This is a genomic window from Myroides guanonis (assembly GCF_900114085.1).
In the GTDB taxonomy this organism is placed as follows: Bacteria; Bacteroidota; Bacteroidia; order Flavobacteriales; family Flavobacteriaceae; genus Flavobacterium; species Flavobacterium guanonis.
Genome location: NZ_FORU01000001.1, coordinates 301,549 through 359,219, shown reverse-complemented (window position 1 = coordinate 359,219; position 57,671 = coordinate 301,549). Strand labels below are relative to the sequence as shown.

Here is a 57,671-nt window from a genome sequence, read left to right as displayed (position 1 = left end):
AACATTCCCCCATCGACATTAATTACTTGACCAGTAATATAACTCGATAATTCAGAAGCCAAGAAAACACAAGCATTAGCTACATCTTCTGGAGTACCTCCTCTTTTCAAAGGAATTGCGTCTCTCCAAACTTTCACTACTTCTTCTCCTAGTTTAGCTGTCATTTCAGTCTCAATAAATCCTGGTGCTATTACATTACAACGAATATTCCTAGACCCCAATTCCAAAGCTACTGACTTAGAGAAACCAATAACCCCTGCCTTAGATGCAGCATAATTAGTTTGTCCAGCATTTCCTTTAACACCAACAACAGAACTCATATTTATAATAGATCCTTTTCTATTTTTCAACATCGTTCTTTGAACAGCTTTTGTCATATTGAAAACAGACTTCAAGTTAATTTCAATTACACTATCAAAATCACTTTCAGAAAGACGCATCAGTAAGTTATCTTTCGTAATACCTGCATTGTTAATTAAAACATCAATATTTCCAAAATCAACTAATACCTGATCTACCAATTGTTGAGCTTGATCAAAATCCGCTGCATTCGATTGATATCCTTTAGCACGTACGCCTAAAGCGCTCAATTCTTTTTCTAACTCTTCCGCAGCTTGAGCAGATGAGCTATAAGTAAAAGCAACATCAGCTCCTTGTTCTGCAAATATTCTAGCTACACCTCTACCTATACCTCTACTAGCACCAGTAATAATAGCAATTTTTCCTTCTAATAATTTCATTTTTAAATCCAATTTTAACTTTTGAACCAGGGGCAAATATAAACATTTTCTACTTGCTCTAACTTTGTTACGCTATCTTTCTACTTTTTGAAACAAATAACATGTATAATGAGGTAATAATTAACAATGCAAAAATATAATGAACATTCTGTAATAATTCTAAATAATTCAATTTCGAATTTGTAAAACTTAGTAGAATCAAAACCTGTGCTCCATATGGTAATAAACCTTGAACTACACATGCAAAAATATCAAGAATAGACGCTAAGGTAGGTTTTGGTAATTCATATTCCTCTCCAATATCCTTTGCAAGATTTCCTGCTACTAAAATTGCAACTGTGTTATTTGCAACGGCGAAATTGATACTACTAACCAAAAAGCCTACTCCCCATTGAGCACTATTTGGGCTTTTCATAAAACTCTTCATTTTTGAAAGCAACCATGATATTCCTCCTTCTGACTCCATCATTTTTGCTAATCCTCCCGTTAACATTGACAATAGAAATATCTCTGTCATTGAAGTGAATCCATTATAAATTTCATTTGAGAATGTAATCAACGTAAAATCACCTTTTACAAAACCTATAAGACCAGAAATTAGAATACCAATAAACAAAACAGAAAACACTTGCATACCGGTCATAGCAAGAAATATAATAAGTATGTAAGGGACAAGCAACCAATAATTATGATCTGTAGTACCAACCACAATCATTTCATTTACATTCGAATTACTTCCTTTAAAAAGTAATATTAGTATTGTAATAATAGCTGCCGGTAAAGCAAATTTCAGATTTGCCTTAAATTTGTCTCTCATTTCACAACCAATCGTTTGTGTAGCAGCAATTGTTGTATCTGAAATCAATGAAAGATTATCTCCAAACATCGCACCACCTAGTAAAGCACCGCATAACAAACCTAATGAGATGCCACTTTGTTCAGATAATCCAACAACTATAGGACCAAGTGCAACAATACATCCAACCGAAGTACCTATAGAAACTGACAAAAAACAAGCAATCAAAAAAACACCTAAGGCTAAATATGATATAGGAATATAATGTAATCCAATACTCACCATCATATCAACACCTCCTATCGCTTTGGTAACAACGGCAAATGCACCTGCTAATAGGTAAACAATACACATAGTGATGATTTTAGAATCACCACACCCTTGAATAAACCAATTAATCTTAGTGCTAAAATCCGCTTTATATAATAGAAAGGCAACTGATATTCCTCCCAAAATAGCTACTGGTGCAGGTAATTGATAAAAATCCCCCAAATAAACTCCAGTACCTAAAAAGATAATTATGAAAATAAAAAAAGGAAGTAAAGTATAAAATTTGCTTGTTAACATGTTTACTAATTAAATTATTCAAATTAGAAAAACCGATGAAGCTCACAACATTTTTTCCAATTATTTGGCTTATCATATTTAGCACCTTACTTGTTGTTGTAGGTTGCTATTCCATTAATTACATAACTTAGTATAATTCAAACCTTGTAAATGATAATCTTTGAAAATTCTTGATAAAAAACGAAGATAATCATTTTTATCACATTCTATTTCAATTTAACACCTCATTGGCATAGGAGTTGTGTTAGTTAGATTAACCTTGCAACGAAAATATTATAGTATTATTTTTGCAAAAACATTATTTTGATATGAAAAAAATTATAGCAGTAGCGATTTTGACTGTTGGTTCTTTGTATGGAGCACATGCACAAGATATTTCAAAAAACGCCTTAGGATTACGTATTGGTGGTGATAGTGAATTTGGAGTTGGGATAAACTACCAAAGAGCACTTCAAAAGAATAATCGTTTAGAGCTCGAATTGGGTTGGAGAAATAGTAATGAATTTAATGCAGTTAAAGTAACTGGAATCTACCAATGGGTATGGAATATTGATGGTGGGTTTAATTGGTATGCAGGACCTGGTATAGGTATTGGTTCTTATAGTCATAAATACAAAGCACACGGAGTTCATTACAAAGATAGTGGTGCTTATGGCCTAATTACAGGAAATATAGGAATTGAATATAATTTCTCTGAATTACCTCTTCAACTTTCAGTAGATTTCCGTCCTGAAATTTACTTAAACGATGATTACCGAGATGGTATTTATGGAGATTTTGGTTTAGGAATCAGATATAAATTTTAATTAAAAGAGGCTGTTATATTTAGGACAGCCTCTTTTTTTTACCAATTCTGTTTCAAACCTAAATTGAAATCACATATTTAATGATTGTCTTATTTTATCTAGGTTTAGACTGTTAGCCATGGCAGAAAATATTTTAAAATAAGTGCATCTCTGTTCATAAAGCTCTTCATGAGTACCTGATGCAACAACCTTTCCTTCCTCCATAACAACGATGCTAGATGCATCTATAATTTGAGAAATACTATGAGAAACAATAATCACTGTTCGATTCTCTTTTATAGCATCTAAACTCTTTTTGATTTGTTCTGTGGCAATTGCGTCTAAACTTGCCGTTGGTTCATCCAAAAATATAATCGCGGGATCTTTTAAAAAGAGTCTAGCAATTGCAATACGTTGTTGTTGCCCACCAGATAATAATCGAGCATCTGACTGATATTTTTGAGGTAGCTCAATAATTTGATCATGGATATAGGCCTTTTTTGCAGCTTCTTCAACCAAACAAAATTCTGCATCTGGATTACCATATCGAATATTTTCTTCTATTGTTCCTTTGAAAATATGATTTTTTTGTAACACAAGTCCAATTTTCTTTCTTAGTTCCGTAGTATTATAATCAGCCAAATCAACACCATCTAAATAAATAGTTCCTTTTGAAGGTTGATAAAACTTATCCAATAAATTGATAATAGTACTCTTTCCAGCTCCACTTAAGCCAACTAATGCGGTAATTTCATTTGGTTTAATAACCATTGACACATCCTTTAGTGCCTCTGTCCCATTTGGATAATCAAAATAAACATCAGTCATTTCAATATGTCCTCCTATCTTTTCTGGTATATAGGTGCCAGAAGTCTCAACTTCTTGATTCGCATCAAGAATCTCAAAGAAACTTTCTGAATAAATCATTGCATCATTAATTTCATCATATATTCGATGCAATTGTCTAATTGGAGCTGTTACATTGTTAAACAACAAAATATGAAACATTATAGCCCCAATTGTCATTTCGCCATTCAGAACAAAATATGAGGTTAAAATAATAACCATCACTAATCCGAATTGTTCTAAAAAACTTTTTATGCCTTCAAAAAGAAAACTTGTTTTACGCGTTTGCAACTGATTTTCCGTCATATCATATTGAATCTTCTTATGCTTTTCAGCTTCCAAAGGTTCTCTTACAAAAGATTTTATAACTGTAATAGAATCTATAAGTGAAATAATTCCATTATTTTTTGTCTCTCTATAGGTCCGCATTTTCCTTCTAAAACCACTCAAACGATTTGCTTGTAATTGACTAACATAAAAATAAATAGGAACTATTGCTAAGCTTAAGAGTCCTACATATACATTGGCTAAAAATATAAAAATCAAAGCCACTATAGCATTTGCAAACAAAGGCATTATATCAATAAAGAAATTTTGAACCAATCTAGTAAGACTACTAATCCCTAAATCAATACGCGTTTGCAATTTACCACTTTCATTCTCTTCAGAAGTATAAAACGCCATTTTGTAAGTCAGTATCTTCTCTACGATAGCTTGAGAAAAATCACGAGAAATATAAATCCTTAATTTTTCACCATAATATTTTTGACCAAATTGGATAAAAGTATATAAAATTTCCTTGATCAGTAAAACTATACTTATAGTTGCTAACAAATGAAATCCAGAACTCAATGGTTGCTTCTCTACCATAAGATTACTAATACCGTCAACAGTATAACGCAATATTAATGCATTGATTTGCACTGCAAAAGAACCAACTATAGTTAATAATAATGTAGCAATTACAAGTCTTCGATATGGTTTTACGAATGGACGTATTTTACTCAGAAGTCCTCTTAATGTCATAGTCTAAATTTAAGTATTACATTTATTTAACACTAATTACAATTAAATACACATCCTAATATCCCTCCTTTTAAAACCTCTTATCTAATATATAAGCTTCCTGTCACCATCGTACAAGCCAATTAATATAGAATTTCCCTCTTTATCAATTCGAAGTCCACCATATTTAGCCTTTTCAAATTTCTCTCTATCACCTTCTTGAAAAAAATAAGATTCAGCCCCAATATTAAGCCTCCAATCAGGTTTAAAATATTTTACTAATAGTTCACCTTCTTTCAAAGGTTCATTTTTAGAAAAAAAACGAACTCCCTTCCCCACCCCATTCTCATCTAGTTGAATAACCAAATATCCGCGCTTAGATATACTGTTTTCTGAATTTGGATCTAAAACTGAACTAACTCTGACAGTGTCATTATTAGCCGTAATATCATCTATATACGAACTTTGAACTATTTTATAACTCAACTTCATATAGTCGCCCTGCATAAGAGAACGTGGATCAACTGGAGCTAATTCTAAAAGCACCAACTCACCTTCTTTTAAAATGGTCTCTTTATTAAACACAGTCATTCCAAAATAAACAAGAACTACTATTAAATTAGTAACAACAATATATTTTTTATAGTTCATTCGTTTTTGTTTTTCTATTTAACAATGTATAAAACCCAATTAATATTATCCCAGTTCCCATTAGTAACAATGACTTTATCATCAATGTAAATTGCAAATCATAATAAAACATAAACAAAAAATAACAAAACGAAAGAATAGCAAGTATTAACCCTGTTTTATACTGTGATCGGAAACACAGTAGAAGCAATAAAACACTAAATCCAAACCCTAAACTCATATACGTAGGTAGTATCAGTAATAGTCCTAAAGCTACAATTATAATAATATCTAGTATACTTAAATTCTTTTGTTCTTTTACAATTCTAAATACACACCATACTAAACATATATATAAATTAACTACAACTAATTCATCCAAATGAAAGGACACGCCAAAATAATTGGAAGGAGAAGTATAATTTAAAACTCCAAGAATTACAAGAATATGAGCTAATCTAATTGATTTATATGCATTTCTAATTTTAGCTCCCTTTAATAAAACAACAGATTCATTTAAAAATAAAAATGTAATAGATATCATAATTAAAATAAGGTAGAGACTTGCACCCCAAATTAAATTTGTCTCGACCGCAACTGCAAATAAACTTACAAGAACTCCAATCGATCCAAGAAATGACAACAACTCATTCTTAAACAATACCACACAAACAAAACCTATAGAAATTCCTAAAATAGAGCTATTAATCGTAGATATATAATCTAGATCATCTAATACAGCATAACAAAAGTAGGATGCCATAAGAACTAGACAGATTAAGATAGTATCGTATACAATTGTTTTTCTCTTTGTGTGTAACCAAAAAGCTATTCCCCAAAACAACAAAGCACATACTAAATTAAATACGTAGTTAATTGATAATTCTAATGCATAAACAGCTCCTAACAATGTAAAACTACCTATTATACCACCTAAAAGTGCAACAAACTTTATAGCAAAAGATGAATGACTCATAAGCTCCACCTCTTTCGCTTCCAAAATGGCATTTCTATCAAATGAAACTCCTATCGAGCTTAACTCGTCTAACTTCTTCTCAAGAATTTTGATTTCTTTATTTGTCTCCATTACTCCACTCTTTTTGTAAATTACTCAATTTAGTTATTAGTAAAGTACTTCCTAAAACAGCAAAAAGTCCAATAACCAAATAGCCTAAAGCACTATTAAACATAAAATTGCCTAGAAAAAAAGCTAGAATTATAATTATAGAAAAAGGAATCGCTGCAACTAAGAACAACTGACGTTTTCTATAACCATATAAGTATCCGACTCCAAACAATAAACAGCTCAAAATGACAAAAGCTAGAGAATAATAATTCACTTTGCCATTAACATTAAAATCATCAAAAATTCTAATTATACAACCAACACAAAGCAGTGTAATTAATATAAATTCCAAAATAATTAAATACCAACTAGGCACTGTTACATTATCATATTTTCTATCTACTATGATAGCCAATAGCAAGAAAAACAAATTCATCAGTACCATAAAAATACCAAATAGAAAAACATTCTCCCAGTAATAAACTTGAACATAATATAATACCAAAGTTGTATTACTTAAAATGACATAAAGAAACCATTGCCAAGAAAAATTCGAAACTAATGTCCATAAAGAAATAGCTAATATCCAAGCTAAGAATAAATCATACGAATTTGCACCGGTTTGATAAACTTGACCAAAAACTGCAAACAAAACACCTACCAATATGGAAGCTGCCAACAATAGAGTTTTTTTATATAAAAGTTTCCATTTTGTAAATAATGACAAGGATACAATACTTATAATCAGCACTATTGGAACACCAAGTTTAAAAGATTTGGAAAGTGAATCCCAATTATATGCAAAGAAAAATAGAACTCCTAACACAAATAATCCAATGCCAAGAGTAATTAAAGAAAGCTTCCCTACTTTATTGTATAAACTAGAATCTGCATAAAAATCTTCTTTTAACAGACATTGTAGGTCCTCATCCCTCAATGAACTATGATCAAGAAGAAGATTTAAATCAGATCTAGACCAATTTTTTTTTTTATTCTTTTTCATTCTTTAAAAATACAAAAAACCTGTGAGGAACGAATAGTATCTTAAAATATAAAAGAATTAGTAATAAATAAAAAATGTCTGTATGTGGAATAATAATTTAAGGATTACTTGGAAATAACAGGGGTTTCCGAAGAAGTAAAAAATAAAAGTTAAGCTATATATTTCAAAAAAATCTTTTCTGCTTTCTTCTTGTTAACTTCTTTCTTATAAGTGTCTGTTGAAGATATATAAACAACAGGAGCTTTTTTACACATTCCTTGACACTTCATTTTTTGTAGTTCAACACTTGATTCCAGTCCATGTTCCTCCAATAAATTTTCAAAACAAGTTTTTGCTTCTTCATTATAACGACAACATTTTTTTCCATCACAATAGAATATAACGTTCTCCCCTTTTTTAACTTTACTCATTATTGGTGTTGTAGATTATGAAGCAAAAGTAATGTTTTTATTTTTATTAATTCTAAATAAAGAAACAATTTTATTCATTTTAATATGTCAATAGTTAATTATTGTATTTTGCTCTAATTAGATAGAACCATAAATATGAGAAATTTTATCACGATTAGTGTTTGGATCTTAATAGCATTTATTCAATTAATAGTGTTGAATATTTTTAAAAAAAATCCTGAATGGGTAGAATATTATTATACCAATACATTTTATTTTCATACTAGTCAGGTAATCAGATTTACTTTTGGAAAATTCCCCTTTTCTGTTGGAGATATCCTATATACTTTCATAATTACTTATGTAATATTTAAAATATTCATCCTTTTTAAAAATAAAAATGGAATTAAAAAATTAATATTCCAATTATCACAACTCCTAATAAAGGTTGTAATAGTATTTTTTTTGATATTTAATATACTTTGGGGATTTAACAACTATAGAATCCCATTGAACCAACAATTAAATATCGATACCCAGTATACACAAGAAGAACTTCTCAATATCACAAGTAGACTCATTGAAAAAGCAAATCGATTACAAATTCAAATAAATTCCGATTCAACACAACCAGTCAAAATAAATTATCCAACTAACAAAATATTAGTAGATGCTCAAAAAGGTGTAAGGCAATTAAACTCGGATTTAAATTGGAAAGAATTTAAAAACAACTCTTTAAAGAAATCATTTTTAAGTCTACCTCTAACATATATGGGTTTTTCTGGATATTTAAACCCTTTTACAAATGAAGCGCAAGTAAACTATAAAATACCTAAAATTGGAATGATTGTCACTGCCACACATGAAACAGCACATCAAATGGGAATAGCGAAAGAAAGCGAGGCTAATTTAATAGGATACTTAGGAGCTTTAAAACAACAAGATATTCTCTATCAATATGCGGCAACTATTTATGCACTTCGATTTTGTTTAAGTACATTAGAAAGAAATTCTTATAGTAATTTAAACCAATTTACCAGTAAAATATCAGAAGGGGTGTTATTTAATTTAAATGAAAGTCAGCTTTTTTGGAGTCAATATAAAGGACCTTCAAATACTTTTTTTAAAATGTTTTATGGTAATTTCTTAAAGGCAACAAATCAAAAGGAAGGAATATATTCTTACAATCGATTTGTAGACCTATTGATCAACTACCATAAAACAGTATCTCTATAAGGAAGTTTATATTAATTCATGTTCTGAGGAAAGCTCTCTTCGTTCTTTCGCTTATAAGGACGAACTATAAGACGTCCTTGTCTATCAAACACTAAATAATTATAAACCCAATTCCAAAAAACAACCAATTTATTTCGAAATCCAATAAGCGATATTAAATGTATAAACATCCAAACAAACCAAGCGAATACACCACTAAATTGCCATTTTGGTAAATCTACTACAGCCTTATTTCTTCCAATAGTAGCCATAGAACCTTTATCATTATAAACAAACGGTTTTAAAGGTTTGTTTTTTGCTATTCGAACCAAATTACTAGCTAACAAATCTCCTTGTTGAATAGCAGGCTGTGCCATCATAGGGTGTCCCATTGGAGTTTGTTCGGTAATAACGCTAGCCACATCTCCAATTGCAAAAATATCAGTAAACCCTTCAACCTGATTAAACTCATTCACCTTCAATCTATTTCCGCGTTGAATAATAGTCTCTTCAAAACCATCTATTGTTGCCCCCATCACTCCAGCGGTCCATATAACCGTCTCCGTATTGAAAGTTCTTCCAGATTTGGTGGATACTTTATTATTTCTATAATCAATTACTTGTTCATTTAACCAAATATCAACCCCTAATTTCCTTAAGAACTCAAAAGCCTTTTGTGATGATTTATCAGACATTGCATCCAAAACCTTTCCTGAACCTTGAATTAAATTGATTTCCATTTTACGAATATCTAAATCCGGATAATCTTTAGGTAAAACATGCTTCTTCATTTCCGCAAATGCACCTGCTAGTTCGACACCTGTAGGTCCTGCTCCAACAATAACAAAATTCATTAAAGCTTCTTGTTCTTTAATATCATTAGTCAATAAAGCAGCTTCAAAATTCTCCAATACCAAACTCCTAATATTCAATGACTGAGGAATTGTCTTCATTGCCATACTATTTTTTCGTATTTCCTCATTTCCGAAAAAATTCGTCTTAGATCCAGTAGCAATTACCAAATAATCAAAATAAATAGTACCTATATCAGCTATTACCTTCTTTCCTTCAGTATCAATACGCTCAACTTCCGCCAAACGAAAATAAAAATCATTATAATTTTGTACGACTTTACGAATAGGATAGGCAATAGATCCTGATTCCAAACCTCCGGTTGCAACCTGGTAAAGTAAAGGTTGAAAAGTATGATAATTGTGTTTATCCAATAATACTACTTGAAAATCTTTATTCTTTAATTTTTTTGCCAATGATAAACCACCAAAACCACCTCCGATTATTACTACTCTAGGATTACTCGATGTAGGAATGTTCATTTTAGTCATACTGTATTTTTTAGTACCACAAATTTAAGAAGTTTATCTCAGAGTAAAATTCATTTTAGAAAACATTATCCTTTTTAAAATTAAAAGCTATTTTTGAGTGTAACAATTTTTAGTTATTACGTCTAATGGCTATGGATCCAAACAAAGAACTGGAATTTATAAATCTACTCGATGAGAATCAGAATCTTATTCACAAGGTATGTCGGCTATATACCAATGACGAAGCTTCTCACAAGGATTTGTTTCAAGAAATTTCAATACAACTTTGGAATGCATATCCAAAGTTTAGAGGGGATTCCAAATTTACTACATGGGCCTACAGAATAGCATTAAATACAGCCATCTCATTATTTAGGAAGAAAAAAAGGACAATTAGCACTATAGAATTTGACTCCACGGTACATCGTTTTGAATATAAAGATTATGATTATGAAGAAGAGGAGAAATTAAAGCAACTTTACAAGGGTATTTCCAATTTGAACGACATTGAAAAGGCTCTAATTTTCATGTACCTTGAAGACAAAGATTATCAAGAAATTTCAGAAGTATTAGGAATATCACAAATTAATGCAAGAGTTAGAATGAACAGGGTTAAAAACAAATTAAAACAATTATTAAACCCTTAATTAAGAGCAGAGCGATTATGGATGAATTAGACATTCTAAAGAAACACTGGAAAGAAAATCAAAAATTTCCAAAACTAACACAAGAAGAAATAAGATCGATGATTCATAAAAAATCATCATCTATAGTGATGTGGATTTTTATTATAAGCATTATTGAATTTATAATTCTTAATGTAATCGGTTATATTATTCCCAACGATAAAGGAGTTAAAACAAACATTCCCCTTGTTGAATCTTTTCTAGATAAATTTGAATATTTAAGCATATTAACATCTATTATTTTTGTGTTTCTATTTTATAAAAATTACAGAAAGATAAAAGTCTATTCTTCTTCCAAAGAATTAATGACACAAATAATCAAAACAAAGAAAACTGTAAACTATTATATTTATATAAACATTGCCTTTATATTAATTAGCTTGTGCTTTGTGTTTTTCAGTATATGTTATTATGAACCAACACTACTATCAGAAAATTCAAAAAACATATTTGTATTGATAGGTGTTTTTATTATAATAACTTTGTTTTTTATAGCAATAGTCTGGTTATTTTATAAGTTAATATATGGAATATTACTAAAGAAACTTACAAAGAATCTTAAAGAGCTTGAAAAAATAAATGAAGACCCAATTTAAATTGCGAACTTTACGAAAGTACTTTTTAAATACCTTATAAATGACAATCACACAATTAACATACGTTCTTGCTGTAGCTGAACATAAAAACTTCACACAAGCTGCTGAAAAAAGTTTTGTTACACAACCTACATTAAGTATGCAAATACAAAAATTAGAGGAAGAATTACAAGTACAGTTATTTGATAGAACAACCAAACCTATTCAACCAACTGAAATAGGAGAAATCATCATCAAACAAGCTAGGAGAATTGTTAATGAATCAGATAGAATCAAGGATTTGATAGACCAACAAAAAGGTTTTATAGGTGGAGAATTTCGCCTAGGAATAATTCCAACGGTCACTCCTACATTATTACCAATGTTCTTAAAATCATTTACGAACAGGCACAATAAAGTAAATTTGATTATTGAGGAACTAACTACAGAAGATATTATTCAACGCATTAGAAACGGACAATTAGACGCAGCTATAGTTGCGACACCATTATTAGAGCCAGATCTAATGGAAAGCGTTCTATATTATGAACCATTTGTAGGCTATATACCAGAAGAATTTAGAGAATCTGATGTAAAGGAAATTTCCACGAACTCCTTAGATTTAAAAAATCTTCTATTATTACAAGATGGACATTGTTTTAGAGATGGAATACTCAATATTTGTAAAAATGATAAACTTGGTGATACTAAATCATTTAAAATAGAAAGTGGAAGTTTCGAAACATTAGTAAAGCTTTCAAATGAAGGATTTGGATATACTCTACTTCCTTATCTACATACATTGAGCTTAAGCGAAAACGATAAGAAGAATTTAATAAACTTTTCAGATCCAAAGCCTGCAAGGGAAATCAGTTTAATATACTCTCAAAACGAGTTAAAAATACAAATAATAAAAGCTTTACAAGAATCTATATCAGGTATAATAAGAGGTGCAATAGCATTTCATAATGTAGAAATTATAAGTCCTAAGAAACAAAAATAACATAGAAATTCGAATAGAAGAGTAATAAATAAAAAAAGGCTGTTTTAAATTTAAAACAGCCTTTTTTTATTTAGTTTGCGTCTTCGTTAGACTTAACTACTAATCTAAATCCTTCTCCATGAATATTCAAAATTTCAACATTCTCGTCTAATTTCAAATATTTTCTCAATTTTGCAATATATACATCCATACTTCTAGATGTAAAATAATTGTCATCTCTCCAGATTTTCGTTAAAGCTACTTCACGAGGCATTAAATCATTTTCATAAACAGCTAACATTTTTAGCAATTCATTTTCTTTTGGAGAAAGTTTGATAGGCTCATCATTCTCAAAAGTTAAGAATCTCAATTTAGAATTCAAATGGAACTTACCTATTTGAAATTCAAATTTCGTATTATCTGTTTTAATCTCTGAAGATTTTCTATGGATGATAGCTTTAATTTTCATTAGCAAAACTTCTGAATCGAATGGCTTGTTCAAATAGTCGTCTGCTCCTACCTTATATCCTTTTAAAACATCTTCTTTCATTGATTTTGCAGTCAAGAAAATGATTGGAATCTCTTTGTTTTTCTCTCTAATTTCTTTCGCTAATGTAAAGCCATCTTTATAAGGCATCATAACGTCTAAAATACAAAGATCGAAAGTTTCTCTTTTAAACTTTTCAAAACCTTCCATTCCGTTTTTAGCTAATGTGACTTCAAAGTCATTGATTGCTAAATAATCCTTAAGGATAGCTCCGAAATTCGGGTCATCCTCAACTAATAAAATCCTTTTGTTGTTTGTTGTTTCCATATATACTAATTTATTAATGGCAATTTAATAATAAAGGTACTACCGATACCTTTTTCACTCTCTACATAGATTTGAGCATTGTGATCTTCAATAATTTGTTGCACGTATGCTAATCCCAAACCATGTCCTTTTACATTGTGTAAATCACCTGTATGCTCCCTATAGAACTTTTCAAAAATTCTTTTTTGAGCTGATTTACTCATTCCAACACCCTTATCCTGTATTTTAATTAAAATATAATCTTTAATATTTTCTGTATAAATATCAATCCTAGGAGAATCCGCTGAATATTTGATAGCATTATCCAAAATATTCACTAGCACACTCGTGAAGTGAAACTCATTTAACAATGCATTTGTTCTCAAAGCATTCAGATGCATCTTTATCTCTCCCCCTCTATCTTGGACAATTAAACTAACGTGATCTAACGCAGTTTCAATTATCTCATGAACATCCATTCCTTCTTTTTCGATATCTAGCTCTCTTCTTTCAAGCTTAGAAATTCTTAAAACATTTTCAACTTGAGCATGCATTCTGCGATTTTCATCCTTAATCATCTGCAAATAGCGTGCTACTTTCTCAGGATCTCCAATTACTTTAGGATTTCTAATTGCATCTAAAGCTAAATTGATAGTAGCAATTGGTGTTTTGAACTCATGCGTCATATTATTAATGAAATCAGTCTTGATTTCAGAAATCTGCTTTTGTTTAATTAACTGATTAATAGCACTAAAATAAGCAGCTATAATCACTATAGTAAACAATATCGACAACATTGTAATCCCAAACAAAGAAGAAAATAAATACTTACTCTTATTGGGGAAGCTTAAATAGAGTTGATACTTGCTTCTACCTTCATTATCCGCTAGAATAGATACCCCATATGTAGAACCTTTTTCGTATACAAAGTCGTCTGATTTTACTTTTGTCGCTAGGCCATTATTGTATACCCCAAATTCAAAAGTTGCAGTTACTCCATATTGTTTTAATTCATTTCGCAGTAAATCTCTTAACTCATCTTTAGAGATACGCTCATCTATTCTTCTTAAAGACACTATATCTTTAAAATAAATATCAAACTGAGCTTTATCTAAAATGTCTAAATTCTCAGTTTTCTCCACAATTTCACTTGGGAATGTACTATTTACAGTGTTAGTCTCATCAATCGTATTTCCTTTAAAAATTTCGGTTTTACGTTTAGATACCAAATTTTTCACGCTAATACTATCGTCAAGTTGATTATCAAAGAACGACCTTTTTATATTAAAATCTTCTAATACTAGAGTATTAGAATAAATTACTTGTTCATTAGTATTAGGATTTCTTTCCACATACATGAATTGCTTTAACTCACTCTGTTTGGGAGGAACCCCAATACTATCTTTTAATTCATTATATTTTCTATAAAAATTGGTGGCTTCATTTTGCTGTATCTGATTGGCTACATTCCCAATAACTTGTTGTACGTGAAAACGAAACTGCTCTTCATTATTCTTATAGGACGAATTAATCCAATAAAGTTGCACAATTATGATTCCTATTAAGGAAAGACTCATGACTGATACTAAAACTCGAAACTTTATCTTATTCATTGTTTATCAAAATTAACATATTTAAATAGCATAAAATAGCTATTAACAAAGAATTAACTTTTAAGAAAAGATGATTTTTAACTTAAAAAATCACGGATAATCATTAAAACCTCTTTTTCTACTTCTTTTATATCTATATTTTTAATTATAAAATCACTTAATTTCCCTTTTTCATAATCCGAAATTTGTTGATTTATAATTTTCTTCACTCCTTCTTTTGATACTCCATCGCGTTCCACTACTCTACGAATTCGCACCTCTTCTGGGGCTGTAACCAAAATTATCTTCTCACACGCAGACTGTGAATTTGTTTCAAATAAAATAGCCGATTCTTTCAAGACATATGCTTTATCTGAATGACTCCTAACCCAATCCTTAAAATCATTTGCCACTGCTGGATGAACAATAGAATTTAACCTATCCAACAATTCCTTGTTATCAAAAACTAATTCACGAATCTTCTTTCTATCTAGTATTCCTTCTTGAATAACAGGTTCTTCAAAAATAGTTTGTATCTGTTGAATAATCTCTGACTGCATCATAATTAATTTTGCTCTCTCATCAGATATATACACAGGTATTCCGTGTTTTTCAAACATGCGAGCAACCGTAGTTTTACCACTACCTATACCACCTGTTAAACAAATTACTTTGGTCATTATTTTTCCAATTTAAAAAACATTTCTGGCATACTTTCCTCAGCTCTTTTCCCTATAACAAACAACTTATATGTTGAAATCAAAAAACCATTTCCATATCCATAAAATTGGATTAATGTTGCCATTATTGTTAAAACACTAATATTAATACTTCTTTCCTTAATATAACAAGCTATCGCTAAAGTGACTAAATAAGTTAAATAAAATACTATAGGTAAATAGACGCCAACAAAAATCAACAAAAGACTAACAATCATTCCCAAACAAAAAAAAGCAGGAAACCAATACGTTAGTTTTGAATATTCAGGGTATCTCTGGTTCAATATGGGACGTGCCTTACCAAACTTATTTACTTGCTGATAAAACTTCTTCCAATCAATACGTCTTTTATGATAAACAAAAGCATTTGGAAACAAATCACTGCTAAAACCTTTGTTCCAAAGTCGAATTGACAAATCAGGATCTTCTCCTGGATGAATAGAACCGAATCCTTCAGTGGCTTCGAATGCTTTTCTTGATATCCCCATATTAAAACTCCTTGGTTGAAATTTTGACAACCTTTCCGAAGTACCTCGTATTCCTCCAGTAGTTAAAATAGAAGTCATAGTAAAATTAATTGCCTTTTGAATATCTGTAAAGCTAGGTAATGCAGCATCAGGACCACCAAAACAATCAACATACTTTTGAGTTAAATATGTATCCACTTCTTCCAAATATTCAATAGGTAAAATACAATCTGAATCCAAGATAATAAAATAATCACCTTTAGCTCTTTTCATCCCATAATTTCTAGAATTTCCTGGTCCAGAATTTTCTTTAAAAAAATACGATATGGACAATTGGTCACTATAATTAACTATAATATCCTTACAATCATTAGAAGAACCATCCTCTACAATAACCACTTCAAAATCTTTTTTATAAGTTTGACGAGTCATACTTTCAAGTAACTCTTGAATTTCATCCGGTCTATTATATACCGGTATTATAAAAGAATAGTACATTATAAATTTTTACTAAAAGATTTAACAAATGTATTGTTTAGTATTGTAATAAAGAAATAGATGACTATATTTATCAATATAATTTATTAAACTTCTAAAGCATTTAACAATGAAAATCAAAAGATTTTATTTGTTTTTACGCTTTTTATACAATTAAATCTTTAAAACATGAATATAATTAAAATCTTATGGATAGATGATGAAGTAGAATTATTGAAACCACATATCATCTTTTTAGAAAAAAAAGGATATGAGGTAACAACTTCTACAAACGGAAGAGATGCAGTTGAGTTATTTAAAGATAATCTGTATGATGTCGTATTTTTAGATGAAAATATGCCGGGTTTAAGTGGACTTGAAACACTTCAAATGATTAAAACAATTCGTTCTGCCACACCAATTATAATGATTACCAAAAGCGAAGAGGAATACATCATGGAGGAAGCAATAGGTTCCAAAATATCAGATTACCTAATTAAACCAGTCAATCCAAATCAAATACTATTAAGTTTAAAAAAGAACCTAGACCATTCTCGTTTAGTTTCTGAAAAATCCTCTTCAAGCTATCAAAGGGAGTTTAGAAATATTTCGATGGAACTTATGCATGCCAATACACACGAAGACTGGTTATCCATCTACAGAAAGCTTATATATTGGGAAATAAAACTAGAAGAAATTGAAGATCAAAACCTTATAGCTATATTAGATAATCAAAAGTCTGAAGCTAATCTCCTGTTTGGTAAATTCATAGAGAAACAATACGAGAACTGGATACAAAATCCTGAAGATAGTCCCGTATTATCACATCAAATATTTAGGAAATGGGTGCTACCTGAAATCAAATCAAATGAAAACATACTATTTATAGTAATAGACAATCTTCGTTTTGATCAATGGAGATCTTTTGAAAGTATTGTAAACAACCATTACAAAATCGAGGAAGAAAAAGGTTTTTACTCTATTTTACCCACTGCTACTCAATATGCCAGAAATGCAATATTCTCTGGATTAACACCCTTACAAATGGAAAAGCAATTTCCTGAATATTGGAAAAACGATACTGAAGAAGGTGGTAAAAACCTATTCGAGGCAGAATTCTTAGAAGAACAACTCAAGCGCTTGAGGTTAACTATTAAGAGCAGTTATTTCAAAATAACCAATCAGCGAGAAGGAAAAAAATTAGTTGAAAATTTCAAAACATTAAAAGACAACAAGTTAATTAGTATAGTCTATAATTTTGTTGATATGATATCTCATGCTAAAACAGAAATGGAAGTCATCAAAGAGCTTGCATCTAACGACAAAGCCTACCGCTCCCTTACTAAAAGTTGGTTTCAAAACTCCCCTTTACTAGAAATAATACAACAAGCGCAACTAGCCGGTTTCAAATTAATAATAACAACAGACCACGGAACAATTAACTGTAAAAACCCCTCTAAAGTTATTGGAGACAAACAAACAAGCTTAAATTTGAGATACAAAACAGGAAAAAGCTTAACTTTTGAAGAAAAAGATGTTTATCAAGTTAAAGACCCTAAAAAAATAGAACTACCAGCAATTAATTTAAGTAGTTCATTTATTTTTGCAAAGAATGATTATTTCTTAGCCTACGCAAATAATTTTAATTACTATGCGAGCTATTTTAAAAATACGTATCAACACGGAGGTATTTCATTAGAAGAGATGATTGTTCCCTTTATAATTTTAAACCCAAGATAAATGGAATTTACTTTCACTATAAATGAAATTGAAGGCATAGCAAAGAAACTATTGACACAATTAGAGCATAAAGTAGTTTTATTTGATGCAGAAATGGGAGTAGGAAAAACAACATTAATTAAAGAACTAGTTAAAGAATTAGGAGTAAAAGACCCTACAAATAGTCCTACCTTTTCTATAGTCAATGAGTATCTCTCAGAAACCACAGGAAACACTGTTTATCATTTCGACTTATATAGAATAGAAGATGAAGAAGAAGCCTACGACATGGGCTTGGATGAATATTTGGATTCTGGTAATTGGTGCTTTATCGAATGGCCAGAAAAAACACCTAACTTAATACCTATAGCCCATTCCACCATAAAAATAAATCTACTCCAAGATGGAAGTAGAAAGCTTACTTTAAACAATTAATCATGGCAATCAGTACCCCTTTTAGCTCTAAAGATTTACTTCCTCAAGAAGAATGCTTAATGATTCAACATAAAAAGGATTCATTATACATCGGATTACCAAAGGAAAAACATTCTACAGAAAAAAGAATAGCGCTAACACCTGAAGGAGTTCATACACTGATAAATAATGGACACAGAGTACTTTTAGAAGCTGGAGCAGGAGAAGCTGCCTCCTATTCTGATATAGAATACAGCAAAGCAGGAGCTGAAATCACTCATGATACCAAAAAAGTATTTGCTTGCCCCATAGTTGTTAAGATAGCACCTCCGACAATTGAAGAATTAGAATGGATGAAACCTAGTAGTGTATTATGGTCTACTATACAATTAAAAACCTTAGCCAGAACATACTTCGAAAAACTACAATCAAAAAAAATCACCAGTTTAGGTATAGATTTTATTAAAGAAAAAAACGGAAGTATTCCTGCATCTCATGCACTGAGTGAAATTGCAGGAATTTCATCTATACTAATTGCGTCAGAACTTATGGCAACCGTTCATAGGGGTAAAGGACTATTGTTTGGAAATATAACAGGAGTTCCACCAACAGAGGTTGTAATTTTGGGAGCTGGAATAGTTGCTGAATATGCAGCTAGAACAGCTATTGGAATTGGAGCAAACGTAAGAGTCTTTGACAATTCTCTTCAAAAATTAAAACGTTTACAAAACAATCTACCATTTAGAATATCAACATCCACACTCCAAGAAAAAGTGCTTTTAAAAGCATTAATGCGTTGTGATGTAGCAATAGGCGCCATAAAAGGCAAAAATAGATCTCCTATAGTTGTCACGGAAACCATGGTAGAACACATGAAAAAAGATTCTATCATAATGGATGTTTCTATTGATTCAGGAGGTTGTTTTGAAACATCGGAACTAACAACACATGAAAACCCAACTATTACAAAAAGCGGAGTCATTCATTATGGTGTTCCAAATATTACTTCCCGATACTCTAAAACAGCATCGATGTCAATTAATAATATAGTAACTCCTCTCTTACTCGATTTTGCAGATGCAGGTGGATTAAAAAATATATTATCAAACGAAAATAGTCTTTATACAGGAATCTATATGTATAAGGGAATAGTAACTAATAAGGCAGTCGCTGATTGGTTTGATTTAGATTTTAGGGATATCAAGCTCTATGCTTTTTAAAATTATTATAAAATCGTAGCTTTCAACTTTTGATTTGCTAATTTTGCAAAAAAAATATCAATCATGAAATTTACGCAACGTTTAGCTTATTACCTTTTTGGTCTACTTATAGGAGGAATGTTTCTCGTATTCTTCTTTGGTGAGAAAAAAACTCGTTTTTGTTATTTTCCCAATTGTAGAGTATTAAAAGACTTAAGAAATAAACCACTACTATATTCCAATGTTGCAGAGCAAAAATTAGCAGAAGATTGGATAGATATTGAAGACATACGCAACTGTTTAACTAATGGAAAAATTGATTTTTCAGAAAGTAAAAAAGAAGTTGAAAAAGGAAAACTATATGTAATTAAAGGAAAAACTATTAAAGATGAACCGATTACTGTAGAAATGATTAATTATGAAGAAAGAGTATTACTATACGACGTTAAAAAAGATTAATTAAGTGCTTGCATAGGATATAATTTACATTATATTTGCAACTGCAATTGGGGCGATTAGCTCAGTTGGTTCAGAGCACCTCGTTTACACCGAGGGGGTCGGGGGTTCGAATCCCTCATCGCCCACTTTCAAAGCACCTATTAAGGTGCTTTTTTTATTTTCACAAACAACTGTTTTTTATAGTTTCAAAACTTACTATCTTCGTCTCGTTATAGTTGTTGATATGCAGAATAATCTTTTAGATACCCCCATTGAATACTTAAAAGGAGTTGGACCTAATCGCGGTACTCTTCTCAAAAAAGAACTTGGAATTTTTAAATACAAAGACCTTCTTAGCCTCTATCCAAATAGATATATAGACCGGACACGATATTATAAAATCAACGAATTGATATCAACCAATTCAGAGGTGCAGGTAATAGGTAAAATTGTACACATTAAAATCGTAGAACAAAAAAGAGGAAAGCGCCTAGTAGCTATCTTTACTGATGGAGTTTCGGAAATGGAACTAGTTTGGTTTCAGGGTATAAAATGGGTACAAGAATCATTAAAACTAAATGAACCCTATGTTGCATTTGGAAAACTAAATCAATACGGAAAGACCTTTACAATGCCTCACCCAGAGCTAGACTTATGGGAAGAACACCAACAACAAATACAAAAAGGACTTCAACCTATATATCCTTCAACAGAAAAACTAAGTCAAAGAATTTCCAATAAATCAATGATAAAGCTTATGCAGCAACTTATCATTGAAACTCACACCCTATTTTCAGACAGCATACCACCAAAACTAATAGAAACACTCAACCTACTTCCACTACAACATGCACTAATTCAAATTCACTTCCCAAAAAATGCGGAACTTTTAGCAAGAGCTGAGTTTAGGTTAAAATTTGAAGAGCTATTCTATATTCAGTTACAACTATTATTAAAGAATATTAATAGAAAAAACAGAATCAAAGGGCATGCTTTTGAAAAAGTTGGCAACTACTTTACTAGTTTTTATGAAAACCACTTGCCATTTCCCCTAACAGGAGCTCAAAAACGCGTTATTAAAGAAATACGAAATGACATGGGCCGTCCAGTACAAATGAATCGACTACTTCAGGGAGATGTAGGTTCAGGAAAAACCATAGTCGCATTCATGAGTTGCTTAATAGCTCTGGACAATAATTACCAAACATGTATTGTAGCGCCTACTGAAATTCTAGCCAACCAGCATTACATAGGAATACAAGAACTAGCTAGTCCACTAGGACTGGAAGTTCGATTATTGACAGGTTCTACTAAAGCAGCAGAAAGAAGAGATCTACATAAAAAGTTAGAATCTGGAGAACTCCACATACTCATTGGAACACATGCACTTTTTGAAGATAAAGTAAAATTTAAAAATCTAGGATTAGCCATCATCGATGAACAACATCGTTTTGGAGTCGAGCAACGCTCCAAATTGTGGAAGAAAAATATAATTCCTCCACATATATTGGTTATGACTGCTACACCCATACCAAGAACATTAGCAATGAGTTTATATGGCGATTTAGACATATCTATTATAGACGAGCTACCACCAGGAAGAAAACCAATACAGACCCTACATTTTTTTGAAGGCAAAAGATTGCGAGTTTGGAAATTTGTAAAAGATGAAATTCAAAAAGGTCGACAAGTTTACATTGTATATCCACTAATACAAGAAAGCGAAACATTAGATTATAAAAATCTCATGGAAGGTTACGAAGGAATCTCAAGAGATTTCCCCCTACCCGATTATAGCGTGAGTATTGTACATGGACAAATGACTCCCGCAGAAAAAGACATTGAAATGGAACGTTTTGCTAGTGGAAAAACCAATATAATGATAGCAACAACAGTTATTGAAGTGGGTGTAAATGTTCCTAATGCAAGTGTTATGATAATCGAAAGTGCAGAACGTTTTGGATTATCACAATTGCATCAACTTAGAGGGCGAGTAGGTCGAGGTGCAGAACAAAGCTATTGTATTCTAATGACTGGCGAAAAACTTAGCAATGATTCAAAAGTTAGAATGGAAACGATGTGTAGAACCAATGATGGATTTGAAATTTCAGAAGTTGACTTAAAACTCCGAGGACCAGGAAATCTAATGGGCACACAGCAAAGTGGTGTATTAGCATTAAGAATAGCTGATCTTGTAAAGGACCAAGAAATATTACAAATTGCAAGGCATCATGCGATACAATTACTACAAGAAGACCCGCGCTTAGAAATAGAACAACATCAAAAATTAAAACAAACTATAATAGAACTATCTAAAAAGAGTACTATTTGGAATTATATAAGTTAAAACATGAAATTAGTATTCGCATCAAACAATAAGAATAAAATAAAAGAGATAAAAAGCCTTTTACCAGAAGGCATCGAAATCTTAAGCCTTGAAGACATAGGTTGCGTTATAGATATACCAGAAACAGCAGATACAATTGAAGGAAATGCTTTAATGAAAGCAAATTTCATTAAAAGACATTATGGTTATGACTGTTTTGCGGACGACACTGGCTTGGAAGTAAATTCATTAAACGGAGCTCCAGGCGTATATTCAGCACGATATGCAGGTGAAAGCCGAGATGATAAAGCAAATATGGAAAAACTCCTATTAAACCTAACCGAAAGTCAAGATCGTTCTGCGCATTTTAAAACAGTAATAGCTTTACATTACAAAGGTGAACAAAAACTTTTTACTGGATTAGTAGAAGGAACCATATTAAAAAAAGCAATAGGAAACGAAGGATTTGGCTATGACCCTATTTTTCAAGCAGATGGAATGAACAAATCCTTTGCTGAAATCAGTTTAAGTGATAAGAATAAAGTAAGCCATCGTGCAAAAGCGTTAAAACAATTGATAGAATTCTTAAAAATTCAATAGTTTTTAACCAATTTATTAAATTAATATTAATAATTATTTTTATTGTAGTGTATTTCAGCAATTAAAACTACCTTTGTGCCCTATTTTAAATTTATATATGAATAAATTCGAACAATTAGGATTGAATGAATCGCTTTTGCTGGCGATTAAAGATCTAGGATTTGAAAGTCCGTCTGAGGTACAAGAGAAAGCGATTCCCTTATTATTAGAAAAAGATACAGATATAGTTGCGTTAGCCCAAACAGGGACTGGGAAAACCGCAGCTTTTGGTTTTCCTCTAATTCAAAAAATCGACGTAAATACCAAACACACTCAAGCTTTAATTCTTTCGCCAACAAGGGAGTTGTGCTTACAGATAGCAAATGAGATTAAGCAATATTCTAAATACGTAAAAGGCTTTCATACGGTAGCTATTTATGGTGGTGCAAGTATAACAGACCAAGCTAGAGAAATCAAGCGTGGTGCTCATATTATTGTCGCAACACCAGGTCGTATGCAAGACATGATTAACCGAGGTATGGTTAATATTAAAGACATTCAGTACTGCGTTCTAGATGAAGCAGACGAAATGTTAAACATGGGATTCCATGAAGATATCACTGCAATTTTATCAGACACCCCTGAAGATAAAAGCACGTGGTTATTCTCAGCAACAATGCCTGCAGAGGTAGCTAGAATAGCTAAAGTTTTCATGAAGGATCCTGCTGAAATTACAGTTGGTCATAAAAATCAAGGTTCTAAAAGTGTTAGCCATGAATTTTATTTAGTAGGTGCACGTGATCGTTACCCTGCTTTAAAAAGACTAGCTGACGGTAATCCAGATATTTTTTCTGTTATTTTCTGTAGAACCAAAAGAGATACCCAATCTATTGCAGAAAAATTAATTGAAGACGGATACAATGCAGCTGCATTACATGGTGACTTATCACAAGCACAACGTGATGGAGTTATGAAAGCGTTCCGTGGAAAACAAATTCAAATGTTAGTAGCAACAGATGTTGCTGCCAGAGGAATTGACGTTGATGATATTACACACGTAATCAACTATCAATTACCAGATGAAATCGAAACTTATACTCACCGTAGTGGTCGTACAGGTCGTGCGGGAAAAACTGGTACTTCTATTGTAATTATTACTAAAAGCGAACTACGTAAAATCGGAATGATTGAACGTATTATTCAAACAAAATTCATTGAAAAGGCTGTGCCTACTGGAATTGAAATTTGTGAGACGCAATTATTACACTTAGCGAACAAAATCAACAATGTTGAAGTAAGTTCAGATATAGACGCTTATTTACCTGCTATTACAGAAGTATTGAAAGACTTGGATAAAGAAGAGTTAATCAAAAAAATGGTTTCTGTAGAATTTAATAAATTCTTAGAATACTACAAAAAATCTTCTAACTCATTAGGATCGGTTTCTTCTTCTTCAAGAGGTGAGTCAGCCAAAGTTCCTACAGACGGAGCAGCTAGGTTCTTCATTAACTTGGGAGCTAAAGACGGTTTAGACTGGATGAGCCTAAAAGATTATCTTCGTGATACATTACAATTAGAGAGAGACGATCTTTTCAAAGTTGATGTAAAAGATGGATTCTCATTCTTTAACACTGAAGCTGAACATTCTGAAAAAGTAATGGAAATGCTTAATGGTTCAGATTACAACGGACGTAAAGTAAACGTTGAAGTATCTAGTAACGATGGTGGAGGAAGAAGCAACAACAGAAGAGACCACAACAACCGTGGAGGTGGTAGCAGAGGTTTTTCTGACAGAGGAAGATCAGACAGACCACGTTTCGACAGAGGAGGAAGCGGAGATCGCAACTCATCAGGTGGTAGTAGAGGTTTTTCTGACAGAAGTTCTGACCGTAACTCATCAGGTGGTGGAAGAGGTTTCTCTGACAGAAGTTCTGACCGTAACTCATCAGGTGGTAGTAGAGGATTCTCTGACAGAAGTAAAGGAGACCAAATACGTCAACCTAGAAACGAAAGAAGCTCTTCAGCGCCAAGCAGACGCACACGCAGAGATTAATTTGTTAAAAATTATCAAATAACACTTTAAACTGTAAAATATCTTTTACATTAGAGCATTCTAATAACCTATGAGATATTTTACAGTTTTTTTATTGACACTATTTTGCGTTTTAACTAGTAATGCGCAAGAAAAACAAGTAGTTAAAGGAGTTATCTACAATGATATATCTTTTTTACCAGTAGATGACGTCAATGTCATTAACCTATCCAAAGTAAAAGGTGCCGTCAGTCGACTTGATGGAAGCTTCGAAATTGAAGCCAGTCTAAACGATTCTATACACTTTTCATATCCTGGTTATTTAGCCATCAAACTAAAAGTCACCAACGATTGGCTTAAAGATGAAAACGTAAAAATTTACCTTACGGAACAAGCCTATACCCTAGACGAAATTATTATCAAGAAATATGAGTTAACAGGATATTTAGAATCCGATACCAAACTTATAGAACTTGAAAATCGCATGAATTATAATTTCAATAAGGGAAAAGGGACATTGGGATATTACAGTAACCCCTCCATTGGTTCTTACTTTAGCCCAGTTGATGTTGTCTATAACATATTCAAAGGGAAAAGCAAAAATCTAAAAAAACTAGAAGCAGTAAAAGAAGACCAAAACATGTTGGCTTTATTACAAACTCGTTACGACAGAGAAACAGTATGTGGACTTCTTGGAATAACTAGACAAGATATCGTAAAAACTCTAGAAAATTGTAACCATACTGATCGATTTATATACACAGCTACTGATTTTCAGGTATACCAAGCACTTAACGAATGTTATGAACAGTCAAAGATAATGGCAAATCAAAACAGGGGTAATCAAAAGTAAACACCTTTAAAAATGTTTGCATTAAATTAATTCATTTAGTTTGAAAATAGCATTATTTTTGCGCAAATAGAATATATACTCACCAGTAATCCTTTCCGTAAAATGAACATCATTTTAAAAGCTGCAAAAGTTATAGACCCAAAAAGTCAATTCCACAATCAAATAGTAGACATACATATTGAGCAAGGAGTTATCACTCAAATAGCAAACAATATTACAGAAGCTAACAGTACACCATATCATTTAGAAAACCTTCACGTATCTAGAGGTTGGATGGATTCTTCTGTCAATTTAGGAGAACCAGGTTATGAAGAAAGAGAAACTATTGTAAATGGACTAAATGTCGCTGCAAAAAGTGGTTTTTCACAAATAGCACTACAACCAAATACACAACCAATTATAGATTCTCAAAGTTTCATAAGCTTCACAAAACAAAAAGCATATGGATCAGCCACTGAACTATACCCAATAGGATCATTAACAAAGAAATCAGAAGGTTTAGATTTGGCAGAATTATTCGATATGAGTAATGCTGGAGCAATTGCCTTCGGAGATTACAACCAATCAATAAAAAATCCTAATGTATTAAAAGTGGGTTTGCAATACGTTCAAGACTTTGATGGACTAGTAATCGCTTATTCCGAAAACAAAGACATTAAAGGAAACGGAGTTGCACATGAAGGGATAATGAGTACTCGATTGGGGTTAAAAGGAATACCGGCATTAGCGGAAGAAATAGAAATAGCACGTAATTTATATTTACTTGAATATACTGGAGGTAAACTACACATTCCAACAATTTCTACTGCAAAATCTGTAGAACTTATACGACAAGCTAAGCAAAAAAAACTAAACATCACATGTAGTGTCTCAGTACATCAATTGGTACTAAACGACGAGGTTCTTAGTGACTTTGATACAAGATTTAGAGTATCTCCTCCCCTACGTGATGACAACCATCGAAAGGCTTTAATAAAAGGAATCGAGGATGGCACTATTGACTGTATCACTACAGACCACAATCCTCTTGATATAGAACATAAGAAATTAGAATTTGACAACGCTACATCAGGAACAATTGGACTAGAATCTGCCTTTGGAGCTCTATTAACAGTACTGCCATTAGAAGTCATTATCGACAAACTAACATCAGCTAAAAATATTTTCAAAGTTAAAAACACTTCAATTGAAATAGGTGAAAAAGCAGACCTATCACTTTTCAATCCAAAAGGTAGTTATATTTTCACAAAAGAGCATATCCTTTCTAAATCTAAAAACTCAGCATTCCTAAACCTTGAATTAAAAGGTCATGTTTATGGAATCTACAATCAATCACAACTAATTTTAAAATAACACATCGTGAATAACCCATTGAATGAAAAAGGAATGAACGAAGGTAAGAAGATTGCGTTAGTCGCTCATTTCACAATTATAGGCTGTCTTATAGCAATGTTTATGAATATGGAGCCCAAAGATAAATTTGCTGGTTATTATATCAAACAAACCTTAGGGGTACACTTACTGTTTTATGTATTAGCTTATTTCGTAGGTTATTTTGATAGTTGGATGATCTCAGGCTCTTTCTTCGTATGTGCATTCATACTTTGGCTATACAGCTTTTTAGGAGCGGTTTCAGGAGAGATAAAAGAAGTTCCTATTCTAGGAGCATCATTTCAGAAATGGTTTAAAAATGTATCAGTTTAGTTTAAAATGGAAAACAATTTATATTATTTAGTTCAAGAACCCACAATTAAGAAAGATAAACATCCACTAATCCTTTTATTACACGGATATGGAAGCAATGAAGAGGATTTATTCTCTTTCGCTCCAGAACTTTCAAACGAAGCGTATATTGTTTCTGTTAGAGCTCCCTATACCGTACCTCCGTATGGATATGCATGGTATGCAATAAACTTTGATGCAAATCAAAATAAATTCTCAGACGACAATGAAGCAATAGAATCAAGAGAAAAAATTGTTCACTTTATAGATAACCTTCTTTCAAAATATCCTATTGACCCTACACAAGTGAATCTTATAGGATTTAGCCAAGGAGCAATTCTTAGTTATGCTGTAGCACTCTCATATCCTGAGAAAATAAAAAAAGTAGTGGCTTTAAGCGGTTATTTCAATGAAAACATACTAGTACCTAACTTTAAGGAGAATAACTTTGAAAAAATCAGCTTCTTTGCATCTCACGGAACCGTTGATCAAGTCATTCCAATTGAATGGGCGAGAAAAACTCCAGAGATTTTGAATAAATTAAAAATAGTAAATAAATTTAATGAATACCCCGTAGGGCATGGAGTACATCCATTAAACTTCAAAGATTTAAAAACCTTTTTAGAGAAATAAAATAAAGAAGCTGGAATCTTAGTATGATTTCAGCTTTTTTTATACTTCAAACTCATTGTTTTACAACCACTCAATAAGTGAAACTCCAAGTCCAACAGTAGTCTGCTTATAGTTATAATCAATCAAGGTTTCTCCATAACCATGTGTAACCTGTAGAATCGCTTTTAAATTTCCTTTTATAGGATAAGACCATGTGAAATCAGCATAGCCTTTAAATCGATTATTTAAGCGCATATTACTACGTACCAATAAACTAAAAACTTGTTCCTTGTGAGTGTAAACAAAAGTTGCATCCCCTACACCAATATAATTTCCGATTTGTGGATTATCATCCGTATCAAATTTCTCAGAAAATCGAATCCATGGGCGAATTGTAAAACTCAAATCCCTATATTCAAAAGCAGCATGAAAAACGACCCTGTTCCAACTTCTAGAGTAAGGTAAGCTCTTACCATTAGATTGATGATTTAAAGCTAAACCCACCATCTTAGGTTTTAATCCAAAAATACTTGCATCTGAAGGTAAAGGGTAGTTGAAAATAACTTCGGGTTCATAATTCAACTCTCTAAATGGCCTTGAGAGTTTTTCGTTAAAAACCTGCCAATTTGCAGTTTGAGTAAATCCTAACCATATATCTCCTTTTCCAAATAACAATCCAGAAGTTATTTTTGTTTTAATACTCAATTGAAAACGAGCTTCAAAATTATTGTAATCATTTGGGATTTTTGCAACATTATCAGGATTTAAACTCGTAGGAAGTTTATTTGGACGATTAGACCATCGCCCTGGCAAAATATAGATTGGTTTATAAGGAACCACTACAAAAGTTCCTTGACTACTTTCAGAAGTCAACTCCCAACGTTCATCTAGTGTACTCTCCCGAGTTTCGAAATTTTTAAAATCAGTCTGTTGTGCAAACAAATTTAAGGAGGAACACAAAAGCATTCCCCAAATGAAAATAATACTACTTAGCTTCATAGCAATTGAATTAAGTCAGTTATAGTTTCCTAAAGTTAATCTTTTTCAGCTTTATACACTTCTACTTGTCTAAATAATTCGTTCAAATCATTAGAGCTAAGATAGGGCTGTAAAGCAAGTAAGTTTTCTTCTGATAGATCATATATCTTCAAATTGATTAACCTTTTAATTATATCGTCTTCAAATCGGGAGCCGATAACTTTTGCAGGATTTCCACCAACTATAGAATAAGCAGGAACATTTTTAGTAACAATAGAACCTGCCGCAACAACAGCACCTTCACCAATAGTAACACCAGGCATAATAACAGAACGAATACCCAACCAAGCACCATCATCTATAATAGTATCACCCTTCTGTTGATAAGATTCAACAATAGATTCTTTAAAAGGATATAAACTAAACCAATCCATTCGATGAGTATTATTGCCTCCCATGAGAATTATCACTTCCGCACCTATACAAACGAAGTTTCCAATATATAATTGATCTAACTCCCAAATAGGTTCCCAGTTTTTAAGACTATACGAATCTCCATATAGATAACGAACCACTGATTCTTCAAAAGAGCCAGTCCATGCATCACTATAATAACTCTTAGTCCCTTTAATATGAATGTTGGGATTTTTTACTGTTTCGTGAAGCTTTTCTACTTTAGACCAATGTTTTTCTCCTTCTATATTCAATGTGCAACTATACTAGCTCAATTATATCTTATTCTTCTTCCTTTTTTTCTTCCGTTTCATCCAAAGAAATAGAAACTTGTCCGTCGTTCTCCACATTAAATAAATCTGGATTCAAATCATCTAAAACCACTTCAGATGTTTCCTGAACCTCTTCTTCTTCATAAGGAAAAGACTCTAAAACATTTACTTGTTTTACCTTATCACTCGTCAATTGATTACCTAAAGCTTTAATTCCTTTAACAGATATAAACTGCTCAACATTAACCTCTAAACTCTCTTTCTGAATACCTTTTACCTTAGAAAAAACAACTTCTACACGTGGTAAATAATCCGTAGAAACAACTTCTAATTTAGACTTCTCATGATCAGAAATAAACAACTCTTCTTTACTTTCATTCTCAACCAAAAAACGCTTGATATAATAACGCTCCTTTTCTCCATCGTAATAGATTACAGAAATAGGTTTCTCTGGTTTCCATTTCTCTAACACAATCATATCCTCATCAAAATGACTAGTAAGCTCTGGAACAATCGTTTTTACTTTACCCGATTGCGTAATAATCAACAATCTATCATTAGCCTTAAACTCTCCTAACAAAGAGCCTCTACCGTCCACATTTAAGCGATGAACCGTATCATCAAACCAAATCTTACGTGGCCGCAATGTAGAAATCCCTTTCTCTTTTAATTCAATCTTTTTAATTCCATATTTAGTAACTAAATTACCTTTAACACCACGTCCTTTAATCAGTAAGTCTGCAAAATCTAAATCAAACTTCAACTTTTTAACACTACTAATCAAGCGCAACAAGATAGTAACTACCTCCGCCTCTCCATTTGGATTACAAGAGAAATATAAAATCTGAGAACCTGGTTTATCCTGTGTAATTGGATATACCTTATCACGAGTTACACCAGCAACATTAAAGCGTTTTACATAAGAAGAACCGGATTTTCCATCTCTATAAATAACGTTGTAAATCGTTCTGTTGTCATTCTTATTAAATATAGCAATATGTATAATATCTTTACCTACGAATTTCTTTTCATCAACTTTAGTGATAATCATACTACCATCACGCAAGAACACAATTACATCATCAATATCAGAACAATCAGCAACATATTCATCTTTTCGTAAACCAGTACCTATAAACCCTTCTGCTCTATTTACATACAGCTTTGTGTTTCTCAATACAACTTTAGTAGCCTCTATTGTATCAAAACTACGTATCTCAGTTTGGCGCTCTCTACCCTTACCATATTTTTCTTTTAACTTAGTAAAATAAGCAATAGCAAAATCTATCAAATGTAAAAGGTGGTATTTAACTTGTTCGATAGCCCCTTCCAAATCTTCAATTTTTTGATTTGCCTTGTCAATATCGAATTTTGAAATTCTTTTAATTTTGATTTCAGTCAAACGAGCTAAATCATCTTGACTAACTGCTCTCTTCAAATGACCTATATAAGGCTTCAATCCTTCATCAATAGCATTTAGAACCCCTTCCCATGTTTCCTCTTCCTCAATCAAACGATAAATTCTCTTTTCAATAAAGATACGTTCCAAAGATAAGAAGTGCCATTGTTCTTCTAATTCACCTAATTCTATCTCAAGTTCTTTACGCAATAATTCCACTGTTTGATTAGTAGAAATTTTAAGCATATCAGAAACTCCAATAAACAAAGGTTTATTATCACGAATTACACAACCTAATGGAGCAATAGAAGTTTCACAGCCTGTAAAGGCGTACAAAGCATCAATCGTTTTGTCAGGAGAAACACCTGGAGGTAAATGCACTAAAATTTCAACATCAGCTGCTGTATTATCCTCAATCTTTTTAATCTTGATTTTACCTTTCTCATTCGCTTTTAAAATACTTTCAATAAGCGAAGTAGTATTAGTTGAGAAAGGAATTTGTGTAATCACAAGAGTATTCTTATCCAATTGAGAGATTCGCGCACGAACTCGAACACGTCCACCACGCAATCCTTCATTATAATTAGAAACATCAGCAATTCCTTGAGTAGGAAAATCCGGATACAATACAAAAGGTTTCCCTTTCATGATTTTTATAGATGCATCGATCAACTCATTAAAGTTATGAGGCAATATCTTAGTAGATAAACCAACAGCAATTCCCTCACCACCTTGAGCTAATAATAATGGAAACTTTACAGGTAAATTAACTGGTTCATTTCTTCTCCCATCATAAGAAGATTGCCAGCTTGTAATCTTTGGAGAATACAATACATCAAGTGCAAACTTGCTTAACCTAGCTTCAATATAACGCGAAGCCGCTGCACCATCACCTGTTAAAATATTACCCCAGTTACCTTGTGTATCAATTAATAAATCCTTTTGACCGATTTGAACCATAGCATCTCCAATACTCGCATCACCGTGCGGATGATATTGCATCGTATGACCTACTACGTTCGCTACCTTATTATAGCGACCATCATCCAATTCTTTCATCGAGTGCATAATTCTACGCTGAACTGGCTTAAAACCATCTTCAATAGCAGGAACAGCACGCTCTAAAATAACATAAGAAGCATAATCGAGAAACCACTCTTTATACATTCCTGTTACTTTTGTAATAGTCTCTGGAATTTCAACTCCTTCAGGAGTTTCGTTTACAGACAGTTCATTCAAATTAGTATCTTGATTATCGTTATTGTCAATAGGATTTAAATCCTTATTATCTTCGTTCATCATTTTTATAAATCTTCTACTACGTCTAGTTCAACTTTCAAATTATCAATGATAAACTCTTGTCTATCTGGTGTGTTTTTACCCATATAGAATTCTAACATTTTATCGATAGAAATAGTCTTATCAAGCATAACAGGATCTAATCGGATATCCTCACCTATAAAGTACTTAAACTCATCAGGAGAAATCTCCCCCAAACCTTTGAATCGAGTAATTTCAGGTTTTGGTTTTAATTTCTCAATAGCTGCTATACGTTCCTCTTCACTATAGCAGTATATCGTTTCTTTTTTATTCCTTACACGGAATAAAGGTGTTTGCAAAATATACAGATGTCCTTCTTTAATTAATTCAGGAAAAAACTGTAAGAAGAATGTAATCAACAACAAGCGAATATGCATACCATCTACATCGGCATCCGTTGCTATAACAATATTGTTATAACGCAAATCTCCCATACTCTCTTCAATATTTAAAGCAGCTTGTAGTAAGTTAAACTCCTCGTTCTCGTAAACAATCTTCTTCGTCATACCATAGGAGTTTAAAGGTTTACCCCTTAAACTAAACACAGCTTGTGTATTAACATCTCTAGATTTCGTAATTGAACCAGAAGCAGAATCCCCTTCCGTAATAAACAAAGTACTTTCCAAATAACGTGGATTTTTAATATCAGCTAAATGTACTCTACAATCGCGAAGCTTTTTATTGTGAAGACTTGCTTTCTTAGCGCGATCCCTTGCAATCTTACGAATACCTGAAAGTTCTTTACGCTCTCTCTCTGCTTGAAGAATCCTGCGTAACAAAGTCTCCGCTACTTCAGTATTTTTATGCAAATAATTATCTAACTGTGTTTTAATAAAATCATTAACAAATGTTCTAACAGTCGTTAATTCAGGTCCCATATCTGTTGAACCCAATTTCGTTTTTGTTTGAGATTCAAAGACAGGTTCTTCAACTTTTATCGAAATCGCAGCTACGATAGATTTTCGAACGTCAGATGCATCAAAGTTTTTATTGTAAAACTCTTTTATTGTACGAACAATACCCTCCCTAAAAGCTACTAAATGCGTCCCTCCTTGAGTTGTGTTTTGTCCATTCACAAAAGAATAATATTCTTCAGAATACTGAGTACGACTATGAGTAATTGCAATCTCTATATCATTCCCTCGCAAATGAATGATTGGATACAACATATCATCTGCATCTATGTTTTCTTCTAATAAATCCTTTAAACCATTATCTGAATAAAATTTCTCACCATTAAAAAGAATAGTAAGTCCCGTATTCAAGTAACAGTAATTTTTGAGCATACGCTCTATATATTCCTTCCTGTATTTATAATTTTTAAAAATGGTTTCATCAGCTATAAAAGAAACCTTTGTTCCTTTGCGTTTTGTGGTTTCAATAACCTCTTCCTCAACCACCAGGTTACCACCACTAAATTCAGCTGCCTTTTGTTGATTATCACGAACAGACTCTACCCTAAAAAAAGAAGATAATGCATTGACAGCTTTAGTACCAACACCATTTAATCCAACTGATTTCTTAAAAGCTTTTGAGTCATATTTACCACCTGTATTCATTTTAGAAACCACATCTACCACTTTACCCAATGGAATACCACGTCCATAATCACGAACAGTGACAACCTTATCTTTAAGAGTAACCTCTATAGTTCTTCCTGAGCCCATTACAAACTCATCAATACTATTATCTAAAACCTCCTTAATCAGAATATAAATACCATCATCAGGTGATGAACCATCTCCTAATTTTCCGATATACATTCCTGGACGCATCCGAATATGTTCCTTCCAATCTAAAGAGCGTATATTATCTTCGGTATATTGAATTTGATCTTGCATAAATAAAAATAAGGTATAATAAGGTAGTTTCTGCTAAATTAAGCATTTTTAAACAAATAATAAAATTAGTCCCTCTCTCTTAAAATGAAAGAACAAACGAACTTAAAAGGATTATTTGGTTGATTTAATCACGTATTTCTCAATTTCAACGGAATAGTCTCCTGGTTTAATTTTCTCTCCATACAACAAGGCATAATTCTTAGTAAATTCAGCACCAAAATAAAGAATCATAGCCGAATAGTACACCCAAATCAACATGATTATAATAGAACCGGCCGCTCCATATAAAGACGATTGAGCCGTAGTTCCCAAATACAAACCAATTCCAAATTTGCCTATCATAAACAATATAGCTGTGAAAGCTGCTCCAACAAAAGTATCTTTCCAACGAATCTTACCATTAGGTAATGTTTTAAATATCAATGCAAACAATAAAGTTATAATACTAAAAACCAATATATTATTTAGAATATTAACTAAATGAAGTGTTTCTTCAGCAAAAAATGAAGCTAAGTAATTATAAAATAAGCTAACAATAGAATTCAACATCAAACTAACTAGAAGAACAAATCCTACAGAAGCAATCATTGCAAATGACAATAATCTATTTTTCACCAAACGAATAATACTTTTGTTAGGTCTTGCTGCAAAACCCCACATATAATTTATAGAACTCTGAATTTCTGCAAAAACCCCAGAAGCACTAAACAGCAAAAAACCTACTCCAATTACAGTAGGTAAAATTCCCTCTCTATTAACCGTAACCTTCTCCATAGCCGCCTGCAATTCAATAGCCGTATTCTCCCCTATTAAATCAGTGATTTGAGAATAAAAATAATCCGACACTTCCTTTTGTTCAAAGAAAAAGCCACTCAAAGAGATAATAAGAATTATTAATGGAGGAAGAGCAAAAATGGTATAATAAGACAAAGCAGCACTAAACTTCATTGCATTATCATCCATAAAGTCCATCACCGAATTTTTAAATAAAGTCAGTATCTTGTTAATCGTCTGTTTGTTCATATTTTAACGGTAATGTCTTAAAATTCCAGTGTCAGTCAAAGTCCAAAAAGCAGCTTTTTGATTCGCAAATTTTAATCCTTGATTAATCCAAGTATTACAAGTATAAAACGCACTATAGCTCCCTTTCGCTTCATAAAAATAGTCATTTAATCCGTAACCTGAAGACTTTATTAAAATTCCTTTATCATTACTATCAAGTATAAAATACTTATGAATATAATCTACTAATAACTGATAATCAACACTATTCATCCTTACATGAACACAATCTCTATCCACAGTAACTGTCTTCATTTGCGTTATATGTAAAGCCGTAGATCCTAAACCACTAATAGCTTCAAAAGCAGTTTTAAACTTTAAATCCTTCCATTCAGGTGTATTGAGATAAAAACCTCTATCGCCCCAACCAATAGCTACCCATCCTCCTTTATTTGAATCCAATCCTAACAAATCTTGCCAATCTGTATGTTTGTTAACCATTGGAACAATAAAATCTGTATGAACCCCATTAGTTGAAAGATATATTGAAACCGTATCATCACTTTCAAACACAGTCGATTCATTAATCCCAATTAAGGAGGTAATCCAAAAAACTCCAACATAGCTCAAAAGAATAGCTATTAGACTTAATAAAGCAATTCGCATACCGGAAAATAATTTCTTCATCGCAAAGCATACTAGGTGAAACAAAAATAAAAGAAAATAAAAAAAGAGAAGCAAACACTTCTCTTTAATTTATTGTTTAATAGAACTTACTATTAATTATACATTAAATCTAAAATGCATAACATCTCCATCCTTAACAATATATTCTTTTCCTTCAACTCGCAGTTTTCCAGCTTCTTTAACTTTAGCTTCGGAACCGTAACTTACAAAATCATCATAAGCAATTACTTCAGCTCTAATAAAACCTTTTTCAAAGTCAGAGTGAATAACACCTGCTGCCTGAGGAGCAGTATCACCAACCTTGATAGTCCACGCACGAACCTCTTTAACACCAGCTGTAAAATACGTTTGTAAATCCAACAATTTATAAGCAGAACGGATCAATTTAGAAACACCCGGTTCACTAAGCCCCATATCTTCTAAAAACATTTGGCGTTCTTCATACGTTTCTAATTCTGTAATATCAGCCTCTGTTCCAACTGCCAAAACAATAACCTCTGCATCCTCATCTTTTACAAGCTCTTTTACTTGTTCAACATAAGCATTTCCATTAACAGCAGCATCTTCATCAACATTACAAACATATAACACTGGTTTAGAAGTAATTAATTGAAAAGCTTCCAATAACTCTTCCTCGTCTTGGTTTTGAGCTTCAATAATACGAGCAGACTTACCTTGCATTAGACAAGCATGGATACGCTCTAATAAAGCTGCTTCCAATTGTGCTTCCTTGTTACCTGTCTTTGCAGCTTTTTTTACTTTATCTAGACGTTTTTCAACTGTATCTAAATCTTTCAATTGCAATTCGATGTCAATCGTTTCTTTATCTCTAATAGGATTCACATTACCATCAACGTGAACTATATTATCATTATCAAAACAACGCAATACATGAATAATGGCATTACACTCTCTAATATTACCTAAAAATTGATTTCCAAGCCCCTCTCCTTTACTAGCACCTTTAACCAAACCAGCAATATCAACAATCTCTACTGTAGCAGGTAAAACACGCTCAGGATTCACTAATTCCTCCAATTTTTCAAGGCGAGTATCCGGAACGTTTACAACACCAATGTTAGGTTCAATAGTACAAAATGGAAAATTAGCACTTTGCGCTTTGGCATTCGACAAACAATTAAATAAAGTCGATTTTCCTACATTAGGTAATCCTACAATTCCTGCTTTCATAATTTATTAGCTATATTTCTTATTAATATAATGGTTGCAAATATATTGAAAATAATAGAAGTTTCCTCTTTTCGTTTTATAGTTATTTATACTCTACTTTCTAATCATTAAGTATCTCTTTCAATATATTTTCTCTGCTAATAATACAAAATTCTAGCTCCGAACATTGAGGTCTCAATCACTTTTAAAACTACATCCTATTCAAAACACTTACCCTTTAGTAATACATATTACCAATCCTAGATGCAACCGACATATACCCCATTTACTAACCTTTAAATCCCACTTCCACTCCACTTGCTTTACAATTACACACCGCTAGCAACACCCTTACAACTAGTAGGGAGACTAGGAGTTAATCCGAAGAGCTATGACTTTCTTAACAAGACATAATAATATGAAAGATTTTAATCCATATACTTCGAATATGATTATTTTGATCAATTATGATCAATCTTGATTTATTTAAAAATACAATAATTTAAAAATCAAACATTTACAAATACTCAATATGGATTTGTTCGGATGTTGTTCGGATATTCATAGTATTTACTTGGGTTTGAGAGCTGTTTTCCGAACAAGACCCAAACAAGACCCGAAGGAAATCTAAAAAGAACCCAGACATAATAAAAAAAGCTGTCTAAATATAATCACATAATGACTAACCTGTAATCTATCGCTTCCTTAATAGATACATACTATTAATATCTATAATTTTCATGTAACAAATCTTTCTAGTAACATTATTCATCTGGATGATTTTAACTACTTAATACTATTACATTCTTGACAAATTCATGAATTTACTTCTTAGCGTATTTTCGAATCATTAAATTCACGCATATACAAATCATCAAAATCCCTACACTACTCCCTTAACTGCCTATTAACTTTATTTCTAAAGGTCTTAATCACATAAATTAACTATATTTGTGGCGAAATAAAACAATACGTAATCTAAATAAAAAAGATGAATCAAGAAGACTTACTTCACGAAGATATCGGAGATAATCACATCGCTTCTAGCGAGTTCACACCTTTAAGAAAGGATGCATTTGACATAGCAGATGATGAAAAAATTGCTTTAATTAGAAAAGATGTAGAGAATATTTTAACCACTTTAGGAATGGACCTTACTGATGACAGTATGAAAGGGACCCCTAATCGCGTTGCTAAAATGTTTGTAAAGGAGATTTTTGGAGGTTTAAACCCTTCTAAAAAACCTTCTGCTTCTACTTTTGAAAATAACTACAAATACGGAGAGATGTTAGTGGAGAAAAACATAGTGGTTTATTCTACTTGTGAACACCACTTACTTCCAATCATTGGTCGTGCTCATGTTGCCTACATTTCAAATGGTAAAGTAGTAGGTCTTTCTAAAATGAACCGAATTGTAGATTATTACGCAAAAAGACCACAGGTTCAAGAGCGTTTGACTATACAAATCGTTAGAGAGCTTCAAAGAGTCCTAAACACAGATGATGTTGCTTGTGTTATCGATGCAAAACACCTTTGTGTGAACTCTAGAGGTATTCGTGATATCGAAAGTAGCACTGTTACTTCTGAGTTTGGAGGAAAATTTAAGGAAGAAAAAGTTCGCAGAGAACTATTAGACTATATTAAATTGAACACAGAATTCTAATGTTGAATTAAAACAGCAATATATTCATGGCATTATATCAAGATCAGCAAATTAAACTTTATAATTCCTTATCAGGAGAAAAGGAGATTTTCAAACCCATACACGAAGGAAAAGTGGGAATGTATGTTTGTGGACCAACGGTTTACAACTTTGTGCATCTTGGAAATTGTCGCACCTTTATTTCTTTTGATTTAATATATCGCTATTTAAAACATCTTGGATTTCAAGTTCGCTATGTTCGAAATATTACCGATGTTGGTCACATTGTAGACGATGCAGATGAAGGAGAAGATAAAATTGCTAAAAAGGCTCGTATTGAACAGATTGAACCTATGGAAGTGGTGCAGAAATACACCATTAACTTTCACAACATTCTTAAACAGTTCAACAACATTCCTCCAAGCATTGAACCAACGGCAACCGGACATATCATTGAACAAATTGAAATCATACAAGAAATCATTCGAAATGGCTACGGTTATGAAGTGAATGGTTCTGTTTATTTCGATGTAGAGAAATACAATCAATCACACGACTACGGTATTTTAAGTGGTCGCAAGATTGAAGATATGATTTCCAATACACGTGATCTAGATGGACAATCAGACAAACGCAATCCATTGGATTTTGCGCTTTGGAAAAATGCCGAACCACAACACATTATGCGTTGGCCTTCACCTTGGGGAGAGGGTTTTCCTGGTTGGCATTTAGAGTGTACAGCTATGAGCACAAAATATTTAGGTAATCACTTTGATATACATGGAGGTGGAATGGATTTAAAATTCCCTCACCACGAATGCGAGATTGCTCAAAATGAAGCTTGTACTGGCAATAGTCCTGTTAACTACTGGATGCACGCCAATATGCTTACTTTAAACGGTAAGAAAATGGCTAAATCTACGGGTAACAATATTTTACCTGAAGAATTATTCACTGGTGAAAACGATATTTTAAGCAAAGCTTTTTCACCTAGTGTTGCTCGTTTCTTTATTTTACAAGCCCATTATCGTAGTATTTTAGACTTTTCTGATGATGCTATCTTAGCTTCTGAAAAAGGTTTTCATAGATTAATGGAAGCATTTGATGGTATTCAGACTATCGAAACTACTCCAACATCTACTGTTGATATAGCAACGTGGAAACAATCTTGCTACAATGCAATGAATGACGATTTTAATAGTCCTATTTTAATAGCACATTTATTTGAAGGGGTTCGAATTATCAATCTTTTGAAAGACGGAAAAGAATTTATCACAACACAAGATCTTTCTATCCTAGAGAACACCATGAAAGCATTTATCTTTGATGTATTAGGTCTTGAAAATGCAAACCTAGAAAAAGCCAATAATGGCAAACTAGAAAATGTTGTTCAGATGCTAATTGATATGCGCAATGAAGCAAGAGCTAATAAAGATTTTGCCTTATCCGATCAAATACGAGATCGTTTAGCTGTACTAGATATTCAACTAAAAGATGGTAAAGAAGGTACCACCTTCTCTCTATAATATATTAAAGGGTGTTTTAGAAATGAAACACCCTTTTCCTATATCCCCTTAGCTTATGCTTAGAAAAATAGTGATACTTCCTTTTCTTATTCTCATTCGGTTTTATCAAATCGCTATATCACCCTTTTTTCCTCCTACCTGTAGGTATAGCCCTAGTTGTTCCCATTATACTTTAGAAGCTTTGCGCGCACACGGACTTATTAAAGGTAGCTGGTTAGGTGCGAAACGAATTTTGAGTTGCAATCCATGGGGAGGCAGTGGCTACGACCCTGTCCCTACTCCAAAGGATAAAAACACTCATTCCTGAACCGATAACCTATTAGAGGCTGCAAAAACAAATTGTAAACCACTTTCTTATTTTCTATGAGCTTATTCTTTAAATTGAGTTCTTGTGATTATATAAATAAGAGAACATTCTTTTATCCTAGAGAATAAATTTTTACATTTACGCTTTAACAATATTCTTATGACACAATCATTATATATGGTATGGAATCCATCCGAAGGGTTTAATCTTGGTTTTATGACCTTGCGCTTTTACAGTCTTATGTTTGTAATTGCTTTTGGACTCGGTTGGTTTATCATGAAAAAGATTTACGATCGCGAAGGTGAAACAGTAGAAAACCTAGATAAACTTTTTATTTATACCGTATTAGCTACTTTAATAGGAGCTCGATTAGGACATGTTTTCTTTTATGATTGGGATTACTACAAAGATCATTTGTTTGAAATAATTTCACCTGTACGCTTTAGTCCTCAATTTGAAATTGTTGGTTTTAGTGGACTTGCAAGTCACGGTGCTGCAATTGCTATCATTCTAGTAATGTTGTATTACAGTAAAAAGATCATTCACAAACCTGTTTTGTGGATATTAGATAGAATTGTACTACCTGTAACTATTGGTGGAGTTTTTGTAAGATTGGGTAACTTTTTCAATTCTGAAATTGTAGGTAATGAAACCTCCAACAGTATGGGGATTCGTTTTATTAGAGATAAATTTACTCCTAATCAAGCTATTCAAGAAACTGGTATTTCAAATGCAAACGATGCTTATCATGCAATTGCAACACAACCACAGTTTGCATATTTATTAGAGGCTGTTTCACCGAAGCATCCTGCCCAATTATATGAAGCTTTTGGATATGTAATTGTTTTTATCATTCTTTACTATATGTATTGGAAAACCGACGCACGAAAGAACTTAGGTTATATTTTCGGGGTTTTCTTAATCCTATTGTGGTTGGTAAGATTTATAGTTGAATACGTTAAAGAAAGTCAAGGTGGATTCGAATCTGCATTAGGAATGTTCACAACAGGACAATGGTTGAGTATTCCATTCATAATTGTAGGTGTATTTTTACTAGCTACGGCTAAAAAAAGACCTTTTCAAGAATAAGTTTCTCAATTAAAAAATATACTAGGGAGCATTACTTTATAAGTAGCTCCCTTTTTTTTTGCTCCTCGTTGAACTGAAATTATACAATAGAACATAGTAATTGTATAACAGCATCGGTGATAAGTACCTTAGTTTTGCATTGCAACTTCAAATAACATAATAATTAAAGAAAACAAGATTACCAGAATGACTTGTAATGGATAAGAACCACTATTGAAACAGCACTAAACAAGTGAAAATTCATTTTAAGAAAAAAGTAAGTAAAGACGTTATTCAAAAAATATTACTCCTAAAAGGAAATTACATTTTAGAAGAAATTTAGAGATAACACTCATTTAGAAAGCTTATAATTAATCATCTGATTTTTTTACTTACATCACTAAAACGTCTTATTATCAGTTATTTGACAATGTTTTAGAAAACATCAAAACAATGAAGAATATTGTATGTATTACAAAGACAGCCTATTAAGCAATTAAATTAAAATCTCTAAATTTGAGATAATAACCCAAATAGCACAACCTATGAAAAAAGAATATAAAGTTAGCGGAATGACCTGTAATGGCTGTAGGACGAGTGTAGAGAATGCTCTAAACGAAATTCATGGAATTAAAGCTATTGTAAACCTAGAAAATGAGCAAGCTAGTTTAGATATGCACCATGAGGTTTCCACGCATACCTTACAAATGGCTCTGCTCAAAAAAGGAAACTATATATTACAAGAGATTGTAACTAACAAAAATGGGGAACAAGAGTTATTATCTCCTATTGAAATAAAAGAAGAAGACAAGCATCAAACAGAAGTACCAAACAGCATAAAAGAACATGCAGGAAAATATTTTTGCCCAATGCTTTGCGAAGGTGATAAAATCTATGACAGCAATGTTGGATGTCCAGTATGCGGTATGAACTTAGAACAGATACCGCCCGCTAAGACTTACGAAACTGTATATTATTGTCCTATGCTTTGTGAAGGTGACAAAACTTACGACGAACCTGGTAGTTGTCCAGTGTGTGGAATGGATTTAATTGCTAAAACGATTTCTGTAGAACCAGAAGACACTACTTACAAAGACATGCTTAACAAGTTGAAAATTGCAATTGCTTTTACGATTCCAATTTTTATACTTTCTATGGGAGAAATGATTCCAAGCAATCCTATCTCTCATTGGATATCCCCTAACATTTCTAACTATTTGCAACTATTGTTAAGCATTCCTGTACTTTATGTTACATGGACCTTTTTTAAACGTGCCTGGGTATCATTTAAGACTTGGAACTTAAACATGTTCAGTCTAATTGGTCTTGGTGCCTCTGCGGGCTTTATTTTCAGTTTAGCAGCCCTCTTCTTCCCTTCTATCTTTCCAGATGATTTTAGAGGTGAACACGGAATCCATTTATATTTTGAATCTGTAGCTGTAATTCTAACTTTAGTAATGTTAGGTCAAGTTATGGAAGCAAAAGCCCATAGCCGAACCAATACTGCTATTCGAGAACTTTTAAAACTATCGCCTACAGAAGCTACTTTGGTTACAGACAACGGAGAAGAACGCATATCCATTGAAGCTATTGTAAAAGGAAACATATTAAGAGTAAAACCAGGAGAAAAAATACCGGTAGATGGCAGTATTATAGATGGAGAAAGCAGTATAGATGAATCAATGATTACAGGTGAACCTATTCCAGTTACCAAAAGAAAAGATGACAAAGTAGTTTCTGGAACCATCAATGGAAATCACAGTTTCTTAATGATAGCTGAAAAAGTAGGAGACGAAACGCTATTATCTCAAATCATTGAAATGGTAAACCAAGCAAGTCGCTCTCGTGCTCCAATTCAAAAACTTGCTGACAAAGTTGCCAAATACTTTGTGCCTACCGTAATTATAGTATCGATAATTACCTTTTTTGCATGGAGAATTATGGGGCCTGATCCAAAACTTGTTTATGCCTTCGTAAATGCTTTAGCTGTATTAATTATTGCTTGTCCATGTGCACTGGGGTTAGCTACTCCAATGTCCATTATGGTTGGAATTGGAAAAGGAGCTCAAAATGGGATTTTAATTAAAGACGCTACTTCATTGGAAACAGCGAACAAAATCAATGTTTTAATTACAGACAAAACAGGTACACTAACAGAAGGAAAACCTTCCATAGAGAAAATTATATCTAAGGTAGAGAACTACAACAGCAGTGATTTACTATACTTAACTGCTTCTTTAAACAACAGTAGTGAACATCCTTTAGCACAACCTTTTATAACTAAATCAAAGGAAGATAAAATCATTCTTACAGATGTAAAAATGTTTATCAATCAAACAGGAAAAGGAATTCAAGGTGTTGTGAACAAGAAGAAAATTTCATTGGGAAATATTGCTTTAATGAAAGATATCGGTGCTACTATTTCTAATGAATTAACACAAGAAGTTACCTTGGAACAAAAACAAGGTAAAACTGTTTCCTACATCGCCGAAGGAAACACTGTATTAGGATATGTAGTTCTTTTTGATAGAATCAAAGAAAGCAGCAAGAAAGCCATTAAAACATTGATGGACAAAGGAATTGATGTAGTCATGATTACTGGTGATAATGCCAACACTGCTGAAGCAGTCGCTAAACAATTAGGTATTAAACATTTTATCGCATCAGCACTCCCACAAGACAAACTTCAAGAAATTAAAAAACTTCAAGAACAAGGAAAGATTGTTGCCATGGCCGGAGATGGCATTAACGACGCTCCAGCGCTCGCTCAAGCAGACATAGGTATATCTATGGGGACAGGAACAGATGTTGCTATAGAAAGCTCTGAAATCACTTTATTAAAAGGAGACCTAGCAGGTATTCCAAAAGCGATACAATTAAGCCATTCCGTTATGAAGAACATTAAAGAAAACTTGTTCTTTGCTTTTGTTTACAACGTAATAGGTATTCCTATCGCAGCAGGTGTATTGTTCCCGTTTTTCGGGATTGTTTTATCGCCGATGATTGCAGCAGCGGCAATGAGTTTTAGCTCTGTTTCTGTGATTGCAAATTCATTGAGATTGAAAAATCTAAAACTATAATTTCAGATTAAGTTATACTAATCGCAAAAAAGGATTGTCACATAATGACAATCCTTTTTTTTATAATTAAAAAGCAAAGCAATTACTACTCTATTTTAATGGGTAAATGTTTTACTAATCCCAATACATTTTCTTTAGAAAAAAGGGTTTTATTTAATGTGTTATCCTCTGGATTGATCTGGAATTGAATTGCTGTTCTAAAATCTGCCATAGACAAATCCGTAGCATTAAACACAGCGCCTGACAAATCTGTGTCTTTAAACACAGCACTTTTCAATTCAGATTGAGAAAAATCTGCTTGTAGTAACTTGCAGTTTTCAAATTGAAGTCCTTTTACTTTTAGTTCATAAAAGACTGAATAACTTAAATTAGAACTCACAAAAAGCATATCACACAAAAATTGCTGTATTTTATTAAAGTGAACCCCCATTATCTTACAGTCCTCAAAAGTTACCTTTCTAAAGGAAGTAGCAACAACACTAATCATACTGAGGTTGCAATCTTTAAAAACACAATCTTCAAACTCAAACCGACTTAAATCGGCTTCATTAAAATTACAGTTTTCAAAAACACAATCTACAAACTCTCCTATTTCTAGTTTGTTTACTGCCCACTCAATACCAGAAAAGGTTGTTTCTTGAACTAAACGCATATATATAAAATAAAAAAAGCGGCTTACTACGTAAACCGCTTTGGGTGAATGATGGGTCTCGAACCCACGGCCTTCGGAACCACAATCCGACGCTCTAACCAACTGAGCTACACTCACCGTGTTAAACATTACTTCTTAAGTTGGGTGAATGATGGGTCTCGAACCCACGACCTTCGGAACCACAATCCGACGCTCTAACCAACTGAGCTACACTCACCGTTTCTGTTTAACGAGTGCAAATATAGAGATTATTCTATACCTTACAAATAATTTTAAAACAAAATCAAATCAAATCTCCTAAGCTATTGACAGCCAAATACCTTTCAACTGTAAATCCTTCTGCATTTTCAACATTAATTAGCCTTCCCAAATCTTGAGAGCGGTAAAGTATACTATCTAAAAAGTTTTTAGAAGTGATTGGAGTTATTGGCTCATTTGATTTAGGGTCATAAAATTGAGAACTGTAAGCCATAACCGCCTTCATTTTTATATCAATAAAACCTGTTACATCTACTACAAAATCGGGTTCAATGTTTTTCCATTGAATATAATGATAGACCAACTTAGGCCTCCATGGCTCTTGATTTTCTCCATCTAAAGTACTTTCTATCCTTCTTAATCCTGACAAAAAACAAGCATCGGAAACCAACTTACTTCCTTTTCCATGATCGATATGTCTGTCATCAATTGCATTACACAACACAATTTCAGGTCTGTATTTTCGAATCATCTTTATAACTTCCAACTGATGTTTTTCATCATTGACAAAAAAGCCATCTCGAAAACCCAAATTCTCTCTAACTTCTAATCCTATTATTTTAGCTGAAGCTTTAGCTTCCATATCTCTTATCTCAGCACTTCCCCTAGTTCCTAACTCTCCATGTGTTAGGTCCACTACTCCTACTTTTTTTCCAAAAGAGATTTCTTTTGCTAAAGTTCCACCACATCCTAATTCTACATCATCTGGATGTGCTCCAAATGCTACTATATCTAACTTCATAAACGTTTAATTTAATATTTTTCTCATAGTTGTAGATTTGTTCTCTGTTTCTACAAATTCATCAAAAGGAACACTGTTTCTTGTTATTCCACATCCAATAAATAAGTTCACATGAGTTTCCTCCACTTCCATACATCTTAAATTTACAAATAAATCTGTTCCTTCATTTTCTCCTAAAACAGAGTTCCAATTTAAAGTTCCTAAAAATCCTGCATAATATGCTCGGTCATAGCCTTCATTCTTCAAAATAAACTCACGTGATTCTTGTTTAGGCATACCACAAACTGCAGGTGTTGGATGAAGGGCACTGAGAATAGGCTTTAACCCAACTCCTGGTTTTAACCCTCCCCTTATATCTGTACATATGTGCATTACTTTAGCAGCTCTCTTTGTATAAGGTTCAGAAATCTCTAAACTTATCATAAAGGGCTTTAATGAATCTACTATGAACTTTGTTACATATTCCTGTTCGTCATGCTCCTTCTCTCCCCAAACAACTTCTTTTTGCCCCAAATTCTTTTGAGTTCCAGCCAAAGCCATGGTTTTAATTTCTCCTTTCTCAACTTTTATCAATTGCTCAGGTGTAGCTCCCATCCAGACTCCAATGGTTGGATGATAAAATAAAGAACAAAATGCTGTAGGATAATTGTTCTTTAACCTCTTAAACAATGCAAATAATTCCACTGCACGAAAACTAACACGTTCTTTTCGAGAAAGCACTACTTTTTCAAAATCTCCATTTTTAATTGCTTCTATTCCACGGGTAACCAAGTCTTCAAAAGCTTCTTGTTCTTTCTCATTCCTTGTGATAATTTCATCTGTCTTAGTCTCAATTAATAGACTCTCAATGTGTGTTTCTAATATAATTTCAGAAAACTCTAAGGGTATCAATATAGCTTCTTCTCCATGAAATGGAGCAAATACAAATCCAGATTCTGTGAAATCTGACGTTTTATAGTGATTAGTGTTTTCTTGAAACACACCTATTAATTGCTCTGAATTAGGTTTACTAAACAAAACGAAAGGTTTTCTAGATTCTTTATTTATATTCAAGTAATCATTCAAATTCATTACTATAACCTATTTATTTATAACGATATTGGTTATTTTACAAAGTGATATTAACTGATCTTCTTCATCTGTAATTCTCACTTCCCATAAATGTAAGGTTCTTCCTTTGTGAATAATACGGGCAGTCCCATAAACCATACCTTCTTTCTTACTCTTTAAGTGATTTGCTGATATTTCTATACCTCTAACTTCTTGTTTTGTAGGATCAATAAAAAGAAATGAAGCCGAACTACCAACACTTTCTGCTAACGCAACAGAGGCACCACCATGAAGTAACCCCATAGGTTGATGAACGATTTTATTAACAGGCATACTTGCCTTTAAATAATCATCACCTACTTCAATAAATTCAATACCTAATGTTTCCATTAATGTATTTTTGCAAAACATTTTACATTGTTCTAAAAAATATTCTTTATTTACAGACATATTATTTCCCTCTTTATTGTTATTGTTTTTAAACTCACTCTTTATTAATCCATTTCCTATTAATGCAAATGTAAATCTTATATAGTATATTAAATTATATAATTTAAATAAGCTAATAAACAAAAAGTACTTTTATACATTATTTACACAAACCTACATTCAATAATTCAATAGTTCCTTTCATATCAATCCATCACCAATTAGCTTCCAATCTAAATAAAATAGACAATGATTACATATAAAGAATATTTTGAATGCAAAAGGCTACTGATTTTTCAGAAAATAGAAAAGAGCTAAAATTATTTGAATAAACATTAAAAACATAGAATAGATAGCAGAATTCTCCATAAATTCCAGCAAGATCATCATAGCTTACTATCCGTAGAAGATAAGAAAAATTAAACAGGAAAATCTAATTCTCTTATATTTCTATTTAATTTGAAAGTAATATTTCATACTTCAATCTTAATACCGAATATATTTAAATAGCTAAAATGAATTAATTACCCTTAAAAAAAAAAGCCCTCATCTAAGAATAAGAGCTTTATGATAGAGCTATACAAAATTGATTTTACTGATGAGTAAAAGGTGTGTCTTAAAAAACCAGTCCCTACTTAAACTAAAAGCTTCTCTATTCTGCATTTAATAATGTCATTCTAAAAAATTTCAAAAAACACACTACTTTTAATAAAGAAGATTGCAACTATTTAATTTTCTACTGTCTTTTTATAAGCAGTGGTTTGAGTACCATCAACTGCTTCTATAGTAACCTCATTATACTCTAGTACTTTTCCATAAGGATTACGAACTTTTTGGCGTACTACCCAAACATAAGCTCCACGTTCAAAATCAAAATCAAAATATACATCCTGTATTGGCATAATTGGAGTTCCAGACTCCTTTGCAATTCTAATTGCATTGCAAACATTTAGAGAATTATCTAATACTGTTGGATTATCTATACTTGGAAAAGGTAATTCTGATATAATATCCTGATTGTCATCTAAAGCAATACCAACACAAAACTTCACACCTTTGGTTGGTAACAAATGGTAGAAAAAGAAGTACTTAGTTTTACATTTAGCTAAATCCACAACGGGATAACGAGATTGCATTTTAGAAAGACTATCATAAACACTAACGCTAACTGACTGTAACTCTAGTTTAGAAAACAAATCAGTTCCAAGTTGGTTACTTAACTTCTTCTCTAAATTTTTCTTAACATCATTCAACTCTTTAGCAATAGCTGATGAACTCCCCTTTATACCATCTAACTTCCAAGAATTATCATTGACAGTACTGTACTTAAAATTATATGTAGGACAATGGTCGATATAATCAGTGTTTCTGTAATCTCCACCGATTTTCAAAAGGGATGATTCGACACATTGAGACCAAGAAACAAAAACAACTGAAAAAACAAATAAAATAGTATACCAAGAGCGCATGTTAATTTTTTATAAGTGAAATACAAAAATAAACAAGTTGTAATCATATCCTAAAATATTCTTAACTTTTTTTTAAGAAGCTAATCCTCTAAAACTTGGTAAAAAAGCCCCCCTCACTACAAAAATCTCTTCAATATCATGTGGATTAATCTCAATATCATTAAAAGCTCTGTTGTCACTTCCAAACACTAGAATGCCACTCACCTCTTCTCTCTCGAAACGATACACAAACAATCCTTTGTTTTTCAAGTGTAAAACGTAAATATCCAAAGGTTTTAGAGCGTTTAATTCAAGTCTCTTACAAATAACATACGAACTAACTCTCACTGTGGGCACCATGTTTTCACTAATGACTTGAAAGCCAATTTCAACATCTTCTAAAAATGGAAAATTAAAAACAGGTAATGAAGCTAATGTATCCTTTGAATCTAATAGATATTGAAAATGTAATTCTGATGAAACAAGTTTAACTTCTTTAGAATTCTTCTGTTTTTCACTTTTGTAATTTATAACATCGGAATAAAATAGCTCATTTAAATCAATCTTATTCTTTTTGCACAAATCTATAATTGTTTCAAATTGTAAGCTGTTTCTTTTTTTCCAAGATGAAATAGTGTTTGGTTTCACCCCTAGTATAGTTGCCAGCTCTAAATCCGTCTTTATTTTCAAAAACTCTTTCAGTCTTTTTATAATACCTTTCGCACTTTGCATACCTTTAATTTTTAATAAGTTAGTTTTATCTGGTGAATCATTATTGTTGTGAATTTAATAAAAAAAAACATCTTAAGTTGATTCTTTTAACTTCACAGTTCTCAATTTAGACACAAGCTTTTTTCGAAAGTCACATTATGTAACCATAATTTTAATATTATATTTATTTTTCTTCTTTGTTGCACTTTTATTAATTCGTAATTTTGTAAAATATCATTGATATATCACCTTGATGGCATAAACTTTGATATTAATTAAAAAAATTAAAACTTTTAACTATGAAAAAAGGTATTCTATTATTAGCCATAATGGCTTTTACCGTTGCTTGTAACACAACTAAAAAAACAACTACTAAAACCGATGAAACTGTTGAAATAACCAACGTTACTGAAGAAGAACTTCAAGGAAACTGGACTTTAGATTTCATAGAATCAGCTAATCAAAAGGGAAAGAAATTAAATGAAATGTTTCCAAACAAACTTCCTAATTTAAATTTTAACACTTCTGACTCTACTGTTTATGGTTCAGATGGATGCAATAGAATTAGTGGTAGTTATGAAGTTAAAAACGGTAATGAAATCAGCATAGGAGATAAATTAGCTTCAACTATGATGGCTTGTCAAGGTGTAGAAGACCATGCTTTTAATCAAACTTTATCTAAAGCAACTAAATTTACTATCTCAGATGGTAAGCTTTTATTTCTATCTGATGATGTGGTTATCATGAGATTTGTTAAAGAGCAATCAAACATCGAAGGAACTTGGGAATTAGTTAAAATTCAAACTAAAGATAGAAGTGCTAAAGGAATTGATATGAGATTCCCTTTAAAAACACCAGAACTTACTTTTAATGGTGAGCAATTAAGCGGAAACACAGGTTGTAATAACATCTCATCTACTTTTAAAAGCAGTGGAGATTCAATCGAATTTGGTGCTATTGCAATGACTAAAATGTTTTGTGAAGGTGTCGAAGAACATGTTTTTACAGATGCTATTAATGCAGTAAAAAAGTTTAGAATTGATGGTGATTACCTAGTTTTGTCTAACAATGATTCTATGGATTTATTGACTTTCAAAAGAAAGTAATAATACCTAATATTATAAAAAAGCCCTCTTTTTTAAAGAGGGCTTTTTTATTTCAATTTATTAAGAGACATTCGCAAAAAGAACTATTTTTACCATGTTATTTAATTGTTAATTATATTAGAAAACTTAAAATGATATCACATGTCGACTAAAATAGTTCCTTTCGAATCTTTGACTGCTGCTGTTTGGAATGGTGGAAAAACATTTCAATACTACATCCATCCATTAAAAAGTAACTATTCTGATAAAAACTTTTATTATAGAATTAGTAGTGCCACTATTGAAATAGAAGAATCTTTATTTACACAATTCAAGGGATATAATCGCTATTTAATTATGTTGGATAACAACTTAAATATAAAACATAATGGAATTATTAAATCATTCAAGCCTCTTGAAATATTTTCTTTTGATTCCAATGATGAAGTATTATCTTATTCTAAAGGATCTGATTTCAATTTAATGGTAACTAAGCAACTTGATAATGCATCTATACGCATTGATAGTGGACTAATTGAAGTGACATCAAGAAAAACAATCCTTTTTGCTCTAAAAGAATGCATGCTTAACATTGATAATTCTAATAAATTGATAAAATCAAAAGATTTAATTATACTGCAAAGTGATATTACATCTATACTTTTACCTATTGATTTTATAGTTATCGAAATTTGATGATAAATTATATTTAATTTCTTTTTGAATTTATATTCTAGTATCTATTTCAGGTTTAATCATAGATAAATCAACTTTAAAGTAAAATGCATCACCTCACCCTAAAAAAAGATTTAAATTTAGGTAAAACACTATATATAAACTGTTTAAAATGCAATATGTAATTGAAACAGAAAGACTTTACTTAAGAGAATTAAACATTACAGATTCTCAAAAATTCTTTGAATTAAATTTAAATCCGAACGTCATAAAATACACCGGAGATAAAGCGTTTAAAAATAAAGAAGAAGCATTATCTTTTCTTGAAAATTACAAAGATTATAAAGAAAATGGATATGGAAGATGGGCCGCAATTGATAAATCTTCAAATGTTTTTATAGGATGGTGCGGATTGAAATACAACAAATCTGAAAAAATAACAGATATTGGATTTCGATTTTTCGAAGAAGAATGGAATAAAGGATATGCAACAGAAAGTGCCTTAGCTTGTATAGAATATGGTTTTAAACAATTAAAATTAAATACTATTATCGGTAGAGCAATGATAGATAATACCGCTTCAATTAGAGTATTAGAAAAAGTTGGACTAAGCTTTATAGATGATATTACTATAGACGGAAAAGAATGGGCAACTTTTCAAATTGTCTGTACTAAACAAAATATATAATTTAGGTTTAGAATCTCATATAATAAAAAGGGCTATCTAATTAGATAGCCCTTTTTTGAATAGTCTTATTACAAAAAACGATTGTTTCTCTAGTTTGTAAACAATAACTCTCTGTATTTGGTTAAAGTCCAAAGTTCATTATCTACTATGATTTCTAATTTATCACTGTGGTAACGAATCTCATCAAAATATGGTTTTACTTTATGACAATAAGCTTGAGCTTGCATTTCAACATCTTCTATTAAATTAGCAGCTTTTCTTTCATTTGTCATTTCAACCACCTTCATATTAATATTAGCGATGTGATGAGATATCTTTTTAATGATTTGCAATTGTTCATTAGCTACTGCTTCAAACTCATTATCACTAAAAATTTCTTTTAATCCTTTTACATTATCAATTACAAGATTTTGATAGCGAATCGCTGTTGGTATAACATGGTTTTTTGCAATATCTCCTAAAACACGTCCTTCTATTTGAATACGCTTTACATATTCTTCTAATTCAATTTCATAACGCGCTTCCATCTCTATCTTATTCATCACTTCCATTTCTTCAAAAATAGCCATTGATTTTTTAGAAACTTTAGCTTTTAATGCGTCCGGTGTATGTTTATGATTACTTAAACCTCTTCTTTCCGCTTCCATTTCCCATTCTTTACTATATCCATCTCCTTCAAAAAGAATATTCTCTGTCATCTTGATATACTCGCGAAGCACATTAAAGATAGCTTCGTCTTTCTTCATTCCTTTCTTTTCAATTAGTTCATCAACTTCATTTTTAAAATCACGAAGCTGTTTTGCCATAATCGTATTTAGAACGGTCATAGGTCCTGCACAATTTGCTGTAGAACCAACGGCTCTGAATTCCCATTTATTTCCTGTAAAAGCAAATGGAGATGTTCTGTTTCTGTCTGTATTATCCAATAATACATCTGGAATTTTTCCTACTACATTTAATTTTAGATCTGTTTTCTCTTCAGGAGACAATTTCCCGTCTGTTACACCTTTTAACTCTTCTAACACTTTTGTTAGTTGTTGTCCAATAAATACAGATATAATGGCTGGTGGCGCCTCATTAGCCCCTAATCTATGCTCATTTCCTGCTGAAGCTATTGAAGAACGCAATAATTCTTCATTGTCATGAACTGCCTTTATCGTATTTATAAAGAAAGTTAAGAACTGCATATTGCTCTTAGGTGTTTTACTAGGACTTAACAGGTTTACTCCTGTATCTGTCGCCAAAGACCAGTTATTATGTTTTCCTGATCCATTTACTCCTTTGAAAGGTTTTTCATGAAACAAAACTTTAAAATGATGTCTTTCAGCCACTTTTTTCATAACATCCATCAACAACGAGTTATGATCCACTGCCAAGTTCGTTTCCTCAAAAATAGGGGCTAACTCAAATTGATTAGGTGCTACTTCATTATGTCTAGTTTTTACTGGAATTCCTAAAAGAATACAGTGATTCTCTAAATCACGCATATAATTTAAAACTCGTGTTGGTATAGAACCAAAATAATGGTCATCTAACTGCTGTCCTTTTGCCGCAGTATGTCCTAACAAGGTTCTACCTGTAGATAAAATATCAGGGCGTGATGCTGCTAAAGCAGAATCTACCAAGAAATATTCTTGCTCCCAACCTAAAGTTGCTGTTACTTTTTTTACATTTTTATCAAAATACTTTACAACTTCAGTAGCTGCTGCATCAATAGCATTCAAAGCTTTTAATAATGGTGTTTTATTATCGAGTGCTTCACCTGTATAAGAAATAAACACAGTTGGGATACATAAAGTTGTTCCGAATATAAAAGCTGGTGATGTAGGATCCCATGCTGTATATCCTCTAGCTTCAAAAGTGTTTCTTATACCTCCATTTGGAAAGCTTGAAGCATCTGGTTCTTGTTGTACCAATTGACTTCCATTAAATTTTTCAACAGGGTCTCCATCAAATTGCGTTTCAAAAAAAGCATCGTGTTTCTCTGCTGTGGTTCCTGTCAACGGTTGAAACCAATGTGTATAATGAGAAACTCCTTTTGAAAGTGCCCATTCTTTCATTCCCAATGCGATGTATTCCGCAAGTTTACGGTCGATTTTAATTCCTAACTGAGCATTTTTAACTGCCTGATATGCCTCTGGTGTTAAGAATTGACGCATAGATTTGTCGTTGAATACGTGGTCACCAAAAATTAATGATTTTCTACCCAGTTCTTCTACTTTAACAACTTCTCTTGAAGTTGCTTTCTCAATTGCTCGAAAACGAAATGTTGACATAAATGTAATTTTTAATAGGGCACCCCCTGTTTTTCACTGCAAATTTAATTTATTTACACTTAATACAGCCAACTACCCCCTCTTTTTTTCATTGCAACATAAAAAAAATAATCTAAACAAAAAAAGCCATCTCTGTTTTAAGATGGCTTTTATAATATTATGTGTGTTTTTATTTAATTCAAACGAATTACATCTGATTCTTTGATATTGTATTTTTTAGCTAGAGTCTCATATTCTATAGTCTCAGGAATTGAAGATTGTGATGATGCTATTCTAGAATTACCGAATGCTCCTTCTAGTACCACAGCTCTAAATTCCAATCGTCTAGTCCAAGCTCCATTACCTATAATATCTATATTTGGATAATTGGATGATAAAAAGAGTCTAAAATCGTATCGTGTGAAATCAAAATTATAATCAACTTCATATTCGTTGTTATTTACATCAATGTAATACTTCTGAGGAAGCATACGCCACACTTTTGTACCGTTATCTGTTTTTGCATCTAAAAAGTACACTAAAACAATATCTTCATCATACAATGGAATACTAAAATTAAATGTAGTTTGAAAGTCATTATTAGGTATTAAATCAGTTTTTACATCATAAACAACAGGCACAGCTCCATCATAACCTGGAGGTCCTTGTGGTCCTTCACAACTTTGAAATGTTATCAATCCGGCTACAGCCACAAAAAGTAAGAAAATCTTTTTCATATCTAAAGGTATTATAATTATTATCTTTTTAACTCATTACAATAAGCAAGCCAAAAATACATATTCAATCACAGTTGACTATACAACAGCATAAATAAATGGTTAAACTATGTTTTTATTTAACTATTGCGCAATTGATCATTAATTTCCTTTTGAATAGCTTCATATCGATTTTTCAAATCCGTTGAAATATTATTTGAATACTTCTTTAATTTTCTCAAGACAAATGCATAATAAATACTAAAGAATCCCAAAGCTAATAAGGATGCTCCTGTCCAATATACAATTGTAATTCCTCCAAATAAAGGATTAAAAATCATAATTACAGAAAATATCAACCCAAGAACACCTAGAATTAAAAGTTGCCACCATCCATTAACTTTATAACTTTTCAATTCAAATGAGCTGGACATACCATGAATGGAACGAAACATTAATCCAAATCCAATATAGATAGGTAATAACACCATTGTAAATCCAGGATTAGACAAAAGGATAATACCAATAACAGTATTCAAAATCCCAGCAAATAATGTCCACCCCCAATTCTCTATTTCCTTCCTATTTGACAATGAAAAAAGTATTTCTAAAATACCTGATGCAAGAAATAACCAACTAAATAGAATTGACAAAGACACGTAGGATTCTAATGGAGTTCGAAATATATAAAGCGCACTAACTACAAAAAACAACCCTATTATTAAAGGGATATACCAATGATTAACTGTATTTCTAACGGTCTTAATAAATGATTTTTCCATAATTATCTCTATTAAATTATTAATTTAAGTTCTATAGTAAAAATACAACAATTATATAAATAAAATATTACCTATTGATTAAATAATTATCTAACCAATTACATTGAGATATATTCTATAAAAACAAATCATTTATAATACATTTTATAATTAACTTAGAACGTTTTATAAATCTTAAAAAAGCAATATGTACGAAAAAACCTCAATTAGCATGCGTAAAATTCAATTCGCTTTAATTCTAATTTTATTCTTTTTCCAAAGTATTACAACCTCAAATCTTTTCGCACAGCAATTAGCTCCTCATTTTAATAAAGAAGAGTTGATTGATATGCTTAAAATCACAGGTAATATAAAAGGTACTCTACTTACAAATGATATAGAGCCTCCAAAAGCATATACTAAAGTTTATGAATCCAAAGAGATAGGATTAGCGAACCTATGGGAATTATGGTACAATAAAGAAAGAGATGTATCTGTAATCGCTATTAGGGGATCTGTAGGGGTGAAAGAAAGTTGGCTTTCAAATTTTTATGCAGCTATGGTTCCTGCACAAGGAAAGCTTCAATTATCACTCGATGAAAATTTCGAGTATAACTTAGCTGATAGAAAGGACGCGACCGTTCATGTTGGCTGGCTTATTTCTACAGCGTATTTGGTTAAAGATATGTTGCCACAGATTGACAGCATGTACCAATTAGGCCATAAAGACTTTATTGTTTCAGGTCATAGTCAAGGTGGAGCTTTATCTGTCCTTATAACAGCGCATCTTTATCAATTACAAAAGGAATTTAAACTTCCTCAAGACATTCGTTTTAAGACATATACAATGGCATCTCCTAAACCTGGAAACATGTATTTTGCTTATCATTATGAAAATATAACTAGA

53 protein-coding genes, 3 tRNA genes and 1 pseudogene (2 of these 57 only partly in view) are annotated in these 57,671 nt (G+C 32.0%); 26 read left to right on the top strand and 31 right to left on the bottom strand.

Annotated elements, in window-relative coordinates; genetic code table 11:
- On the bottom strand, window positions 1-740 hold the 5' portion of the coding sequence (gene fabG / locus BM024_RS01580) for a 3-oxoacyl-[acyl-carrier-protein] reductase (RefSeq protein ID WP_090677692.1). 7 nt of this gene lie to the left of the window's left edge; the window shows 740 of its 747 coding nt (coding positions 1-740); it begins with the start codon at window positions 738-740; its stop codon lies off the left edge, out of view.
- Window positions 741-807: 67 nt separating this feature from the next.
- Window positions 808-2,103, bottom strand: a complete 1,296-nt coding sequence (locus tag BM024_RS01575; protein ID WP_090677691.1) for a Na+/H+ antiporter NhaC family protein — start codon at window positions 2,101-2,103, stop codon at window positions 808-810.
- A 308-nt stretch (window positions 2,104-2,411) separates the two neighbouring features.
- Here BM024_RS01575 and BM024_RS01570 point away from each other — a divergent pair, with 308 nt between their 5' ends.
- Entirely contained in the window at window positions 2,412-2,909 is a 498-nt protein-coding gene (locus BM024_RS01570; protein ID WP_090677690.1) for a hypothetical protein, read from the top strand.
- A 69-nt stretch (window positions 2,910-2,978) separates the two neighbouring features.
- Here BM024_RS01570 and BM024_RS01565 read toward each other — a convergent pair whose 3' ends face one another.
- The 5 genes from BM024_RS01565 to BM024_RS01545 form a co-directional block, all read right to left on the bottom strand.
- Complete coding sequence (locus tag BM024_RS01565; protein WP_090677689.1) at window positions 2,979-4,760, bottom strand: ABC transporter ATP-binding protein; 1,782 nt, start codon at window positions 4,758-4,760, stop codon at window positions 2,979-2,981.
- Window positions 4,761-4,844: 84 nt separating this feature from the next.
- Complete coding sequence (locus BM024_RS01560; RefSeq protein ID WP_090677688.1) at window positions 4,845-5,390, bottom strand: GDYXXLXY domain-containing protein; 546 nt, start codon at window positions 5,388-5,390, stop codon at window positions 4,845-4,847.
- A complete protein-coding gene (locus BM024_RS01555; protein ID WP_090677687.1) occupies window positions 5,380-6,456 on the bottom strand; it encodes a DUF4401 domain-containing protein in 1,077 nt (358 codons plus the stop codon). Before BM024_RS01555 ends, BM024_RS01560 begins: the two co-directional genes overlap by 11 nt.
- The gene (locus tag BM024_RS01550) at window positions 6,443-7,438 is read right to left on the bottom strand and encodes a DUF2157 domain-containing protein (RefSeq protein ID WP_090677686.1); all 996 of its coding nucleotides are present in this window, start codon (window positions 7,436-7,438) and stop codon (window positions 6,443-6,445) included. Before BM024_RS01550 ends, BM024_RS01555 begins: the two co-directional genes overlap by 14 nt.
- A gap of 149 nt (window positions 7,439-7,587) precedes the next feature.
- Window positions 7,588-7,848: a (2Fe-2S) ferredoxin domain-containing protein gene (locus tag BM024_RS01545; protein WP_090677685.1), complete on the bottom strand. Its 261-nt coding sequence runs from the start codon at window positions 7,846-7,848 to the stop codon at window positions 7,588-7,590.
- A 135-nt stretch (window positions 7,849-7,983) separates the two neighbouring features.
- Between BM024_RS01545 and BM024_RS01540 the strand changes: the two genes are divergently transcribed.
- Window positions 7,984-9,063, top strand: coding sequence for a DUF3810 domain-containing protein (locus tag BM024_RS01540; protein WP_090677684.1), 1,080 nt, complete (start codon window positions 7,984-7,986; stop codon window positions 9,061-9,063).
- A gap of 11 nt (window positions 9,064-9,074) precedes the next feature.
- Here the strand turns inward: BM024_RS01540 and BM024_RS01535 are convergent, their stop codons facing one another.
- The gene (locus BM024_RS01535) at window positions 9,075-10,376 is read right to left on the bottom strand and encodes an NAD(P)/FAD-dependent oxidoreductase (protein WP_090677779.1); all 1,302 of its coding nucleotides are present in this window, start codon (window positions 10,374-10,376) and stop codon (window positions 9,075-9,077) included.
- Window positions 10,377-10,516: 140 nt separating this feature from the next.
- Between BM024_RS01535 and BM024_RS01530 the strand changes: the two genes are divergently transcribed.
- The 3 genes from BM024_RS01530 to BM024_RS01520 are packed head-to-tail and all read left to right on the top strand — an operon-like array spanning window position 10,517 to window position 12,628.
- The gene (locus tag BM024_RS01530; protein WP_090677778.1) at window positions 10,517-11,011 is read left to right on the top strand and encodes an RNA polymerase sigma factor; all 495 of its coding nucleotides are present in this window, start codon (window positions 10,517-10,519) and stop codon (window positions 11,009-11,011) included.
- A 17-nt stretch (window positions 11,012-11,028) separates the two neighbouring features.
- Window positions 11,029-11,646 (top strand): hypothetical protein, encoded by a 618-nt coding sequence (locus BM024_RS01525; RefSeq protein WP_090677683.1) that lies wholly within the window; start codon window positions 11,029-11,031, stop codon window positions 11,644-11,646.
- Window positions 11,647-11,686: 40 nt separating this feature from the next.
- Window positions 11,687-12,628, top strand: a complete 942-nt coding sequence (locus BM024_RS01520; RefSeq protein ID WP_090677682.1) for a LysR family transcriptional regulator — start codon at window positions 11,687-11,689, stop codon at window positions 12,626-12,628.
- 70 nt (window positions 12,629-12,698) lie between these two features.
- On the opposite strand, the gene BM024_RS01515 is transcribed toward BM024_RS01520, so the two are convergent.
- The 4 genes from BM024_RS01515 to BM024_RS01500 all read right to left on the bottom strand — a co-directional run bounded on the left by BM024_RS01515 (window position 12,699) and on the right by BM024_RS01500 (window position 16,676).
- Entirely contained in the window at window positions 12,699-13,421 is a 723-nt protein-coding gene (locus tag BM024_RS01515) for a response regulator transcription factor (RefSeq protein WP_090677681.1), read from the bottom strand.
- Window positions 13,422-13,426: 5 nt separating this feature from the next.
- Complete coding sequence (locus BM024_RS01510; protein ID WP_090677680.1) at window positions 13,427-15,013, bottom strand: sensor histidine kinase; 1,587 nt, start codon at window positions 15,011-15,013, stop codon at window positions 13,427-13,429.
- Between the two features lie 77 nt (window positions 15,014-15,090).
- The gene (gene coaE / locus BM024_RS01505) at window positions 15,091-15,672 is read right to left on the bottom strand and encodes a dephospho-CoA kinase (protein WP_090677679.1); all 582 of its coding nucleotides are present in this window, start codon (window positions 15,670-15,672) and stop codon (window positions 15,091-15,093) included.
- Window positions 15,672-16,676, bottom strand: a complete 1,005-nt coding sequence (locus BM024_RS01500; protein ID WP_090677678.1) for a glycosyltransferase family 2 protein — start codon at window positions 16,674-16,676, stop codon at window positions 15,672-15,674. The genes coaE and BM024_RS01500 overlap by 1 nt, the downstream gene beginning before the upstream one ends.
- Before the next feature lie 168 nt (window positions 16,677-16,844).
- Between BM024_RS01500 and porX the strand changes: the two genes are divergently transcribed.
- From porX to BM024_RS01480, 4 genes are all read left to right on the top strand, one after another.
- The gene (gene porX / locus BM024_RS01495; RefSeq protein ID WP_090677677.1) at window positions 16,845-18,395 is read left to right on the top strand and encodes a T9SS response regulator signal transducer PorX; all 1,551 of its coding nucleotides are present in this window, start codon (window positions 16,845-16,847) and stop codon (window positions 18,393-18,395) included.
- On the top strand, window positions 18,396-18,809 hold the full coding sequence (tsaE, locus tag BM024_RS01490) for a tRNA (adenosine(37)-N6)-threonylcarbamoyltransferase complex ATPase subunit type 1 TsaE (RefSeq protein ID WP_090677676.1): 414 nt from the start codon (window positions 18,396-18,398) through the stop codon (window positions 18,807-18,809).
- Between the two features lie 2 nt (window positions 18,810-18,811).
- On the top strand, window positions 18,812-20,008 hold the full coding sequence (locus BM024_RS01485; protein WP_090677675.1) for an alanine dehydrogenase: 1,197 nt from the start codon (window positions 18,812-18,814) through the stop codon (window positions 20,006-20,008).
- A gap of 63 nt (window positions 20,009-20,071) precedes the next feature.
- Window positions 20,072-20,446 (top strand): DUF4258 domain-containing protein, encoded by a 375-nt coding sequence (locus tag BM024_RS01480; RefSeq protein WP_090677674.1) that lies wholly within the window; start codon window positions 20,072-20,074, stop codon window positions 20,444-20,446.
- Here BM024_RS01480 and BM024_RS13875 read toward each other — a convergent pair.
- Window positions 20,433-20,501: pseudogene (locus tag BM024_RS13875) on the bottom strand (SWIM zinc finger family protein); the annotation flags it as partial. The gene BM024_RS01480 and the pseudogene BM024_RS13875 sit on opposite strands and share 14 nt — an antisense overlap.
- On the opposite strand from BM024_RS13875, the gene BM024_RS01475 reads away from it, so the two are divergent.
- The 8 genes from BM024_RS01475 (at window position 20,497) to BM024_RS01440 (ending at window position 28,570) form a co-directional block, all read left to right on the top strand.
- Window positions 20,497-20,571, top strand: a tRNA-Val gene (locus BM024_RS01475). The pseudogene BM024_RS13875 and the gene BM024_RS01475 overlap by 5 nt on opposite strands.
- Before the next feature lie 98 nt (window positions 20,572-20,669).
- Window positions 20,670-22,772 (top strand): ATP-dependent DNA helicase RecG, encoded by a 2,103-nt coding sequence (gene recG / locus BM024_RS01470; RefSeq protein WP_090677673.1) that lies wholly within the window; start codon window positions 20,670-20,672, stop codon window positions 22,770-22,772.
- Between the two features lie 3 nt (window positions 22,773-22,775).
- Entirely contained in the window at window positions 22,776-23,351 is a 576-nt protein-coding gene (locus BM024_RS01465) for a non-canonical purine NTP diphosphatase (protein WP_090677672.1), read from the top strand.
- Between the two features lie 97 nt (window positions 23,352-23,448).
- The gene (locus tag BM024_RS01460) at window positions 23,449-25,383 is read left to right on the top strand and encodes a DEAD/DEAH box helicase (protein ID WP_090677671.1); all 1,935 of its coding nucleotides are present in this window, start codon (window positions 23,449-23,451) and stop codon (window positions 25,381-25,383) included.
- A 70-nt stretch (window positions 25,384-25,453) separates the two neighbouring features.
- Window positions 25,454-26,215, top strand: a complete 762-nt coding sequence (locus BM024_RS01455) for a peptidase associated/transthyretin-like domain-containing protein (protein WP_090677670.1) — start codon at window positions 25,454-25,456, stop codon at window positions 26,213-26,215.
- Window positions 26,216-26,317: 102 nt separating this feature from the next.
- The gene (locus BM024_RS01450; RefSeq protein ID WP_090677669.1) at window positions 26,318-27,568 is read left to right on the top strand and encodes a dihydroorotase; all 1,251 of its coding nucleotides are present in this window, start codon (window positions 26,318-26,320) and stop codon (window positions 27,566-27,568) included.
- 6 nt (window positions 27,569-27,574) lie between these two features.
- A complete protein-coding gene (locus BM024_RS01445) occupies window positions 27,575-27,919 on the top strand; it encodes a hypothetical protein (protein WP_317039998.1) in 345 nt (114 codons plus the stop codon).
- A gap of 6 nt (window positions 27,920-27,925) precedes the next feature.
- The gene (locus BM024_RS01440; RefSeq protein ID WP_090677668.1) at window positions 27,926-28,570 is read left to right on the top strand and encodes an alpha/beta hydrolase; all 645 of its coding nucleotides are present in this window, start codon (window positions 27,926-27,928) and stop codon (window positions 28,568-28,570) included.
- A gap of 60 nt (window positions 28,571-28,630) precedes the next feature.
- On the opposite strand, the gene BM024_RS01435 is transcribed toward BM024_RS01440, so the two are convergent.
- From BM024_RS01435 to ychF, 7 genes are all read right to left on the bottom strand, one after another.
- A complete protein-coding gene (locus BM024_RS01435) occupies window positions 28,631-29,548 on the bottom strand; it encodes a phospholipase A (RefSeq protein ID WP_090677667.1) in 918 nt (305 codons plus the stop codon).
- A gap of 35 nt (window positions 29,549-29,583) precedes the next feature.
- Complete coding sequence (locus tag BM024_RS01430) at window positions 29,584-30,234, bottom strand: CatB-related O-acetyltransferase (protein WP_090677666.1); 651 nt, start codon at window positions 30,232-30,234, stop codon at window positions 29,584-29,586.
- 28 nt (window positions 30,235-30,262) lie between these two features.
- A complete protein-coding gene (locus BM024_RS01425; RefSeq protein ID WP_090677776.1) occupies window positions 30,263-32,950 on the bottom strand; it encodes a DNA gyrase/topoisomerase IV subunit A in 2,688 nt (895 codons plus the stop codon).
- 5 nt (window positions 32,951-32,955) lie between these two features.
- Complete coding sequence (locus tag BM024_RS01420; RefSeq protein WP_090677665.1) at window positions 32,956-34,812, bottom strand: DNA topoisomerase IV subunit B; 1,857 nt, start codon at window positions 34,810-34,812, stop codon at window positions 32,956-32,958.
- 111 nt (window positions 34,813-34,923) lie between these two features.
- Window positions 34,924-35,835: a YihY/virulence factor BrkB family protein gene (locus BM024_RS01415; RefSeq protein WP_090677664.1), complete on the bottom strand. Its 912-nt coding sequence runs from the start codon at window positions 35,833-35,835 to the stop codon at window positions 34,924-34,926.
- A 3-nt stretch (window positions 35,836-35,838) separates the two neighbouring features.
- Window positions 35,839-36,501, bottom strand: a complete 663-nt coding sequence (locus tag BM024_RS01410; protein WP_090677663.1) for a DUF2459 domain-containing protein — start codon at window positions 36,499-36,501, stop codon at window positions 35,839-35,841.
- Window positions 36,502-36,597: 96 nt separating this feature from the next.
- The gene (ychF, locus tag BM024_RS01405) at window positions 36,598-37,692 is read right to left on the bottom strand and encodes a redox-regulated ATPase YchF (protein ID WP_090677662.1); all 1,095 of its coding nucleotides are present in this window, start codon (window positions 37,690-37,692) and stop codon (window positions 36,598-36,600) included.
- Between the two features lie 970 nt (window positions 37,693-38,662).
- Here ychF and folE point away from each other — a divergent pair.
- From folE to BM024_RS01380, 5 genes are all read left to right on the top strand, one after another.
- A complete protein-coding gene (gene folE, locus BM024_RS01400; RefSeq protein ID WP_090677661.1) occupies window positions 38,663-39,334 on the top strand; it encodes a GTP cyclohydrolase I FolE in 672 nt (223 codons plus the stop codon).
- A gap of 26 nt (window positions 39,335-39,360) precedes the next feature.
- The gene (cysS, locus tag BM024_RS01395; protein WP_090677660.1) at window positions 39,361-40,839 is read left to right on the top strand and encodes a cysteine--tRNA ligase; all 1,479 of its coding nucleotides are present in this window, start codon (window positions 39,361-39,363) and stop codon (window positions 40,837-40,839) included.
- 55 nt (window positions 40,840-40,894) lie between these two features.
- A complete protein-coding gene (gene yidD / locus BM024_RS01390; protein WP_090677659.1) occupies window positions 40,895-41,146 on the top strand; it encodes a membrane protein insertion efficiency factor YidD in 252 nt (83 codons plus the stop codon).
- 159 nt (window positions 41,147-41,305) lie between these two features.
- Window positions 41,306-42,235 carry a prolipoprotein diacylglyceryl transferase gene (lgt, locus tag BM024_RS01385; RefSeq protein WP_090677658.1) on the top strand — a complete coding sequence of 310 codons (930 nt, stop codon included), beginning with the start codon at window positions 41,306-41,308 and terminating at the stop codon, window positions 42,233-42,235.
- Window positions 42,236-42,759: 524 nt separating this feature from the next.
- A complete protein-coding gene (locus tag BM024_RS01380; protein ID WP_090677657.1) occupies window positions 42,760-45,294 on the top strand; it encodes a heavy metal translocating P-type ATPase in 2,535 nt (844 codons plus the stop codon).
- 85 nt (window positions 45,295-45,379) lie between these two features.
- Here BM024_RS01380 and BM024_RS01375 read toward each other — a convergent pair whose 3' ends face one another.
- From BM024_RS01375 to BM024_RS01340, 8 genes are all read right to left on the bottom strand, one after another.
- Window positions 45,380-45,946 (bottom strand): pentapeptide repeat-containing protein, encoded by a 567-nt coding sequence (locus BM024_RS01375; protein WP_090677656.1) that lies wholly within the window; start codon window positions 45,944-45,946, stop codon window positions 45,380-45,382.
- Between the two features lie 43 nt (window positions 45,947-45,989).
- Window positions 45,990-46,063: transfer RNA gene (locus BM024_RS01370), tRNA-His, on the bottom strand.
- Between the two features lie 26 nt (window positions 46,064-46,089).
- Window positions 46,090-46,163 (bottom strand) — tRNA-His (locus BM024_RS01365).
- Window positions 46,164-46,229: 66 nt separating this feature from the next.
- Window positions 46,230-46,946, bottom strand: coding sequence for a bacillithiol biosynthesis deacetylase BshB1 (bshB1, locus tag BM024_RS01360; protein WP_090677655.1), 717 nt, complete (start codon window positions 46,944-46,946; stop codon window positions 46,230-46,232).
- A gap of 6 nt (window positions 46,947-46,952) precedes the next feature.
- The gene (locus BM024_RS01355; protein ID WP_090677654.1) at window positions 46,953-48,017 is read right to left on the bottom strand and encodes an isochorismate synthase; all 1,065 of its coding nucleotides are present in this window, start codon (window positions 48,015-48,017) and stop codon (window positions 46,953-46,955) included.
- A gap of 9 nt (window positions 48,018-48,026) precedes the next feature.
- The gene (locus BM024_RS01350) at window positions 48,027-48,446 is read right to left on the bottom strand and encodes a PaaI family thioesterase (RefSeq protein ID WP_090677775.1); all 420 of its coding nucleotides are present in this window, start codon (window positions 48,444-48,446) and stop codon (window positions 48,027-48,029) included.
- Between the two features lie 707 nt (window positions 48,447-49,153).
- Window positions 49,154-49,894, bottom strand: a complete 741-nt coding sequence (locus tag BM024_RS01345; protein ID WP_090677653.1) for a hypothetical protein — start codon at window positions 49,892-49,894, stop codon at window positions 49,154-49,156.
- Window positions 49,895-49,966: 72 nt separating this feature from the next.
- Complete coding sequence (locus BM024_RS01340) at window positions 49,967-50,605, bottom strand: LexA family transcriptional regulator (protein WP_090677652.1); 639 nt, start codon at window positions 50,603-50,605, stop codon at window positions 49,967-49,969.
- A gap of 278 nt (window positions 50,606-50,883) precedes the next feature.
- Between BM024_RS01340 and BM024_RS01335 the strand changes: the two genes are divergently transcribed.
- The 3 genes from BM024_RS01335 to BM024_RS01325 all read left to right on the top strand — a co-directional run bounded on the left by BM024_RS01335 (window position 50,884) and on the right by BM024_RS01325 (window position 53,032).
- Complete coding sequence (locus BM024_RS01335) at window positions 50,884-51,690, top strand: META domain-containing protein (RefSeq protein WP_090677651.1); 807 nt, start codon at window positions 50,884-50,886, stop codon at window positions 51,688-51,690.
- 141 nt (window positions 51,691-51,831) lie between these two features.
- Window positions 51,832-52,365 carry a HutD family protein gene (locus BM024_RS01330; protein ID WP_090677650.1) on the top strand — a complete coding sequence of 178 codons (534 nt, stop codon included), beginning with the start codon at window positions 51,832-51,834 and terminating at the stop codon, window positions 52,363-52,365.
- Between the two features lie 151 nt (window positions 52,366-52,516).
- Complete coding sequence (locus tag BM024_RS01325) at window positions 52,517-53,032, top strand: GNAT family N-acetyltransferase (RefSeq protein WP_090677649.1); 516 nt, start codon at window positions 52,517-52,519, stop codon at window positions 53,030-53,032.
- A gap of 89 nt (window positions 53,033-53,121) precedes the next feature.
- Here BM024_RS01325 and BM024_RS01320 read toward each other — a convergent pair whose 3' ends face one another.
- From BM024_RS01320 to BM024_RS01310, 3 genes are all read right to left on the bottom strand, one after another.
- Entirely contained in the window at window positions 53,122-55,308 is a 2,187-nt protein-coding gene (locus BM024_RS01320) for a glutamine synthetase III family protein (RefSeq protein WP_090677648.1), read from the bottom strand.
- Window positions 55,309-55,481: 173 nt separating this feature from the next.
- On the bottom strand, window positions 55,482-56,024 hold the full coding sequence (locus BM024_RS01315; RefSeq protein ID WP_090677647.1) for a hypothetical protein: 543 nt from the start codon (window positions 56,022-56,024) through the stop codon (window positions 55,482-55,484).
- 119 nt (window positions 56,025-56,143) lie between these two features.
- Window positions 56,144-56,785 carry an HdeD family acid-resistance protein gene (locus BM024_RS01310; RefSeq protein WP_090677646.1) on the bottom strand — a complete coding sequence of 214 codons (642 nt, stop codon included), beginning with the start codon at window positions 56,783-56,785 and terminating at the stop codon, window positions 56,144-56,146.
- 211 nt (window positions 56,786-56,996) lie between these two features.
- Here BM024_RS01310 and BM024_RS01305 point away from each other — a divergent pair, with 211 nt between their 5' ends.
- Window positions 56,997-57,671 carry the 5' portion of a lipase family protein gene (locus tag BM024_RS01305; RefSeq protein ID WP_177190137.1) on the top strand. 426 nt of this gene lie beyond the right edge of the window, so the window shows 675 of its 1,101 coding nt (coding positions 1-675); the start codon lies at window positions 56,997-56,999; the stop codon falls past the right edge of the window.

Coding starts and splice junctions, on each gene's coding strand:
- BM024_RS01575 (WP_090677691.1), bottom strand. CDS start 2,103: ATGTTAACAAGCAAATTTTATACTTTACTTCCTTTTTTTATTTTCATA.
- BM024_RS01570 (WP_090677690.1), top strand. CDS start 2,412: ATGAAAAAAATTATAGCAGTAGCGATTTTGACTGTTGGTTCTTTGTAT.
- BM024_RS01565 (WP_090677689.1), bottom strand. CDS start 4,760: ATGACATTAAGAGGACTTCTGAGTAAAATACGTCCATTCGTAAAACCA.
- BM024_RS01560 (WP_090677688.1), bottom strand. CDS start 5,390: ATGAACTATAAAAAATATATTGTTGTTACTAATTTAATAGTAGTTCTT.
- BM024_RS01555 (WP_090677687.1), bottom strand. CDS start 6,456: ATGGAGACAAATAAAGAAATCAAAATTCTTGAGAAGAAGTTAGACGAG.
- BM024_RS01550 (WP_090677686.1), bottom strand. CDS start 7,438: ATGAAAAAGAATAAAAAAAAAAATTGGTCTAGATCTGATTTAAATCTT.
- BM024_RS01545 (WP_090677685.1), bottom strand. CDS start 7,848: ATGAGTAAAGTTAAAAAAGGGGAGAACGTTATATTCTATTGTGATGGA.
- BM024_RS01540 (WP_090677684.1), top strand. CDS start 7,984: ATGAGAAATTTTATCACGATTAGTGTTTGGATCTTAATAGCATTTATT.
- BM024_RS01535 (WP_090677779.1), bottom strand. CDS start 10,376: ATGAACATTCCTACATCGAGTAATCCTAGAGTAGTAATAATCGGAGGT.
- BM024_RS01530 (WP_090677778.1), top strand. CDS start 10,517: ATGGATCCAAACAAAGAACTGGAATTTATAAATCTACTCGATGAGAAT.
- BM024_RS01525 (WP_090677683.1), top strand. CDS start 11,029: ATGGATGAATTAGACATTCTAAAGAAACACTGGAAAGAAAATCAAAAA.
- BM024_RS01520 (WP_090677682.1), top strand. CDS start 11,687: ATGACAATCACACAATTAACATACGTTCTTGCTGTAGCTGAACATAAA.
- BM024_RS01515 (WP_090677681.1), bottom strand. CDS start 13,421: ATGGAAACAACAAACAACAAAAGGATTTTATTAGTTGAGGATGACCCG.
- BM024_RS01510 (WP_090677680.1), bottom strand. CDS start 15,013: ATGAATAAGATAAAGTTTCGAGTTTTAGTATCAGTCATGAGTCTTTCC.
- coaE (WP_090677679.1), bottom strand. CDS start 15,672: ATGACCAAAGTAATTTGTTTAACAGGTGGTATAGGTAGTGGTAAAACT.
- BM024_RS01500 (WP_090677678.1), bottom strand. CDS start 16,676: ATGTACTATTCTTTTATAATACCGGTATATAATAGACCGGATGAAATT.
- porX (WP_090677677.1), top strand. CDS start 16,845: ATGAATATAATTAAAATCTTATGGATAGATGATGAAGTAGAATTATTG.
- tsaE (WP_090677676.1), top strand. CDS start 18,396: ATGGAATTTACTTTCACTATAAATGAAATTGAAGGCATAGCAAAGAAA.
- BM024_RS01485 (WP_090677675.1), top strand. CDS start 18,812: ATGGCAATCAGTACCCCTTTTAGCTCTAAAGATTTACTTCCTCAAGAA.
- BM024_RS01480 (WP_090677674.1), top strand. CDS start 20,072: ATGAAATTTACGCAACGTTTAGCTTATTACCTTTTTGGTCTACTTATA.
- recG (WP_090677673.1), top strand. CDS start 20,670: ATGCAGAATAATCTTTTAGATACCCCCATTGAATACTTAAAAGGAGTT.
- BM024_RS01465 (WP_090677672.1), top strand. CDS start 22,776: ATGAAATTAGTATTCGCATCAAACAATAAGAATAAAATAAAAGAGATA.
- BM024_RS01460 (WP_090677671.1), top strand. CDS start 23,449: ATGAATAAATTCGAACAATTAGGATTGAATGAATCGCTTTTGCTGGCG.
- BM024_RS01455 (WP_090677670.1), top strand. CDS start 25,454: ATGAGATATTTTACAGTTTTTTTATTGACACTATTTTGCGTTTTAACT.
- BM024_RS01450 (WP_090677669.1), top strand. CDS start 26,318: ATGAACATCATTTTAAAAGCTGCAAAAGTTATAGACCCAAAAAGTCAA.
- BM024_RS01440 (WP_090677668.1), top strand. CDS start 27,926: ATGGAAAACAATTTATATTATTTAGTTCAAGAACCCACAATTAAGAAA.
- BM024_RS01435 (WP_090677667.1), bottom strand. CDS start 29,548: ATGAAGCTAAGTAGTATTATTTTCATTTGGGGAATGCTTTTGTGTTCC.
- BM024_RS01425 (WP_090677776.1), bottom strand. CDS start 32,950: ATGAACGAAGATAATAAGGATTTAAATCCTATTGACAATAACGATAAT.
- BM024_RS01420 (WP_090677665.1), bottom strand. CDS start 34,812: ATGCAAGATCAAATTCAATATACCGAAGATAATATACGCTCTTTAGAT.
- BM024_RS01415 (WP_090677664.1), bottom strand. CDS start 35,835: ATGAACAAACAGACGATTAACAAGATACTGACTTTATTTAAAAATTCG.
- BM024_RS01410 (WP_090677663.1), bottom strand. CDS start 36,501: ATGAAGAAATTATTTTCCGGTATGCGAATTGCTTTATTAAGTCTAATA.
- ychF (WP_090677662.1), bottom strand. CDS start 37,692: ATGAAAGCAGGAATTGTAGGATTACCTAATGTAGGAAAATCGACTTTA.
- folE (WP_090677661.1), top strand. CDS start 38,663: ATGAATCAAGAAGACTTACTTCACGAAGATATCGGAGATAATCACATC.
- cysS (WP_090677660.1), top strand. CDS start 39,361: ATGGCATTATATCAAGATCAGCAAATTAAACTTTATAATTCCTTATCA.
- yidD (WP_090677659.1), top strand. CDS start 40,895: ATGCTTAGAAAAATAGTGATACTTCCTTTTCTTATTCTCATTCGGTTT.
- lgt (WP_090677658.1), top strand. CDS start 41,306: ATGACACAATCATTATATATGGTATGGAATCCATCCGAAGGGTTTAAT.
- BM024_RS01380 (WP_090677657.1), top strand. CDS start 42,760: ATGAAAAAAGAATATAAAGTTAGCGGAATGACCTGTAATGGCTGTAGG.
- BM024_RS01375 (WP_090677656.1), bottom strand. CDS start 45,946: ATGCGTTTAGTTCAAGAAACAACCTTTTCTGGTATTGAGTGGGCAGTA.
- bshB1 (WP_090677655.1), bottom strand. CDS start 46,946: ATGAAGTTAGATATAGTAGCATTTGGAGCACATCCAGATGATGTAGAA.
- BM024_RS01355 (WP_090677654.1), bottom strand. CDS start 48,017: ATGAATTTGAATGATTACTTGAATATAAATAAAGAATCTAGAAAACCT.
- BM024_RS01350 (WP_090677775.1), bottom strand. CDS start 48,446: ATGTCTGTAAATAAAGAATATTTTTTAGAACAATGTAAAATGTTTTGC.
- BM024_RS01345 (WP_090677653.1), bottom strand. CDS start 49,894: ATGCGCTCTTGGTATACTATTTTATTTGTTTTTTCAGTTGTTTTTGTT.
- BM024_RS01340 (WP_090677652.1), bottom strand. CDS start 50,605: ATGCAAAGTGCGAAAGGTATTATAAAAAGACTGAAAGAGTTTTTGAAA.
- BM024_RS01335 (WP_090677651.1), top strand. CDS start 50,884: ATGAAAAAAGGTATTCTATTATTAGCCATAATGGCTTTTACCGTTGCT.
- BM024_RS01330 (WP_090677650.1), top strand. CDS start 51,832: ATGTCGACTAAAATAGTTCCTTTCGAATCTTTGACTGCTGCTGTTTGG.
- BM024_RS01325 (WP_090677649.1), top strand. CDS start 52,517: ATGCAATATGTAATTGAAACAGAAAGACTTTACTTAAGAGAATTAAAC.
- BM024_RS01320 (WP_090677648.1), bottom strand. CDS start 55,308: ATGTCAACATTTCGTTTTCGAGCAATTGAGAAAGCAACTTCAAGAGAA.
- BM024_RS01315 (WP_090677647.1), bottom strand. CDS start 56,024: ATGAAAAAGATTTTCTTACTTTTTGTGGCTGTAGCCGGATTGATAACA.
- BM024_RS01310 (WP_090677646.1), bottom strand. CDS start 56,785: ATGGAAAAATCATTTATTAAGACCGTTAGAAATACAGTTAATCATTGG.